49 protein-coding genes and 1 other RNA gene (2 of these 50 cut by a window edge) are annotated in these 57671 nt (G+C 47.3%); 47 read left to right on the top strand and 3 right to left on the bottom strand.

What is annotated here, in order from left to right; genetic code table 11:
• From dcuS to ACQQ6X_RS06755, 12 genes are all read left to right on the top strand, one after another.
• Positions 1–1071, top strand: the 3' portion of a protein-coding gene (dcuS, locus tag ACQQ6X_RS06810; protein ID WP_305164699.1) for a DcuS/MalK family sensor histidine kinase. It extends 585 nt beyond the left edge of the window; the window shows 1071 of its 1656 coding nt (coding positions 586–1656); its start codon lies beyond the left edge, outside the window; the stop codon is at positions 1069–1071.
• Entirely contained in the window at positions 1064–1771 is a 708-nt protein-coding gene (dcuR, locus tag ACQQ6X_RS06805; RefSeq protein ID WP_305164698.1) for a two-component system response regulator DcuR, read from the top strand. Before dcuS ends, dcuR begins: the two co-directional genes overlap by 8 nt.
• A gap of 120 nt (positions 1772–1891) precedes the next feature.
• Positions 1892–3238, top strand: a complete 1347-nt coding sequence (locus tag ACQQ6X_RS06800; protein WP_305164697.1) for a 2-hydroxycarboxylate transporter family protein — start codon at positions 1892–1894, stop codon at positions 3236–3238.
• 62 nt (positions 3239–3300) lie between these two features.
• Positions 3301–4497 carry an NAD(P)-dependent malic enzyme gene (locus ACQQ6X_RS06795; protein ID WP_305164696.1) on the top strand — a complete coding sequence of 399 codons (1197 nt, stop codon included), beginning with the start codon at positions 3301–3303 and terminating at the stop codon, positions 4495–4497.
• A gap of 182 nt (positions 4498–4679) precedes the next feature.
• Positions 4680–5054 carry a hypothetical protein gene (locus tag ACQQ6X_RS06790; protein ID WP_063210074.1) on the top strand — a complete coding sequence of 125 codons (375 nt, stop codon included), beginning with the start codon at positions 4680–4682 and terminating at the stop codon, positions 5052–5054.
• A gap of 24 nt (positions 5055–5078) precedes the next feature.
• Positions 5079–5264 carry a YfhD family protein gene (locus tag ACQQ6X_RS06785; protein ID WP_063210075.1) on the top strand — a complete coding sequence of 62 codons (186 nt, stop codon included), beginning with the start codon at positions 5079–5081 and terminating at the stop codon, positions 5262–5264.
• 191 nt (positions 5265–5455) lie between these two features.
• Positions 5456–6421 (top strand): 50S ribosomal protein L11 methyltransferase, encoded by a 966-nt coding sequence (prmA, locus tag ACQQ6X_RS06780; protein WP_305164695.1) that lies wholly within the window; start codon positions 5456–5458, stop codon positions 6419–6421.
• A gap of 2 nt (positions 6422–6423) precedes the next feature.
• The gene (locus tag ACQQ6X_RS06775; RefSeq protein ID WP_305164694.1) at positions 6424–7116 is read left to right on the top strand and encodes a site-2 protease family protein; all 693 of its coding nucleotides are present in this window, start codon (positions 6424–6426) and stop codon (positions 7114–7116) included.
• Positions 7117–7273: 157 nt separating this feature from the next.
• Positions 7274–8038 (top strand): 16S rRNA (uracil(1498)-N(3))-methyltransferase, encoded by a 765-nt coding sequence (locus ACQQ6X_RS06770; protein ID WP_305164693.1) that lies wholly within the window; start codon positions 7274–7276, stop codon positions 8036–8038.
• 1 nt (position 8039) lies between these two features.
• A complete protein-coding gene (gene mtaB, locus ACQQ6X_RS06765) occupies positions 8040–9383 on the top strand; it encodes a tRNA (N(6)-L-threonylcarbamoyladenosine(37)-C(2))-methylthiotransferase MtaB (RefSeq protein ID WP_305164692.1) in 1344 nt (447 codons plus the stop codon).
• The gene (locus ACQQ6X_RS06760) at positions 9361–9519 is read left to right on the top strand and encodes a hypothetical protein (protein ID WP_430493537.1); all 159 of its coding nucleotides are present in this window, start codon (positions 9361–9363) and stop codon (positions 9517–9519) included. The genes mtaB and ACQQ6X_RS06760 overlap by 23 nt, the downstream gene beginning before the upstream one ends.
• On the top strand, positions 9483–9917 hold the full coding sequence (locus ACQQ6X_RS06755; protein ID WP_305164691.1) for an NUDIX hydrolase: 435 nt from the start codon (positions 9483–9485) through the stop codon (positions 9915–9917). Before ACQQ6X_RS06760 ends, ACQQ6X_RS06755 begins: the two co-directional genes overlap by 37 nt.
• Here ACQQ6X_RS06755 and ACQQ6X_RS06750 read toward each other — a convergent pair.
• Entirely contained in the window at positions 9907–10929 is a 1023-nt protein-coding gene (locus tag ACQQ6X_RS06750; protein ID WP_305164690.1) for a Na/Pi cotransporter family protein, read from the bottom strand. The genes ACQQ6X_RS06755 and ACQQ6X_RS06750 overlap by 11 nt on opposite strands.
• Before the next feature lie 136 nt (positions 10930–11065).
• On the opposite strand from ACQQ6X_RS06750, the gene ACQQ6X_RS06745 reads away from it, so the two are divergent.
• The 33 genes from ACQQ6X_RS06745 to rnpB all read left to right on the top strand — a co-directional run bounded on the left by ACQQ6X_RS06745 (position 11066) and on the right by rnpB (position 52983).
• On the top strand, positions 11066–12445 hold the full coding sequence (locus ACQQ6X_RS06745) for a class I SAM-dependent rRNA methyltransferase (protein ID WP_305164689.1): 1380 nt from the start codon (positions 11066–11068) through the stop codon (positions 12443–12445).
• Between the two features lie 241 nt (positions 12446–12686).
• Positions 12687–16253 (top strand): helicase-exonuclease AddAB subunit AddB, encoded by a 3567-nt coding sequence (gene addB, locus ACQQ6X_RS06740; RefSeq protein ID WP_305164688.1) that lies wholly within the window; start codon positions 12687–12689, stop codon positions 16251–16253.
• Positions 16250–20266 carry a helicase-exonuclease AddAB subunit AddA gene (gene addA / locus ACQQ6X_RS06735; RefSeq protein WP_305164687.1) on the top strand — a complete coding sequence of 1339 codons (4017 nt, stop codon included), beginning with the start codon at positions 16250–16252 and terminating at the stop codon, positions 20264–20266. Before addB ends, addA begins: the two co-directional genes overlap by 4 nt.
• Before the next feature lie 28 nt (positions 20267–20294).
• Positions 20295–21479 carry an exonuclease SbcCD subunit D gene (locus ACQQ6X_RS06730; RefSeq protein WP_305164686.1) on the top strand — a complete coding sequence of 395 codons (1185 nt, stop codon included), beginning with the start codon at positions 20295–20297 and terminating at the stop codon, positions 21477–21479.
• Positions 21476–24871 (top strand): AAA family ATPase, encoded by a 3396-nt coding sequence (locus ACQQ6X_RS06725; protein ID WP_305164685.1) that lies wholly within the window; start codon positions 21476–21478, stop codon positions 24869–24871. Before ACQQ6X_RS06730 ends, ACQQ6X_RS06725 begins: the two co-directional genes overlap by 4 nt.
• A gap of 261 nt (positions 24872–25132) precedes the next feature.
• On the top strand, positions 25133–25534 hold the full coding sequence (locus ACQQ6X_RS06720) for a hypothetical protein (RefSeq protein WP_305164684.1): 402 nt from the start codon (positions 25133–25135) through the stop codon (positions 25532–25534).
• A gap of 310 nt (positions 25535–25844) precedes the next feature.
• On the top strand, positions 25845–27188 hold the full coding sequence (locus tag ACQQ6X_RS06715) for a PLP-dependent aminotransferase family protein (protein WP_305164683.1): 1344 nt from the start codon (positions 25845–25847) through the stop codon (positions 27186–27188).
• A gap of 160 nt (positions 27189–27348) precedes the next feature.
• Positions 27349–27708: a histidine triad nucleotide-binding protein gene (locus ACQQ6X_RS06710; RefSeq protein ID WP_149033701.1), complete on the top strand. Its 360-nt coding sequence runs from the start codon at positions 27349–27351 to the stop codon at positions 27706–27708.
• 168 nt (positions 27709–27876) lie between these two features.
• Positions 27877–28050: a 30S ribosomal protein S21 gene (gene rpsU / locus ACQQ6X_RS06705; RefSeq protein WP_005547957.1), complete on the top strand. Its 174-nt coding sequence runs from the start codon at positions 27877–27879 to the stop codon at positions 28048–28050.
• A 16-nt stretch (positions 28051–28066) separates the two neighbouring features.
• The gene (locus tag ACQQ6X_RS06700) at positions 28067–28510 is read left to right on the top strand and encodes a GatB/YqeY domain-containing protein (RefSeq protein WP_305164682.1); all 444 of its coding nucleotides are present in this window, start codon (positions 28067–28069) and stop codon (positions 28508–28510) included.
• A 280-nt stretch (positions 28511–28790) separates the two neighbouring features.
• On the top strand, positions 28791–30158 hold the full coding sequence (locus ACQQ6X_RS06695; protein ID WP_305164681.1) for an NfeD family protein: 1368 nt from the start codon (positions 28791–28793) through the stop codon (positions 30156–30158).
• 39 nt (positions 30159–30197) lie between these two features.
• Positions 30198–31199 carry a flotillin-like protein FloA gene (floA, locus tag ACQQ6X_RS06690; protein ID WP_269203168.1) on the top strand — a complete coding sequence of 334 codons (1002 nt, stop codon included), beginning with the start codon at positions 30198–30200 and terminating at the stop codon, positions 31197–31199.
• A gap of 43 nt (positions 31200–31242) precedes the next feature.
• Positions 31243–31821, top strand: coding sequence for a hypothetical protein (locus tag ACQQ6X_RS06685; RefSeq protein ID WP_305164680.1), 579 nt, complete (start codon positions 31243–31245; stop codon positions 31819–31821).
• A 420-nt stretch (positions 31822–32241) separates the two neighbouring features.
• On the top strand, positions 32242–33651 hold the full coding sequence (locus tag ACQQ6X_RS06680) for an amino acid permease (RefSeq protein WP_305164679.1): 1410 nt from the start codon (positions 32242–32244) through the stop codon (positions 33649–33651).
• A 382-nt stretch (positions 33652–34033) separates the two neighbouring features.
• Positions 34034–34327 carry a sporulation protein YqfC gene (yqfC, locus tag ACQQ6X_RS06675; protein WP_305164678.1) on the top strand — a complete coding sequence of 98 codons (294 nt, stop codon included), beginning with the start codon at positions 34034–34036 and terminating at the stop codon, positions 34325–34327.
• A complete protein-coding gene (gene yqfD / locus ACQQ6X_RS06670; protein ID WP_305164677.1) occupies positions 34324–35517 on the top strand; it encodes a sporulation protein YqfD in 1194 nt (397 codons plus the stop codon). The genes yqfC and yqfD overlap by 4 nt, the downstream gene beginning before the upstream one ends.
• A gap of 6 nt (positions 35518–35523) precedes the next feature.
• On the top strand, positions 35524–36495 hold the full coding sequence (locus ACQQ6X_RS06665) for a PhoH family protein (RefSeq protein ID WP_149033696.1): 972 nt from the start codon (positions 35524–35526) through the stop codon (positions 36493–36495).
• A gap of 95 nt (positions 36496–36590) precedes the next feature.
• On the top strand, positions 36591–38837 hold the full coding sequence (locus ACQQ6X_RS06660) for an HD family phosphohydrolase (protein WP_305164676.1): 2247 nt from the start codon (positions 36591–36593) through the stop codon (positions 38835–38837).
• Positions 38838–38892: 55 nt separating this feature from the next.
• A complete protein-coding gene (ybeY, locus tag ACQQ6X_RS06655; RefSeq protein ID WP_305164675.1) occupies positions 38893–39390 on the top strand; it encodes an rRNA maturation RNase YbeY in 498 nt (165 codons plus the stop codon).
• Positions 39390–39764, top strand: a complete 375-nt coding sequence (locus ACQQ6X_RS06650; RefSeq protein ID WP_063210099.1) for a diacylglycerol kinase family protein — start codon at positions 39390–39392, stop codon at positions 39762–39764. Before ybeY ends, ACQQ6X_RS06650 begins: the two co-directional genes overlap by 1 nt.
• A gap of 49 nt (positions 39765–39813) precedes the next feature.
• Entirely contained in the window at positions 39814–40716 is a 903-nt protein-coding gene (gene era, locus ACQQ6X_RS06645) for a GTPase Era (RefSeq protein ID WP_305164674.1), read from the top strand.
• A gap of 454 nt (positions 40717–41170) precedes the next feature.
• A complete protein-coding gene (locus ACQQ6X_RS06640; protein ID WP_305164673.1) occupies positions 41171–41308 on the top strand; it encodes a YqzL family protein in 138 nt (45 codons plus the stop codon).
• Positions 41309–41350: 42 nt separating this feature from the next.
• Positions 41351–42103: a DNA repair protein RecO gene (gene recO / locus ACQQ6X_RS06635; protein WP_305164672.1), complete on the top strand. Its 753-nt coding sequence runs from the start codon at positions 41351–41353 to the stop codon at positions 42101–42103.
• 402 nt (positions 42104–42505) lie between these two features.
• On the top strand, positions 42506–43393 hold the full coding sequence (gene glyQ, locus ACQQ6X_RS06630; RefSeq protein WP_016821582.1) for a glycine--tRNA ligase subunit alpha: 888 nt from the start codon (positions 42506–42508) through the stop codon (positions 43391–43393).
• Complete coding sequence (gene glyS, locus ACQQ6X_RS06625) at positions 43386–45461, top strand: glycine--tRNA ligase subunit beta (RefSeq protein ID WP_305164671.1); 2076 nt, start codon at positions 43386–43388, stop codon at positions 45459–45461. Before glyQ ends, glyS begins: the two co-directional genes overlap by 8 nt.
• 120 nt (positions 45462–45581) lie before the next feature.
• Positions 45582–46058, top strand: coding sequence for a YaiI/YqxD family protein (locus ACQQ6X_RS06620; RefSeq protein WP_305164670.1), 477 nt, complete (start codon positions 45582–45584; stop codon positions 46056–46058).
• On the top strand, positions 46051–47925 hold the full coding sequence (dnaG, locus tag ACQQ6X_RS06615; RefSeq protein ID WP_305164669.1) for a DNA primase: 1875 nt from the start codon (positions 46051–46053) through the stop codon (positions 47923–47925). The genes ACQQ6X_RS06620 and dnaG overlap by 8 nt, the downstream gene beginning before the upstream one ends.
• A gap of 42 nt (positions 47926–47967) precedes the next feature.
• Entirely contained in the window at positions 47968–49101 is a 1134-nt protein-coding gene (gene rpoD, locus ACQQ6X_RS06610) for an RNA polymerase sigma factor RpoD (protein ID WP_007431230.1), read from the top strand.
• 87 nt (positions 49102–49188) lie between these two features.
• Positions 49189–50028 carry a hypothetical protein gene (locus ACQQ6X_RS06605; protein ID WP_305164668.1) on the top strand — a complete coding sequence of 280 codons (840 nt, stop codon included), beginning with the start codon at positions 49189–49191 and terminating at the stop codon, positions 50026–50028.
• Positions 50025–50786 carry a tRNA (adenine(22)-N(1))-methyltransferase gene (locus ACQQ6X_RS06600; RefSeq protein ID WP_305164667.1) on the top strand — a complete coding sequence of 254 codons (762 nt, stop codon included), beginning with the start codon at positions 50025–50027 and terminating at the stop codon, positions 50784–50786. Before ACQQ6X_RS06605 ends, ACQQ6X_RS06600 begins: the two co-directional genes overlap by 4 nt.
• Positions 50762–51877: a Nif3-like dinuclear metal center hexameric protein gene (locus tag ACQQ6X_RS06595; RefSeq protein ID WP_305164666.1), complete on the top strand. Its 1116-nt coding sequence runs from the start codon at positions 50762–50764 to the stop codon at positions 51875–51877. Before ACQQ6X_RS06600 ends, ACQQ6X_RS06595 begins: the two co-directional genes overlap by 25 nt.
• Before the next feature lie 62 nt (positions 51878–51939).
• A complete protein-coding gene (locus ACQQ6X_RS06590; RefSeq protein WP_142613767.1) occupies positions 51940–52506 on the top strand; it encodes a flavin reductase family protein in 567 nt (188 codons plus the stop codon).
• Between the two features lie 78 nt (positions 52507–52584).
• An RNA gene (gene rnpB, locus ACQQ6X_RS06585) (RNase P RNA component class A) lies at positions 52585–52983 on the top strand.
• 277 nt (positions 52984–53260) lie between these two features.
• Here rnpB and ACQQ6X_RS06580 read toward each other — a convergent pair.
• The gene (locus tag ACQQ6X_RS06580; protein WP_305164665.1) at positions 53261–54481 is read right to left on the bottom strand and encodes a PLP-dependent aminotransferase family protein; all 1221 of its coding nucleotides are present in this window, start codon (positions 54479–54481) and stop codon (positions 53261–53263) included.
• 118 nt (positions 54482–54599) lie between these two features.
• On the opposite strand from ACQQ6X_RS06580, the gene ACQQ6X_RS06575 reads away from it, so the two are divergent.
• Both ACQQ6X_RS06575 and ACQQ6X_RS06570 read left to right on the top strand, forming a co-directional pair.
• On the top strand, positions 54600–56075 hold the full coding sequence (locus tag ACQQ6X_RS06575; protein WP_305164664.1) for a PLP-dependent aminotransferase family protein: 1476 nt from the start codon (positions 54600–54602) through the stop codon (positions 56073–56075).
• Between the two features lie 88 nt (positions 56076–56163).
• The gene (locus tag ACQQ6X_RS06570) at positions 56164–56394 is read left to right on the top strand and encodes a hypothetical protein (protein WP_149033684.1); all 231 of its coding nucleotides are present in this window, start codon (positions 56164–56166) and stop codon (positions 56392–56394) included.
• A 56-nt stretch (positions 56395–56450) separates the two neighbouring features.
• Here the strand turns inward: ACQQ6X_RS06570 and ACQQ6X_RS06565 are convergent, their stop codons facing one another.
• Positions 56451–57671 carry the 3' portion of a S8 family peptidase gene (locus tag ACQQ6X_RS06565; RefSeq protein WP_305164663.1) on the bottom strand. 660 nt of this gene lie beyond the right edge of the window, so only the last 1221 of its 1881 coding nucleotides appear in the window; its start codon lies off the right edge, out of view; its stop codon occupies positions 56451–56453.

The following is a 57671-nucleotide window of genomic DNA, read 5'->3' as shown; positions in this document are numbered from 1 at the left end:
ATTGGCACAGGAGGAGCTGTTGTGCTGGCTCGAAAAATCAAAAATATGCTGGTCGGTCTGGAGCCGCCGGAAATCGCACGTTTGCTGGAGGAACGCAGCGCGATGTTGCAGTCCATCAAGGAAGGAGTCATCGCGGTGGATGAAGGCGGTCGTATCATGCTGATGAATGCAGAAGCGATCCGTCTACTCAGGCAAGCGGGGATTGAAGATTTTTCATTCTCTGGACAGGAAATTACTGTGTATTTATCTGCTTTCCGATTGCAAGAGGTGCTGGAAGCGAGCACTCCACGGATGGATGAGGAGATGGAGCTGGGTGGGATCACCTTGCTGACGACCAGTGTTCCGATCCGGGTCAAAGGAGCCATTGTCGGAGCCATTGTAACCTTTCGGGATAAGACGGAGATGAATCAGCTTGCGGAACGTTTGACAGGAGTTTCTCTGTACACAGAAGCACTACGTGCGCAGGCTCACGAATTTATGAACAAGCTGCATGTCATTATGGGCATGGTACACTTGCGAATGTATGATAAACTGGAGCACTATATTATGGATGCCGTCGAGCACCATCAAGTAGAAATTGGTTCCATTACCCGGCAGCTTAGGGACCCAGTTATGGCGGGGTTTGTGTTAGGAAAATTAAGCCGGGCCAGAGAGGCAGGGGTAAGTTTTGAACTGACTCCGGGGAGTCACTTGCCTGAATCCAGTCAAACCCAAACGACACATGAACTGATTACTATTCTTGGCAACCTGTTTGATAATGCAGTGGAGGCGATGGAATCTCTGGAGCCTAAGCGGATTACCCTTTCACTTTATTATGAGGAAAACCGGCAGAATGGCTGTCTGACCTGTATCATGTGCGACAATGGTCCGGGTATACCGGAGGACCTTAGGGAGACTATTTTTGAAAAAGGCTTTTCGACCAAGGGAGAGTCACGAGGGATGGGGCTTTATCTGGTGACGCAAAGCGTAAAGAGGCTGCAAGGAAGTGTTAAATTGATCCCTGTCGAGCAAGGGTGCTGTTTTCAGATTACAATTCCATACAGTATAGCGGGGAATGATAAACATGATTAATGTCCTAATTGTAGAAGATGATCCGATGGTTGCGGAATTTAATCGTAAATATATAGAGCAGGTAGAGGGCTTTCAATGTGGCGGCTGGGCTTCTTCAGTGGAAGAAGCTAAGAAATATATAGCTGAACAAGCGCTTGATCTGATATTGCTGGACGTGTATATGCAAGAAAGCAATGGCCTCGATTTACTGTCATTCATACGGGAGGCTGGAGTGAATGTGGATGTTATTGTCATCTCAGCTGCAAGTGACATGAGCAGTATCAAAAAAGCGATGAACTTCGGCGCGGTGGACTATTTGATCAAGCCTTTCCACTTTAACCGTTTTCTAGAGGCCCTGACCGGGTACCGAGAGCACATTAGTATTGTGCGTGAGCGCAGTCTACTGTCACAGGAAGAGCTGGACCGACTAATTTATCACAAAAGCATCACTAAAGACTTGGCACGGTTGCCCAAGGGGATAACGAAATCCACGCTGGCTATGATATGGAATTGTATCCAGCAGCATCATAAAGCTCTATTTTCCACCGAGGATATTGCGGAGAGTGCAGGGATCTCCAGGGTATCTATGCGCAAGTATCTGGCTTTTATGACAGAGATTGAAGTGCTCTCTATGGAAACCATCTATGGTACTATTGGACGTCCTGTTTACCAATACCAGGTGTTGCCGCAGGCAGAAGGAATCATTAATAGTTATATTTAACCTTCTTTCTGATTACTTTAGTTACAAAAGTTAGTTCTTAGTTTTAAAACCAAATAAAGCGTTTTCCATAGTGTAGAATGGGAACATGATCATCATTCTTCACTTTATGGAGGGAGATTTATGGAAAATGCTACAAACCAGCCTGTCATTCAAAAGGAGCAAAGATGGAGTAAAAATACTTTAGATGGGTTTAGGATGCTGGGCAGGGTAAAGGTGGGAGTTATTCCTCTTCCGCTGTATATTGTGATCGCGTTGATTGTTTATGCGGCAGCAATTACAGAAAGACTTCCGAACGATCTGTTGGGCGGGTTTGCCGTCATCATGATTTTAGGTATACTGCTCAGTGATCTGGGGGCCAAACTTCCCTTACTCAAACATATAGGCGGGCCAGCCATTCTATCCCTTATGGTTCCATCGTTAATGGTATTTTGGAATATGTTCAGTCCATCTGCCATGGGAGCTGTGCATACGCTTATGAAAACCTCAAATTTTCTTTATTTCTACATCGCATGTCTCGTAACAGGAAGCATTCTTGGTATGGATCGCAAAATGCTGCTGAATGGAATTGTCAAAATTTTTGCCCCCATTATTATAGGGTCTATTGCTGCGGTCGCCGTTGGTATGGTGGTGGGTATGGCTTTTGGCTATAGTGCTTATCACACATTTTTTTTCATCATCATTCCGATTATTTCCGGTGGAATTGGAGAAGGCATTTTACCGTTGTCCATTTCGTATGGAATGGTACTGGGCAAGGATTCTGCGGTATTCGTATCCCAGTTTATCCCGGCTGCAATTATCGGTAACATAGTTGCAATCATAGGTGCAGGTGTCTTGAAAAGATTAGCGGAGAAAAAACCAAACACTTCTGGTAACGGGAAGTTGTTGAAACTTGAGAAAGGAGAAGGTAAGTTGGCTCCGGTAAACTTGGGACAATCTGTTTCTTTTCCGTTAATGGGAGGAGGTCTGCTGTTAGCCTGCACTTTCTTTATTGTGGGTAAGCTGCTGGAGCCGTATCTCCATATTCCAGGACCGATCCTCATGATTCTGGCGGCGGCATTAATTAAGTGTATTCAGATCATGCCGAACTCATTGGAGCAGGGAGCTTTTCATTTGTATAAATGTATCACGGCTAGTCTGACGTGGCCTCTGATGGTAGGGCTAGGTATTTTGTATGTGCCATTAGATAGTGTAGTAGGAATTTTAACGGTTCCGTATGCGATCACCTGCGCATCTGTAGTGGTTGCGTTGATTGTTACTGGATATTTCACTGGAAAATGGATTCACATGTATCCCGTAGAAGCTGCTTTAGTGACCAGTTGTCGCGGCGGATTAGGGGGCACAGGCGATGTAGCCATTCTGTCTGCATCCAATCGGATGGAGCTGATGCCTTTTGCCCAAATTGCAACACGGATTGGAGGAGCAGGCACGGTCATTTTAGCCACCTTGTTACTCCAATTTTGGAGCTAATGAGTTTCAACCTAGATATAACAGTCTAATTAAATAAACTTAATGAGAGGACGGAGAGAAACATGAGCAGTTTAACAGATGAAATCAGAGAATTACACGAAGGTGGCAAAATGGAGACCTTACCCAAGAAACGAATTGAAACAATGGAGGGGTTGTCCAAAGTTTATACGCCAGGTGTGGCCCAAATTTGCATGGAAATTGCCAATGACCCAGCCAAAGCGTTCCAATTAACAATTAAAAAAAATACAGTAGCGGTCGTTTCAGATGGGACGGCGGTCCTTGGATTAGGGGATATCGGACCAGAGGCTGCTATGCCTGTGATGGAAGGTAAAGCGGTGCTGTTCAAACAGTTTGCAGGTGTCGACGCATTCCCCATCTGTCTCAATACAAAGGACCCAGATGAGATTGTTCAAATTGTCAAAATGATCGCTCCAGCATTTGGCGGCATTAATTTGGAGGATATATCTTCGCCACGCTGTTTTGAGATCGAGAGACGGTTGAAGCAGGAACTCGACATTCCAGTATTTCATGACGATCAGCATGGGACAGCAGTCGTTGTATTAGCGGGTCTGGTCAATGCACTAAAGGTATGCAGCAAAAAAATGGAAGATATCAAAGTAGTATTTGCTGGTATCGGTGCGGCGGGTATGGCCTGCTCGCGCATGCTGCTCAAGGCAGGGGTGCGCAATCTGATTGGCGTTGATCGACAAGGAGCCATTCATCGTGGTGTAGAATACAGTAACCCGCATTGGACAGAATTTGCGAACATGACTAACCCGCATAATTTAAGTGGAAGCTTATCTGAGGTGATTGTGGGAGCTGATGTGTTCATTGGTGTGTCGGGTCCAGATATACTGACTGTGGAAGATATACAAAGCATGGCAACTGATCCTATAGTGTTCGCTATGGCGAATCCGAAGCCAGAAATTGATCCGACCGTAGCCTTACCTTATGTGCGTGTGCTTGCTACCGGCCGCTCCGATTTTCCTAACCAAATTAATAACGTGCTGTGCTTCCCAGGAATTTTCCGGGGTGCTCTGGATTGCCATGCCAAGACGATTAACGAGGAGATGAAACTGGCTGCCGGGCTTGCCATCGCTGATGCCATTTGCCCTGAGGAGCTAAGTGAAACTTATATCATACCGGATGTTTTTAATCCGAAGGTGGTTCAAAAGGTACGGGATGCAGTTATTCGTGCAGCCTGGGAGACAGGAGTAGCCATGTCAGGTGAAGCTCCAGCTGCTAATTTACATCTGTAAAAGTTATGTTCTTCACAAACTTTAATTCACAGTCTTGCCCTGCTGTTCTCGATAACGCCTGTATCCATTTAGCCTTTCGTGGAGAATATAAATTCTTGCCAATGAGCAGGCTATAACAAAGCGTAATGATCCATGTTCTCAAACAAGCGTTGCGCTCAATTACTACACAGGGGGATTTTGGAATGGGCGAAAAAAATATTTTGGCGTATTTCAAAAGTCCTGAGGAAGCACAGGGAGCCGCGAGAAAACTGGAAGCTCTCCGGGTAACGGATATGTCGATAGATCGCTTTAGCCGGTATCCGCGGCAGTCCACGGGCAACGCCGGACTGCCTGTGTTTTCGGGACAGATTAACAGCTTGTCTTCACTAACGCAGGGAGTAGAATTTACAGATCGCAGTCCGGCGATACTGGCTGCGGCTGATCCTGTTGCCAGTGGCATGAGTGACGGAGGACAGGGTGGGCCTACGGGCCGCGATATTTTATTGACTGCTGTGGTGGATGAGTCCATCCATCATCAGGCCATGTCTATCGTAGAACAAGCGGGTGGAATGCTGTGAAAAGTTTGGAAGGAGCAGTGACCGATGCCTAGAAACAAAAGGTTCGATAAAGTGCTGACCAAAACCGAGAAAATCAAACGCATGCAATCTGCCAAAAACGAGGATGTTGAGTTCTCGGCAGAGCTGGCAGATGCAGAGGATCTGGAAGCGATTCGGCGTAGTGAAGTTGCTGACCGCCGTCAGCAGCGTATTATAAACGACAGCGAGTAGAATACAATAAGGCGGGAATCCCAGCTATTAAGATGATTTGTGGGATGGCCCGTCTTATTTGTTTTTTCTCAAGCAATTCCAAGACGAGCTGGAGAAATCGGAACAGGAAGATTATCAGCTTTTTTGAACTCCTATGCGAGTATATAGTACAATATAATGTATGCATGTGAAATGAGGAGGAAATGTAAACCATGTTGTGGAATGAAATTACAATACATACAAGCGAGGAAGCTGTCGAAATGATTTCGAATTTTCTGCACGAAGCAGGTGCAGGAGGGGTTTCCATTGAAGAATCTGGTTCGCTGAACAAGCCACGGGATACGTCTTATGGACAATGGTACGATCGCCCTTTGAACGATATACCTGAAGGACAAGCGGTCATCAAAGGCTATTTTGCCGAAGAAGTGGACATAGACGGTGTGCGCGCACAAATTGAGCCGCGAGTGGAACAATTGAGAACATTTGATATTGACCCTGGAGAGGTTCGTTATGAGCTGAAAACGGTCAATGAAGATGACTGGGCTAATGCCTGGAAACAGTATTTCAAGCCATTACGTGTATCGGATCGTTTGACCATCAAACCGACTTGGGAAGAGTATGAGCCTGCGAGTGAGGATGAAAAAATCATTGAGCTCGACCCGGGTATGGCCTTTGGTACTGGAACACATCCGACAACATCCCTTTGTCTGAGAACACTGGAATCCGTAATTCAGGGTGGAGAAGAAGTCATTGATGTCGGTACAGGCTCCGGTATCTTGGCCATTGGAGCGATAAAGCTGGGAGCAAAGCATGTACTTGCCTTGGATCTTGATCCGGTGGCGGTATCCAGTGCGCGTGAAAATACGCGTTTGAACGGGCTGGAGGAACGCATCACCATCAAAGAAAGCGATTTGCTCTCTGTGCTCAATGCAAGCGATCCAACGCTGGGAATTCAACTGCCAGTCAAGCTGGTGGTAGCTAATATTTTGGCTGAGATCATTTTACTGTTCATTGATGATGTATATAATGCCCTGGAGCCAGGTGGTATTTATATTGCTTCTGGGATTTGGAAAAACAAAGAAGAGGCAGTCGAAACCGCGTTGAAGGCAGCTGGCTTTGAAATTGCCGAAATCAACCGAGATGAAGATTGGCTGGCGTTTGTGGCGAGAAAGAGGTAAGCATGGATTTTCTACAAAGTATTTTTCGTGTAAATTTAAATGTCCTTCCATTTTATTTGCTGGCTGTGATTATATCGTTTACGGTGCATGAATTTGCGCATGCGTATTATGCCAATAAATTTGGCGATCCTACGGCCAAGCTGCTTGGACGGGTGACTTTAAATCCGGCAGTTCATATTGATCTGCTGGGTACACTGTTACTGCTGATCGGTGGCTTTGGCTGGGCCAAGCCAGTTCCGGTGAATCGTGACAATTTTAGCCGTCCGCGTCTGATGGGCATTATTGTATCGGCTGCTGGCCCGCTGAGCAACCTGCTGCTTGCATTTGTGACGACCCTGATCTATGCTGTGCTCCTTCATTTTCAAGTATTGCCAGGAATGGAGAACCAGCGGGTGGCGCAGGCAATCTATTTGTTTATCAATGCGCTGATCAATTTGAACCTGTTTTTGTTTATCTTTAATTTGATCCCACTGCCTCCACTTGATGGCTATCGGATTGTGGAGGATGTGGCTCCTACTCGTGTGCGCCGCAAGCTTCAGCAGTTTGAGCAATGGTCAATCTTTATTTTCCTGCTTATACTGGTAATTCCACCGGTACGAGCTATAACGATTGAACCTCTTTACACACTGGCTCAGATGATTTATATACAATTTTTGCAGTTCTCTTTTTACATTACCGGATTGTTCGGAGCCTAAGGGCTCCTTTTTTTATGAGAATGGGTATAACGTGAATGGAAGAGGGAACAGACTGGTCATACAGGCGCAAAAGATGATATGATGGTGCTTGGTGATTTATTCGGAATTTGTACGGAACGTTAGTAATATTAGTTATTTTTAGAATAGGTGTGAGAGAATGCAGCGTTATTTTATTCCGGCAGAGCAATTTCTAGAAGATCACGTTATTGTTACGGGTGAGGATGCACGGCATATTGCCAAAGTCATGCGCGGCCGTAGTGGTGACAAAATTATAGTCAGTGACGGGGAATCCAGGGAAGCGCTGGCTGCATTGGATACAATTGAGCAGGATCATGTGAAAGCGATGATCATCGAGCCGCTGGAGATGACCTCTGAACCGTATGTTCAGATCACCATTGCGCAGAGTCTTCCTAAAGGGGACAAGATGGAGACGGTGATGCAAAAATGTACAGAAATCGGAGCCACCGGTTTTGTACCGTTCTTATCCGAGCGTACAGTTGTGCAATATGATGCCAAAAAGGAAGGCAAGCGACTGGAGCGTTGGCGCAAGATTGTGAAGGAAGCGGCTGAGCAAAGCCATCGCAACCGGATTCCGGAAATTAGCGCACCCCTGACGTGGAAAGAACTTCTGGCTTCTTTTGCTGGGTATGATTTGATATGTTATTGTTATGAAAAAGAGCAGGGTCGGCAGCTACGGGATGTAATCCGACCTTTCGCTGAACAATGGGCGTCCGCAGACAAACCGCGTGTGCTGGTGGTGGTAGGTCCGGAAGGCGGCTTTACTGAAGCGGAAAGCCTCGAGGCCGAGCAGGCCGGAGCACAGTCTACAGGACTGGGAAGACGTATTCTGCGTGCTGAAACCGCAGGTATGGTTGCATTGGCATGCATTTTATATGAGACAGGAGAAATGGGAGGGGTTTAATATGCCATCAGTGGCATTTTACACATTAGGCTGTAAGGTAAACTTTTATGATACAGAGGCGATCTGGCAGCTGTTCAAAAAAGAAGGGTATGAGCAGGTGGATTTTGACGAGCAGACTGCTGATGTCTACTTAATTAATACATGTACGGTTACGAATACTGGTGACAAAAAGAGCCGTCAGATCATTCGTCGCGCGATTCGCCGAAATCCGGATGCTATTGTGGCAGTGACGGGCTGTTACGCTCAAACTTCTCCAGCTGAAATTATGGATATTCCAGGTGTGGATCTTGTTATTGGTACGCAGGATCGGGATAAGATCATTCCGTTTGTGAAGGAAATCCAAGAGTCGCGCCAACCTGTAAATGCGGTGCGTAATATAATGAAGACCCGTGTGTTTGAGGAAATGGATGTGCCTGATTTTGCTCATCATACACGTGCGTTTCTAAAAATACAGGATGGTTGCAATAACTTCTGCACCTTCTGTATTATCCCGTGGTCGCGGGGTTTATCGCGCAGTCGTGATGCCGCGAGCATTATCACACAGGCGCGTCAGCTGGTGCATGCAGGCTACAAGGAAATCGTACTCACGGGTATCCATACCGGTGGTTATGGTGACGATATGGAAAATTATGATCTGTCTGATCTGCTGTGGGATCTGGAGAAAGTAGAGGGGCTGGAACGTATTCGGATCAGCTCGATTGAAGCCAGCCAGATTGATGAAAAAATGTTGGATGTGCTGAAACGCTCCAATAAGTTGGTTCGCCATTTCCACATACCGCTTCAAGCAGGGGACGATACAGTGCTGAAACGGATGCGCCGTAAATATACGACGGAAGAGTTTTATAATAAAATGCTTATGATTCGGAAGGCAATGCCAGATGTAGCGATTACAACAGATATAATTGTCGGCTTCCCTGGGGAAACGGATGAAATGTATCGTAATGGCTATGAGTTGATGAAAAAAATCGGGTTTTCGGAGATGCACGTATTCCCGTATTCCAAGCGTACTGGAACACCTGCGGCACGTATGGAGGATCAGGTGGACGAGGACGTGAAAAATGCGCGTGTGCGTGAGCTGATTGAACTGTCAGAGCAAATGCAGCTGGCGTATGCTGAGAAGTTTGTTGGTCAGGTGCTGGAGGTTATTCCGGAAGTAGCGCCTAAAGGGACGGAAGATAGCGGCATACTTTACGGTTATAGCGACAATTACATTCAACTGGTGTTTGAAGGTAATAAGGATCTGGTTGGCAAGGTGTGCCGCGTAAAGCTGACGAAAGCAGGCATTAATGAAAGTGAAGGTCAATTGGTCCGCGTATTGGAAAATGGGCTGCAAACAGCTTTGTAAAAAAGAGCCTGAACAGGCAAAAGTGATGGCCAACAAGGATTTCGCCTCTCCTTACAGAGAGGACGGAATCCTTGTTGCGCAAGGAAAGGAGATTACAGGATGGCAGCAAAAAAGGAAATTTCCGCAGGTGGCGTAGTGTTTCGCAAACAGGAGGAAGAGCTTGAAATCCAGCTCATTACCGACCGCTATGGCAAGATATCCTTGGCTAAAGGCAAAATGGAGCCGGGTGAAACGATCGAACAAACAGCTTTACGTGAAATTCGCGAGGAGACAGGGCTGAATGGCCGGATTATTCAGCATGTGGATATGATTGCTTACACGTACCAGCACCTGGAATATGGAGAAGTGGACAAGGAAGTTCATTATTATCTCGTAGAGGCACTGGACGGAGATTTACAGGCACAGATTGAAGAAATCAAAGGCGTTGCCTGGCATACGCCCGAAGAAGCATGGCGTCTTCAGCGTCAGGGCGGATATGACAACAATGATGTCATTCTAAGCAAGGCGCTTTTTATGCTAGGAATTAACGTTTAATCTTATGGGGAGACATACGTTCCTCTAAACGTGTCCATACAGGTAAATAGCAGAGGGGCAAGGCAAGCAGAGAACTGATGACGTTAAACAGGGTTTGGGCATGCGCTACCTTGGCCCCGGGCTCGGTAGATATCCAGGTGGCAGCCATATCCAGCCCAGGGATCAACGGCATAAAGAGCAAGGCCCCGCCTACGTTCAGCAGCACGTGGGACCAGGCCACAAATTTGCCAGATACGCTGCCGCCAACAGCGGCAATCAGGGCAGTTACGCAGGTGCCTACATTAGAGCCGATTACGATGGCAATCCCTACATCGACAGGCAAGGCGCCGGCAGCAGCAAGGCTGATTGCCATACCAATGACGGCTGCGCTGCTGTGGACCAGTGCGGTCAGGCAGGCTCCAGCAGCGAAGGCCCACCACATGTTGGCTGCCGCGTGATCCAGAAACCAGCGGAATAGTCCGGCCTGCTCAATCCATGGGCCGACGGTTTGCATCACGCGGATACCTGCCAGAATCAGCGAAAATCCGGCAAAAACGAGACTGATAAATTGGACAGCCTGCGGGCGGCTCAGCCCATTGGAGCCGGATGAAGTTCCGGCAGCTGCACACTGGTGGCTGGGGACCGCTTCTCCCCACAGAACGGCAGCGCCCCAGCAGAGCAGTGACCCGCATAGCAACGGAACAGCCAGCTTGCCAAGCTGGAGCCCCATCAGCTCGGTCGTCAGACAGGTGCCGATATTGGTGCCAAGAATGATGCCGAGCGTGCGGCCGTAGGTCAACAGTCCAGCGTTGACCAGTCCGATCGTCAGCACTGTTACGGCGGTGCTGCTTTGCAGTAGAGCGGTAATGCCTGAGCTGAACAGCATCCCCCGCCAAGGGGAAATGGTAGCCCGATCCAGCCAGCGGGTAAGGAAGGGGCCGGCCAAATGCTGAAGGGCAGCTTCCATCAGCTTCATCCCGCCTAAAAAAATAAGCAGCCCACCGCATAGTGGGAGTATAACATGTATGAACACGGGCATAGTCCCCCTTTTCTAGGTGAGAATACTTATGTAACAGCCTATGATTTACCGAGGACAGCCATGACAAGCATGGCGGTGCTCTTTTTTACGAAACGATAATTTTGTAATTCAAGAATAGGAGTGAAGGATTTTGCCTTCAGTAATATTAGAACGCAGCCGCAAAAAAAGGCTGGAGCAAGCACACCCTTGGGTGTTTAAAAATGAAATAGCCAAGGTTGAGGGGGAGCCGGAAGCAGGTGATTTGGTCAGCGTCCTGAACCATCAAGGGCGTTATTTGGCGACAGGTTACTATAATCCTGCCTCACAAATAACAGTGCGTGTGATGTCCTATGAGCCGCTGGAAGCGATGGACAAAAGCTTTTTCGCCCAACGTTTCCGCAATTGTTTGGAGCATCGCGAACGCTTTGTAACCGGGGGAAATGCTTATCGTTTGGTGTACGGTGAGGCTGATTTTTTGCCTGGGCTGATTGTAGACCGTTTTGGTGATGTGTTGGTCGTTCAGCTGTTAACGCTTGGCATGGATCGGCGCAGGGAAGAAATCAGAGATGCACTTGTTGAAGTCATGGGACCAGTTGGTATCTATGAGCGTAGTGATGTACCCATCCGCGAGCTGGAAGGATTGGAACAGACGAAGGGGCCTTTGTACGGTGATTGTCCGCGACATGTAGTGGTGACGGAAAACGGCTTGCAAATCAAGGTCGATATCGTAGAGGGGCAGAAGACAGGCTATTTCTTTGACCAGCGTGAAAACCGTGCGGCCATTGCGCCGTTGATGAGAGGCTGGGGAGCGCGTAGTGGAATAACGTTACAGGAAGTAGCTGCAAACCCAGGAGATGACGGCACAACGGTCCTGAAGCCTGTGAATAAAAGTGGTAAGGTGGTTGAATTCCCATTCTGGGACGGAGCAACCGTATTGGAATGCTTTTCCCATACAGGTAGCTTTACGCTCAATGCGTGTAAACATGGTGCGAAAAAAGTAACTTGTCTGGATATTTCGGAACATGCGATTGAAAGTGCTCGAGATAATGTCAAGCTGAACGGTTTTGAAGACCGCGTCGAGTTTGTCGTCGACGATGCTTTTCAATATTTACGCAATCAGGTGAAAGGTGTAGAGGAACGCACTGCGCGAGCAGGGGGCAAAGGAGATACATCCAAGCCGCTAACTGCGGGGGGCGGACGCACCTTTGACGTGGTTATTCTCGATCCGCCAGCTTTTGCCAAAACGAAGAATGCTGTTAAAGGAGCTATACGTGGATATAAAGATATCAACCTTCACGGAATGAAGCTCGTCAACGAGGGTGGCTATTTGGTGACCGCGAGCTGTTCGTTCCATATGCGGCCGGAGCTGTTTTTGGACACGATTAAGGAAGCGGCAGCAGATGCTGGCAAAATCCTCCGACTGGTAGATTGGAGAGCGGCAGGTAAGGATCATCCCCAAATATTGGGTGTGGAGGAAGGCCATTATTTGAAATTTGCCATCTTTGAGGTGCGTAGTCGGACACGGCTGTAGGCATCCCATCCTGTCAAAGTTAAGCGATTTATAATCGATAAAGATAAATAGGTGAAACAAACTTATTTTTAGTAAAAATCAGTCCTGTAGAGAAGGCTTGCATCAAGCCAACCTGCGGGACTGTTTGTTTTTTGAGAAGTGATCAATTGCTACAACATGGCAAACGTACGTTCTTTTTTCCCTTGCCTGATATGCTATACTATTTAATAGAATGTTTTTTGGTTGGAAAGGAGGCCGCATCATGTCGGTCCGCTTATTGATTGGCCGCTCTGGTAGTGGTAAAAGTACGTTAATCCGTCATGAGATGACGTCTATGTTACGCGAAGAGCCACTGGGTAAGCCCATGCTGTTACTTGTACCGGAGCAATCGTCATTTGCTTCTGAGCATGCATTGCTCACCGAAGCTGGAAACGGTATTCAGGGGTCGGTGCGCGCCCAGGTGATGGGATTCCATCGTCTTGCCTATTTAGTCATGCAGGAAACAGGTGGTTCAGCACTGGTGCCTGTAACAGAAGAAGGCAAGAAGATGCTTTTATATAAAATTATCCGCCGTCGCAAGGATGAACTGAGTTTGTTTAAGGATTCGGGAGACCAGCTCGGTTTTGTAGATCGGTTGAATACATTGTTTACGGAGCTAAAGCAGTACGGAAATGATGCTCGGTCTGTACCGGAGCAACTGGAAAGAATGCATGCTGCGGGGGAGTCCGCTCCGATATTAAGAGGCAAGCTTAAGGATATCAGTCTAATCTATGAAGATTTTGAACGGGAGCTGACGCTTAAATATATCGATGGTGAAGATACACTTCGTATGCTGACAGAACAGATTGCACAGTCTTCACTTGTACGCGGAGCAGACATTTGGATGGATGGCTATCGGCGGTTTACACCCCATGAATACAAGGTGGTGGAGCAGCTTATGCTGCACGCCTCTTCGCTGACAGTGGCGTTGACCTGTAACCGCAGCTACGAAAGCGGACAGCTTCCGCATGAGCTGGATTTGTTTCATCCTTCGGCGGCTACTTACGTCAAGCTGAAAGGAATGGCAGAGGAGCTGATGATTGAAACGCAAACGCAGTTACTACGTCCCGATCCGATGCCTCGGTTTAAGGAGCGTCCAGCGTTGGCGTATTTGGAGGCTAACTTTGAACATCGTACAGGGCTGCGGAATCCGGGACACCGGATACGGCTTCAGCAGCTACGAGAGCAATGGGCAGATACGCAACCAGAGGGCATAAAACTGTATGCTGCGGCAAATCGCCGCGCCGAGTTGGAAGGAGCCGTACGTGAAATGCGCCGCCTGGCCCGCGAAGAGGGCGCGCGTTATCGGGAGATGGCCCTGTTTGTGCGTCATATAGAAGATTATGAGCCTTGGGTGGAACCGATATTCAAGCAATATGAGGTTCCTGTATTTTTGGATCAGCGGAGAAGCATACTTCATCATCCCTTAGTGGAATTGATTCGGGCTTCACTGGATATCGTGCAGCGACGCTGGCGATATGAGGATGTATTTCGTGCGGTCAAAACAGACCTTCTGTTGCCGCTGGATGGTCGAGTGAGCCGTGAGCAGATGGACCGTCTGGAAAACTATGTGCTGGCCTGTGGGATACAGGGCAGCCGTTGGACAGATGGCCGACCATGGCAGGCTGTACCCAGCTTGTCACTGGAGCTGGAGGAGCAGGAACGGAATCGTCAAAGGGATGAAACGCTGGATTTGATGGAGTTGTGCCGAGATGTGATCGTGACGCCTCTACATACGTTTGAGAAGCGTATGGGGAAGGCGCGAACGGCACTTGAGAAGTGTGAGGCCGTGTATTTGTTGCTGGAGGATGCAGAAATCGGTCACAAGCTGGACGCCTTCATTCATCAGGCAGAGGAAGCAGGAAATCCCGAGCAGGCGAAGGAGCACCGTCAGGTATGGGATGCGGTGCTTGAATTGCTGGATCAAATCGTCGAAATGATGGGTGATGAGAGACTGGATACTTCTCTGTTTGCGGGTGTACTGGAAACGGGATTGGCTGAGTTCCGTATGGGGCTTGTTCCACCGGCTCTGGACCAGGTGCTCGTCGGAAACACGGACCGTACGCGTGTATCTGGTATTCAACATGCCTTTGTGCTAGGGATGAATGAAGGTGTAATGCCGGCTGTGTTTCATGAAGATGGTGTGCTGAATGAGCAGGAACGTACGGCATTAAACGAACAAGGTGTAGACCTGGCGCCAGATATGACAAGACGTCTGTTGGACGAACGTTTTCTCGCTTATACGGCTCTTACCTCTGCCGGTAAAAGCCTGTGGATGAGCTATGCAGTGACTGATGAAGAAGGCAAGCCGTTGCTGCCGTCAGAGTTAGTACGACATGTGCGGCAACTGTTTCCTGATCTGGATGAACGCCCACTGGCCGGATACCCTTTGCCTGGAGACGCTTGGACGACGCAATGGGAGTATGCTTCCCATCCGTCTGAGGCTTTGCCGCAGCTCATCGCGCAATTACGTCATTGGCGGCGTGGCGGTGATATTTTACCTTCCTGGTGGGAGGTATATAACTGGTATGCCAGCCAGCAAGGACGTGAGAAGGACAAGCTGCGTCAGCTGTTGACCTCACTTTTTTACGAGAACCATGCCGAAATGCAGAAGGAAACGAGTCGCCGTCTGTATGGCAGCAAGCTGCGCACCAGCGTATCTCGTATGGAACGCTTTGTCGCATGTCCATTCTCGCACTTTGCCTCTCATGGTCTTCGCTTGAAGGAACGTCAAATGTATCGTCTGAAGGCCCCGGACATCGGACAATTATTCCATGCAGCGCTTGGTGAGATGGCGATCAATCTGCGTGAACGCAATGTCAGCTGGGGAAGCCTTACCACCGAGGAATGTCGCCAAGAGGCAGAAAGTACGGTGGAGCGTCTGGCTCCTCGCCTGCAAGGCGAGATTTTAATGAGTTCCAAGCGGTATGGCTATATTTTACGCAAGTTAAAAGACATCGTGAGCCGTGCTTCGTTAATTTTGGGTGAACATGCACGGAGAGGTAGCTTTGAGCCGATTGGACTGGAGTTGGACTTCGGACCGGGTCAGCCGCTTCCTCCGTTAAGCTTTCAGTTAGATAACGGTGTTGTGATGGAAATTGTCGGCCGGATTGACCGTGTAGATGTGGCAGAAGGAGAAAAGGGATTGCTTCTGCGTGTCATTGATTACAAGTCCAGCCAAAAGGATCTTAAGCTGCATGAGGTGTATTATGGCTTGTCCCTGCAAATGCTCACGTACCTGGACGTACTATTGAATGCGGCGGAGGAATGGTTAGGCGAGACTGCTTATCCGGCGGGCACTCTGTATTTTCACGTCCACAATCCGATGCTGCAATCGCCTAATGGCCTTAGCGCAGAACAGGCTCGTCAGGAGCTTTTGAAACGTTTTAAGATGAAGGGATTGTTGCTCGCGGATCGGGATGTAGTTGGGCAAATGGATACAGCATTGGACAAGGGATATTCCTCTATTTTACCTGTTGCGGTGAAAGCAGATGGCAGTTTTTACAGCAGTGCTTCCGTTGCTTCGCCTGAACAGTGGGATAGCCTGCTAGCTTCAGTGCGTAACAATATTCGGACAATTGGTACACGGATGACAGAGGGCGATGTGGCCATTGAACCTTATCGTATCCAGCAAGAGACGGCATGTACCTTCTGCTCTTTTAAGCCTGTTTGTCAATTTGACGACAGTCTGGAAGGCAATGGTTACAATCAATGGGTTAAACCAGGTAAAGATCAGGTCTGGGATCTGCTCGGTCATACACAGGAAGGGAAAGGAGGAATGAAGCAATGATAAGCACGTCAAACGCTAAAGGCTTGCCCAAGCCGGAAGGAAGCATGTGGAGCGATGATCAGTGGCGTGCCATTTCGGAGTCTGGTAACAACATGCTGGTTGCGGCAGCAGCGGGTTCTGGTAAAACAGCGGTGCTGGTAGAGCGTATTATTCGCAAAATTGTCGACCCCCAGCTCGGCTTCAGTGTGGATCGGTTGCTGGTGGCGACCTTTACGAAGGCTGCAGCCGCTGAAATGCGTCAACGGATACGCGAAGCACTGGAACGTGTGCTGGAACAGGAACCGGAAAGTGAACATGTGCGCCGCCAGCTATCGTTGTTGAATCGGGCTTCGATTACGACGCTTCACTCTTTTTGTATGGAGGTCATCCGCAGGCATTATCAGGCCATTCCTCTTGATCCCGGCTTTCGGATTATGAATGAGCATGAAACAGAATTGCTGCGGCAAGAGCTTTTAGAAGAACTGTTTGAGGAAAAATATGAGGCCCATGATGAAGGCAGCACATTTCGCAGGCTGGTCGACTGGTTTAGTGGAGAACGCACCGATGATGCAATGTATGTGCTTGTTCAGCGGCTGTACGATTTTTCGCAAAGCCATCCTTGGCCGGAACATTGGCTGCGTGAGACGGCAGCAGCATTTCGTGTACAGGATGTAGCTGCGTTGGGGGAGACTCCCTGGGTGCGCAGTATTTTGGCGGATGCTGCCCTTTCGTTGCGCGGAGCAGCGAGTTTGCTCGAACAGGCGCATGAAACAGCTATCCAGCCCGGCGGTCCTGCGCCATATGCCATGACGCTGCAAGAAGATGCGGCGATGGTAAATGAATTGCTGCAGGCACTGGAAACACAGCCATGGGCGTCCCTGTATGATCATTTTCAAGAAGCGTCATTTGGTAAGCTCAAGCCAGTCAAAAAAGATCAAACTGAGCCTGCATTACAGGAGCGGGTTAAGACGTTACGCGAAGCCGCCAAAAAAATGGTTACGGATATGAAGGCTTCCCTGTTCGGTAGGAGAGCAGAAGCTTATTTGGAAGAACTGCATGCAACGGCTCTTCTGATGGACGAACTGGTAGAAACCGTGATTGCTTTCGGGGAACGATTTCAACAGCACAAGCAGTCAAAAGGGTTGGTGGATTTCGGAGATTTGGAGCATTATTGTCTGAAAATTCTAAGACATCCCGACTCTACTCCGTACAAGCTACTACCTTCCGATGCTGCACTTGAATACAAAGCGCAGTTCGACGAGGTGCTGCTGGATGAGTATCAGGATACGAATACCGTACAGGAGGATATTGTCAAGCTGGTATCACGTGAGGAACCGGGTAACCGTTTTATGGTGGGAGACGTGAAACAGAGTATTTATCGGTTTCGACTGGCCGAGCCAGGGCTGTTTTTGAATAAGTATCAACGGTACGGCATGCAGGAGCAGGAAGATGGCTTTTTGATTGATCTGGCGCGTAATTTCCGCAGTCGGGAGGAAGTTGTCGATGCGGTCAATTTGGTGTTCCGCCAGATTATGAGTGTGGATGTAGCGGAAATTGAGTACGATGAACGAGCGTGGCTCGTACACGGCGCGTCCTATCCCGAGAAGACAGAGCAGGACGATGTGTCTGCATATGCACCTGAGCTGCTGTTAGTTGATAAAGGCGGGCGTGGTCTTTCCGAGACTTCGGAGTTGCCTGAAACTGGAGACGAATCGGCTTTGCAGGAAAGTGAGCTGGCCGAGCTTGCGGAGCTTGAAACGGCTCAGTTAGAGGCCCGTGCAATCGCGCAACGGATCAAGGAGCTGACTGGAGATACTGGACAACCACTGTTGATTTACGACAGAGGATTAAAGGCGATGCGTCCAGCAGTCTACGGTGATATTGTCATTTTGCTTCGTTCAGCAAGCGTTTGGGCTCCCCTAATTGTCGAGGAGCTGCGGCTAGAGGGCATTCCTGCCTCGGGAGAGCAGACGACGGGCTTTTTTAAAGCAACAGAAGTTGAGGTGATGTTGTCCCTGCTGCACATTATTGATAATCCACAGCAGGATATCCCACTTGCATCTGTGCTTCGTTCGCCAATTGTCGGCTTGACCGAAGATGAACTGGCACAAATTCGGCTAGAGAAGCCGGATGGATTGTTTTATGATGCATTGCTGGCGGCAGCAGAGACTGAACAAGTCGAGCAGAGGGTAAAAGGGACCTCTGCAGACGTTATGGAGATGGATTTTTTCAATGAGGACTCGCTATCTCCACCTGACTCTGTTCATAGGGATGACGAGAATACGTTGTCTGCCCGACTACGTTCATTTTTGCGTAATTTGGACGCATGGCGGCAGGAAGCCAGACAAGGCAGTCTAAGTGTATTGATTTGGAATGTGCTGGAGGAAACAGGATATTTGGACTGGGTGGGTGGATTGCCTGGCGGTTCACAGCGTCAAAGCAATTTACGGGCCCTATATGACCGAGCGAGACAGTATGAGACTTCTACGTCCAACCGAGGCTTGTTTCGATTCCTGACCTTTATTTCTCGTCTACGGGAGCGAGGCGGTGATTTAGGATCGATCAGCAGGGGGGCTGAGCCCGATCAGGCTGTCCGCATTATGACCATTCATAAAAGTAAAGGACTTGAATTTCCTGTCGTATTTATTGCGGGGACGGCAAAAATGTTCAATCAGCAGGATCTGAATGTACCGTTTCTTATGCACAAGGAATTGGGATTTGGTCCTAAATATGTGGAGGAGCAAAACCGGGTCAGCTACCCAACGCTGCCCAATCTAGCGATCCGTCGACGCTCACAGCTGGAGCTGTTGGCCGAGGAAATGCGGGTGCTATACGTAGCGCTTACGCGTCCACGTGAAAAGCTGATTATGACCGGAACTGTGAAGGATCTCGCTTCCCGCGCAGCGGGCTGGGCACGTGTCAAGGAGCATGCGGATACAGTATTACCAGACTATATGCTGGCGGCAGGCCGCAGCTATCTGGACTGGGTAGGTCCTGCGTTGATTCGGCATCCGTCTGCGATCTCGCTGAGGGAAGCAGCAGGCGATCAGGATGGGTACTATCACAGGCTGGAGCACATGCCAGGGGCGGACTGGTTATTTAAAATCGTGGCCTCAGAAACACTTTCTGGCTCTCGTGTAAACTCGGATCAAGAAGAGGTGTTGGCCGAAGAGCGGCAAAAGAAAACAGAAGCATTGAGAGGTATGGAGCCAGTTGAATTGACCGAAGAGAGTGAAACGGATATTGCCGGTGCTCTTTCCTGGACCTACCCGTATGAACAGGCCGGCAAAACAGCAGCCAATACATCGGTCACGGAGATGAAAAGATGGCTGGAAATGCAGGAGATGGGATCGGACGATTGGCTGAATTTATCTTCTGTCTCCCAACAAGTCGACTTACCGGAGGATCGTGAAGTATCTGACACTCGGAGCAGTCAATTACACTTGCGCAGACCTAAATTTATGGGCAATCAGCGGCTGACTCCTACGGAACGAGGGACGGTCTATCATACGTTGATGCTGCATTTGCCCCTAGATGGAGTAATGAGCGCTGAGGTCATTGAGGAAACAAAGGCTCGTTTGCTGAATCAACGCATTTTACTGGATGTTCATGCAAAGGTGCTGGATACGAATAAAATATTACGGTTTTTCACTAGTGAGCTGGGGGGCAGAATGCTGGGTTCATCCCGTATTCAACGTGAGCTTCCGTTTACTTATGCAATGCGGGCCACCGATTACTGGAACCACAGCTTACCCGCGGTGCTACCTGAACAGAAGACAGTTACGGGAGGCGGGCAGGACGATAAAGTGCTGATGAACGGGATCATTGACTGTCTGTTTGAAACTTCCGAAGGACTTGTGCTGCTGGATTATAAAACAGACCGGATATCCGAATATCGTACGCTGTCACACTTAACGGACCAATATCGTTTTCAATTGGAGCTGTATGCCCGTGTGATTGAAGAGATCACAGGCAAAAAGGTTGCTGAGAAATGGTTGTATTTTATAGAGGCTGGAGAGTGTGTACAGCTATAGTTATATAGTTAGGGAGAGGGGGAATAGCATGCGAATTTTGCATACAGGTGATTGGCATTTGGGCCGCACGCTGGAAGGGCGCAGCCGTCTGAAGGAGCAGGAGGCGTTTTTGGAAGAATTGGTGAAAATGGCTGACGACCAGCAGGCGGATTTGATTATGATGGCTGGGGATGTCTACGACTCAGTCAACCCTTCAGCTGCTGCAGAACAATTGTTTTATGAAGCATCTGCGCGTCTTACAGCTGGAGGAAGACCGTTAGTGGTCATTGCGGGCAATCATGATCAGCCGGAAAGGGTAGCCTCAGTCACCCCGCTGGTAAGCGGGCGCGGAATTACATTACTGGGACTGCCTCACGGGGAAGCAGTACGCGTCCATACTTCGCGAACGGGTGAAATGGCATGTATTGCAGCCTTGCCATATCCCTCCGAGTCTCGTCTGAATGAGCTATTGTCTGAAGACGGAGATGAAACCATATTACGCGAGGCCTATAGCCGCCGTGTAGGGATGCTGATGTCGCAACTGGGTACAGCGTTTCGACCCGACACGGTTAATTTGTCGATGAGCCATATTTATGTGCTTGGCGGGCTGGAATCGGATTCGGAACGCCCGATTCAGGTTGGGGGAGCCTATACCGTAGATCCGTCTGCTTTGAGCATTGGAGCGCAGTATACGGCTCTGGGGCATTTGCACCGTCCCCAATATGTGAAGGGTGATGGACTGATGCGTTATAGTGGTTCTCCGCTAGCTTATAGCTTTTCCGAAGCTGGACAAGCCAAATCGGTTACGTTAATTGACGTGATTGCCGGCAAGCCAGCACAAGTTGAGGAGCTGTATATTACCAGTGGACGTCCACTAGTGCGGTGGCGAGCACGGGGAGGTCTGGAGGAGGTATATCGCTGGCTGGACGAAGGACTGGATGCGGATGCCTTTATTGACCTGGAAATTACACTGGATGAAGCAATGTCGATGGGAGATATTCAACGGTTGCGCAAAAGCCGTGAAGGCATCATTCATATTCGCCCTGTGTACCCGGAAATGGCTGCAGCACAGTTGGAACACCAACGTTCAGAATTGCCGGTTCATGAGCTGTTTCGGGCGTTTTACCAACGACAAACGGGCGGAGCACAGCCGGATGACGGATTAGTACAGTTATTTCTGGAACTGGTAGAACAGGATGATGCAAGAGACCAGGCTGAGGAGGGTGATGTATGAAACCGATCCTTCTGAAACTGGCGGGGTTGCAAAGCTACCGGGAGTCACAGGAAATTCGCTTTGATGATTTGACCGAAACGGGACTGTTCGGAATTTTTGGTCCAACGGGTAGCGGTAAATCAACGTTGCTGGATGCCATTACGTTGGCTATGTACGGTAAAGTGGAGCGGGCGGTGAATGGTACACAGGGCATTATGAACCATGCCGAGGATACGTTGTCTGTAGCATTTACGTTTGAATTAATGTCAGCTCAAGGACCTCGCCGTTACCGTGTAGAAAGACGTTTCAAACGTGCAGGAGGCGTATCGGTTAATAATACGCTTAGCCGTTTTATTGCATACACAGAAGATGGCGAGGAAGTGCTTGCTGATAAGGTACAGGATGTGACACGCTGTGTGGAGGAGTATATTGGCCTGAAAATGGACGATTTTACACGCGCTGTTGTATTACCGCAGGGGAAGTTTGCGGAATTCTTGTCCTTAAAGGGCAGTGAGCGCAGACAGATGCTACAGCGCTTGTTCCATCTGGAGAAGTATGGAGATCAACTTGCACAAAAACTGAGCCGCCGTGTGAAGGAAAACGACATCGCCCTGAAAGCGTTGGAGGCGGAGCAGCAAGGGCTGGGGGATGCGAGTGCTGAAGCGCTTGAGCTAGTAAAGCTGCGCCTCCAAGAAGCAATTGCCCATGCAGAGACTTCACGCCGCGAGCTGGAGCGTGTTGCACAGGAAGCGGAGGCGCTGAATAAAACACGGGAGCTAGTCATCGAGCTTAGCCAAAGAGTGAACGAACTGGAGGAGATGGCGAGACAGGAGCCAGGCATTGCTTTGCTGGAGCACAAGTTGCGACAAGCATCTGCAGCGGAGGCGTTGCTGCCTGCACTGACGGATTGGAAGGAAGCCGTTGCCGATGCAGACAAACGGCAAAAGAATGCTGAACAAATGGCAGTCCTAGCTGCCTCCGCAGCGGAGGCGGCGCTTGCATCTGTGCAAGCAGATGAGCAGGCGCGGCAAGTACTCAGTGCCGAAGAACCAAAGCTTTTGCTTCGGATCGATCAATTGGAGCAGGCACTTCAACTGGAACGTGATACGGAAGTGTTGCGGACCGAACGGGAACGTTTGGCGGCTGAACTAGCACATAGTGAACAAACCCTTGCGGAGCATGCCGCAGCTCTCGCAAAGGAACAAGAGTTACAGACACGAGGTTTGAAGCGGCAGCAGGAGCTTCAACAAGAGCTAAAGCAAAATGAAGTGCGGGCAGATGAGCGGCGTATGCTGCAAGAGGCTGTGCAGCGATTGCAACAGCTGGAGACTGCGCATGAGCAGTGGCGGGAAGCTGAACAAGAGTATTTAGCTCAGGAGAAACGGCTTGCTTTAGCAGACGAACGTCTAAAGCTAATGGAGCAGGAGACACAGGAGACGGAGGCACGACGTTCTGTCCTTGCTGCACAGGCGGCTGAAGGCATTGAGGTGTTGCTGGCGCTGGAGTCGGAAATTACAGCCGACGTGTCAGCACTGGCTGCTGAGGAGGAGCAGCTGCGTCACGAGCTTCGTGCCGAGGAGCTCGGGCGTCTCGCGCAGCACCTCGCTGCCGAGCTGCGCGAAGGAGAGCCATGCGCAGTGTGTGGCTCTCTGCATCACCCTGCGCCTGCCGTTGTTGCGTCCCATAGCGCGGATTCCGCCGCGCCGGATGAGCTGCACCGCCTGCGGCTTGGCTTGCAGGAGCTGCGCCTTACGCTGCGCCAGCAGCTGCACGAGCAGCGCAGCTTGTTAGCGCAGCCTACCGCCACAGACAGCGGCGCTGCCGCCACGGGCGAGCCAATTGCGCCCCTGGCAGCGCCAACTGTGCCGCGTGGTGTCGCCGCATGGGCCGAGCGCTGTGCCGCGCTGGAGCGCGCTGCGGCTGAGCTGGCAGCTCGCGCGCATACGCTGCCTGCCGAGGCACAGGCACTGCGTGAGGCAGACGCCGCCGGACAGCAGCGCCGTATCCGTGCAGCCGCTGAGCAAGAGGCGGCGGTGGCAGCGCTGGCGCAGGCGCGGAGCAAGCGCGAGGCATGTACCACGCGCAGCGAGGGGCTGCGCGCCGAATGGGCGGCACAGCTGCCAGATGTCGGCCCAGACCAAGCTGCGGAGCGTTATCGCGCCATGCAGGAGCGCGACCGACGTACAGAGGAGCTGCGGTCCCGGCTGGAGACGAGTGTCACCTTCCTCGAAGAAAAGGCAGTGCGTGTACAGCAGATACAGCAAAGCATCATCGAGGAAGACAAAATCATTATTGCCCGTCGTACAGGGCTCCAAAGCAAAGATGAGCTGCTGCGTGAAAAGTTAGAACAGCTCCAAAAGTGGGTTGGAGAAGGCCGAGCAGCTTCATTGCTGGAAGAAGCGACCTCACGCTTGCTGGGACTGAAAAATGGGGCTGAAGCTGCAGCACGACGCCGTGCCGAAGCGGAAGAACGCAAGCAGCAGGCTGTTCATGCTTCACTGATCGCGCGCCAGGCTTTCGACTCGGCAGAAGAGAGACGGCAGACGGCAGAATCCCGTTGGGGCACCCGTCTGGAAGCTTCCTCTTTTGCTACGGAAGCGGAGGTCGTGGAATGCTGCCTGGGACCAGAAGAAGCTGCGCGCTATGAACATGAAGTGAGTGTGCATCGAGAACGGGAGAAGGAGCTGACTTCCCGCTTAAAACATGTCGAGGAGCAGTTGAATGGAGCAACAGTAACAGAGGAACAGTGGAAAACGACCACTGCGAGGCTGTGTGATTGTCGTGCACGAGACGAAGAGGCACTTCAGAATCGCGCCAAGGCTGAGCGTGATTTAGAGGATTTACAGCGTCGGCACATCCGCTGGATGGAGCTGGAGTCCAATCGTTTACATTTGCGTAGCGAGGCAGAGAAAATGTCCAAGCTCCAGTCTGTTTTTCGCGGCAATGCCTTCGTTGAATATATTGCCGAGGAGCAGCTTATGCAGGTCAGTCAATCGGCTTCACGTCGCCTGCGTTTTCTGACTAAGCAACGTTATGCGCTCGAAGTAGATTCGAGCGGTGGTTTTGTCATTAGTGACGATGCCAATGGGGGAGTTAAACGTCCGGTATCGACCTTGTCCGGCGGCGAAACCTTCCTGACCTCACTGTCACTTGCGCTTGCGCTGTCGGCTCAAATTCAGTTGCGGGGTCAATATCCTCTTCAATTTTTCTTTCTGGATGAAGGCTTTGGAACGTTGGACCCTGAACTGCTTGACACCGTGATCACCTCGCTCGAAAAGCTGCATCACGATCAATTATCTGTTGGTGTGATTAGTCATGTACCTGAATTACGGGCCCGTCTCCCACGCAAGCTGGTTGTTCTGCCTGCAGAGCAGGCGGGTGGAGGCTCTCGCGTGGTTATGGAAACATTTTGAAATAATGTGATACAGATCACAGATACAGTTTCAAACTGTTGTTATAATACAGCTAAGCCGACAAGTTAATCATACAGCACCCCGGCGGACGTATGCTGCGGAAGAAATCTTCCCGTCATACGTCCGTTCAGAGGGGCTCTGCCAAGAGCTCCCGGGGTGCTTCTTTTTTTTGCAAGCCGGAATTCGCCCAATTTGGTGTAGCACATAGCCCGTTTTTGAATAACATACGGTATACATGCAAGAGTCTAGGAGGAAACGACCATGGAAAAAAGCATGACTACCGAAAATGTTACAGCACCGCAACAGATGGATGCTAAAACACTATGTCAACAACATATGCATCGTTATGTATGCGTATGGGTAAAAGACGGGACAACGTATGACGGGATTGTAGAGCATGTGGATGATGAAAAGTTATACTTAGCTGTTCCTATGGGTGGAGAAGAAGTGGAGAATGTGAATCTTCCCTATCCGCCTAACAACTGTGGATGCGGCTCCCGTGCTTATGGCGGCTATGCACCTTATTATCCTCCGTACCCTTATCCTTACCCTTACCCAGTTCCTGCTTTTGCTTACGGATTCCCATACGGACGTCGCCGCTTTAATCGTTTGGTTCTGCCACTTGCTGCGTTGACAGCAATTAGCCTACTGCCTTATTACTAAACTCATCTTCTTAGTTGCTAAAAATATCGTGTAATTTTCTGCTCTCTCCCGCCTACAGCTCTTGTACCGTACAAGTGCTATAAAGGCGCATCCATACATCATCACTATGCAAGGCTGTTTCTTCCAGCATGGAGAAACAGCCTCTTTTTCACATCTACGGTCTCAGTAGCAAATGGGTCTAATAAACAATTTAATGAAAAGAAGTACCCAGTTTATCTATAAACCATGTTAACATCAAGCGTGTACAGGAACATTAAGAAGGATTAAGGATATAAAGAGGATGTCAGTATAGAACAGGCAGGAGGATATCGTGAAAAAATATGTTTCGATTTTATTAGATATAGAGCTTAAAATTCGCGAGGGACAATATAGATCGGGTTACAAGCTGCCGTCGGTCCGTGATGCTTCGGAGCTGTACAAGTGCAGTAAAAGTACAATTCTGCGAGCTTATGCTGAACTTGAGAGAAAGCATGCCATTTATTCCATACCGCAAAGCGGATACTATGTAGTGGAAACCCCCAGCGACGTACACCATAGCCATAGTTCAGACTGCGTTGATTTTGCTTCAGCATCCCCGGACTTAAATGTATTTCCGTATTTGGATTTTCAACATTGCCTAAATCAGGCTATTGACACCTACAAATACCATCTGTTCACTTACGGGGATTCGCAAGGACTGGAAACATTGCGTCATACGCTCGTCTCGCATTTGGCCGATGCTCAGGTGTTTGCAAAGAAAGATCGGATTATCGTTACTTCAGGGGTTCAACAGGCATTAGAGATAATTGCCAAAATGCCATTTCCCAATGGTAAAGAAAAGATTTTGGTTGAGCAGCCCAGCTACGATATTTATTTGCGTTTTTTGGAGGAAGAAAGCATACCTGTCAATACGATTGCCCGAACAGCGGAAGGGCTGGATTTTCATGAGCTAGAGAATCAATTTAAGCAGGAGAACATTAAATTTTTTTATACGATGTCAAGGCATCATAATCCGCTAGGTATCTCATATAACACAGAGGAACGAAAAACCATAGCTGCCTTAGCTGCCAAATATGATGTGTTCATCGTAGAAGATGACTATATGGCTGATTTGGGAGTTGATCCTCTTGTTGATCCTATTTACGCATACGATCAGACGGAGCACACTATTTACTTGAAAAGCTTCTCGAAAATCATTTTCCCTGGTTTGCGCTTAGGGGTTGCGGTCCTGCCAGAAAACCTATTAGAGACGTTCAGTACCTATAAAAGATATGTTGACACATCAATTCTGTCTCAGGCAGCACTTGATATCTATATTAAAAATGGAATGTATGAGCGTCATAAACACACTATATCCAAACTGTATTCGGAGCGCATTCATATTCTGAACAAGGCGCTGGAGCGATACAATCAGACCGGGTACATTCAAACTCCAGCTATAACCTCAGGCGTTTATACGCCGTTTAAGCTGCCGAGGACGGTGAATTTGGAGCGTTTGGTATACAACCTTAAGGCGAGAAACATCCAGGTTGTAGCTGGCAAAGGCTTTTATTTGTCAAGCTACAGGGAACAAGAAAAATTTTTGCGCGTCAGTATTTCGCGTGCACAGCCAGAGCAAATTGATCAAGGTGTCAAATCTATAATAGAGGAAGTTAGTAAGGGAAACTGGTATTAAGCCCCATTTTCCGTTATGATACATATAGAAACACAGGCATAGCCAATCATGATTGGTTATGTTTCTGTTTGGTGTGGAAAATACATAACTTTGAATGCCGAGAGCAAGCTGCTTGTGTTGAATTGCTTAGAATCGGCTCACTGCCAAAGGAGGGTTTTGAATGGACGATCTGTTTTTGAAAATTGTGGATGGAAGCATTCCCAGTAAAAAGGTGTTGGAAACCGACAATGTGCTCGCATTTCATGACATCCAGCCTGCGGCGCCAGTACACGTGCTCATTATTCCAAAAAAATACATTCCTTCAATGAATGCTGTAACGGAGGAGGATCTCCCACTTATTGCGGAGATTCATCGTGTTGCGATTGAGGTTGCAAAAAAATTGGGAATCGCAGAGTCTGGCTATCGGTTGATTAACAACTGCGGTCCGGATAGTGGACAAGCGGTAGGGCATCTGCACTATCACTTGCTGGGCGGCGCTAAATTGGGTGCCTTGACAGGTATTTCAGACTCGCATGCTTAAAAATGACAGAGCTAGTCTTTTCAGTAATGCGGAAGTGAGGGAAAAAGGTTCCTTCTATGTACTCATTTTTTCTTATAGGTTGACACCTGGTTTCCGTTTCACCTATAATAAAATTTGATGAACCGTGTTATTGCTCTTGGACGGTCTGGTCGGAGGGAGGGAAAACTGGTGTCTGAAACTAAAGTTCGCAAAAACGAGACAATTGATGCTGCACTTCGTCGCTTTAAACGTTCCATTGCTAAGGATGGCGTATTGGCTGAGGTGAAGAAACGCAAGCATTATGAAAAGCCAAGCGTAAAGCGCAAGAAAAAGTCCGAGGCTGCTCGTAAGAGAAAGTTCTAGGAGGATCTAAGTAATCATGAATTTGAGCGAACGATTGAACGAAGATATGAAGCAAGCAATGAAGAGTAAGGACAAGTTCAAACTCTCCACCATTCGAATGGTTCGTTCTACGATTAAAAATCTTGAAATAGATTTGAAACGGAATTTGGACGACAACGAAGTGCTTGATATTCTGAGTCGTGAGATCAAACAGCGAAAAGATGCCCTCCATGAGTTTGAAAAAGCAGGTCGTGATGAACTTGCGACAAGCACTAAAGCAGAAATAGAGATCATCGCTCAGTACCTTCCTGAACAACTTTCTGAAGAAGAAATTAAAGTTATTGTACAGCAGACCATCCAGGAAACCGGTGCTTCTTCAAAAGCCGAGATGGGGAAAGTAATGGCGGCCTTGATGCCTAAGGTAAAAGGTCGTGCTGACGGTAAGCTCGTGAACCAAGCGGTTCAGCAATTTCTGCAATAAACCTGAGACAAACAGGAAAACACAACACCCTCTGTTTACAGAGGGTGTTATTTCTATTTGCTTGGTGCCTACTGTAAAATGGAATGGTGGGGGCACACCTTTGTGAAAGCGCTATCTATAATTGTATGAAACGTGTGGTCTGTTAGAGGCGTAAAGTATGTGACAGGCGTCAGGATTAGCAATATACCCAATAATTTCACATTAAATCCTGAAAACTGTATAGTTTGTCTAACAAAGTTTGGTATGCTGTAACAAGGAAAGATCGAAAGGGGGGAAAGAAATGCATAGACAAGATCACCACTCCAGCCGCAAATTGATCTTTTTAGCGTTGTGGATTATGATATCCGTTTTGTTATTACCTTTAATCTATTCTGGATCAGCGGCAGCTCAAACAAAGGGTGGAGCTGTGTTTGTTATACCAGTTGATCAGGAAATTGAACAAGGCCTGGGCAAATTTATGGAACGTGGATTTGCAGAAGCAGTTGATTCCAAAGCCGGTCTGATTTTACTTGATATTAACACTCCCGGCGGACGGGTAGATACAGCAGAGAAGCTGGGTAAACTGATCAAAGACAGTCCCATTCCGACCGTAGCCTATATCAAAGGCGAAGCGGCCTCAGCGGGTAGCTATATTGCGTTGAGTGCCAACAAGATTGCTATGAAACCAGGGAGTATTATTGGAGCAGCAGCGTTAGTAGACGGCAGTGGGCAGGCTATTACAGATCCTAAAACGGTAGCTTGGTGGAAGAGTAGCATGGCATCTGCTGCAGAAGCTGGCGGTCGCAATCCGGATATTGCCAGAGGTATGGTCGATCCCAAAACGACGGTCTCTATTCCGGAGATGAACTTTAATAAGGGAAATGGGCAGATCATTTCTTTAACCAGTGAGGAAGCGCTGAAGTTGGGTTATGCGGATCACATCGCATCTTCAGAACAAGAAGTTATCCAGTGGATGGGCTACAGTACGGATGATGTTATCCATGTGGAGCGCACATGGGCTGAGAAAGCAGCCGAGATATTGACCCATCCGATCGTGCAGATATTGCTTTTATTTATCGGTATCGCAGGTGTAGTTATTGAGCTGCTTGTCCCCGGTTTTGGTGTACCTGGAATTCTGGGCGTACTCGGGTTTGGCTTGTACTTTTTTGGTAACTATATTGCTGGCTTTGCTGGTTCGGAGACATGGTTGTTGTTCATTATCGGTTTGGCTCTACTTATACTTGAAATGTTCATTCCAAGCTTTGGCATTCTGGGCATATTGGGTTCGATCAGCCTTGTCGCGGGTGTAGTCCGTGCAGCATATAACATGCAGCATGCGTTTATATCTTTGGGAATTGCTTTTGCAGCGGCTGTTGCCGTGGTGGCGATTATCGCAGTTGTCTTCAAGGACCGAGGGATATGGAACCGTTTTATACTTCAGGAAAGTTTGACGGCTGACCAAGGGTTTTCTTCGGTTGTGAATCGGGAGACGTTACTAGGTCAGCGGGGGGTCAGTCTGACTCCATTACGTCCAGCTGGGACGGTGCTAATCGCTGATGAGCGAGTAGATGTGGTAACAAACGGGGAATTTATCGCCCCAGATATGCCAATTATCGTATCCAAAGTAGAAGGCGGGCGAATTGTCGTCAAGGCAGACGCAAGCGTCTAAGCAAACAACGAAGAATTAGATTAATGGAGGTTGATGCGAGTGTTCGAATCGGGTATTGTCAGCATTTTGCTGATTGCCGTAGTAGTGATTATTGTATTGAGCGTGTTTTTTAGTTTCTTCCCGGTGATGCTGTGGATTTCGGCGTTGGCTTCAGGTGTGCGGATCGGTATCATTACGCTGGTAGCTATGCGGTTGCGGCGCGTCACACCAAGCCGAATTGTCAATCCCCTCATTAAGGCTACCAAAGCTGGCCTGGGCTTAAATATCAACCAGTTGGAAAGCCATTTTCTTGCAGGGGGGAATGTAGACCGAGTGATCAATGCGTTGATCGCCGCGCAGCGGGCTAACATTCCGCTTGAATTTGAACGTGCGGCTGCGATTGACCTGGCGGGACGGGATGTTCTGCAAGCGGTCCAAATGAGTGTTAATCCGCGTGTTATTGAGACGCCTATTGTTGCTGCCGTCGCCAAGGATGGTATCGAAGTGAAGGTTAAAGCTCGTGTTACGGTGCGTGCCAACATTGATCGGCTCGTAGGCGGTGCCGGAGAAGAAACGATTATTGCTCGGGTTGGGGAAGGGATCGTAACAACGGTTGGTTCCAGTAATTCGCATAAAGACGTGCTGGAAAATCCGGATTCCATTTCGAGAACCGTATTGTCCAAAGGTTTGGATGCAGGGACAGCATTTGAAATTCTATCCATTGATATTGCAGACGTTGATGTAGGCAAAAATATCGGTGCCTTCCTGCAAACAGAGCAGGCAGAAGCAGACAAACGTATTGCGCAGGCAAAAGCCGAAGAGCGGCGTGCGATGGCTGTGGCACAGGAACAGGAAATGAAGGCGCGTGTCGTAGAAATGAGAGCACGCGTGGTGGAATCCGAATCCGAAGTGCCTCTGGCAATGGCTGAAGCGCTGCGTGGCGGCAAACTAGGCGTCATGGATTACATGAATTTAAAAAATGTTGAGGCAGATACGCAAATGCGTAATTCCTTAGGTAAACCGAATGAGAACTCGGGAAATGATAACAAGAGCCGAGATTAACTAACGGGCGTAGCCAATGAATTAGGTAGTTAGGCGGTGAGTGATGAATTTTATCAGCTGGATCTTAGAGCATTTGTATATCCTGATCGTAATTGGCTTTGCGCTGGTATCCTTCTTGGGGAAAAGCATTCAAAGCGGAGAGCGGAAATCTCCGCCGCGACAAGGGATGCCTACCTTTGGTGGTGATCATGGTTCCCGAGGGCCCTCGACGTCAACCAGACCTTTCAAAATGGAACCAGAGCAAGAGCGACGTCGGCAGGACGTTACTGGAGAATTGCAACGTCAATTTCCTAATGAACGACGGGCGGTAATGGAAGCCCGGCGTATAGAAGAAGCAGGAGATGGGGCAGCAACAGAAGAAGGGATGAATCGCGATTTATCGGATAACAGTACGACTCTAGAGGATCGAATCCGTGCTATGGAAGAAGAGCGTAGATCGGTTCTATCCCGTTTCGATCGTATATCCAATGTTAGAGATTCGGGAGAAATCACAGATGAGTCCAAGCAAACCTCGCAAGCGCATGATGCAGTGAATGTGTCTGATCTTCGTAAAGGTGTAATTTGGGCAGAAATATTAGGCCCTCCGCGTTCCAAACGTTATTTGGGTGGAGGAAGACATTAAAATGATAAGATCTGTCACGGCTTTGGCTGTGGCGGATCTTTTTTTAACGATATTTTTAGCAATACATAATCATGCTGGAATAAAAAAAGACGTGACGACGAATGCTCTAATTATCTAACAAGGACTGTGATGTCCTCATGTACACTACATTATTCTTACATTTGCTGTTATCTAAAAAGACGTCATTATGTCTAATTTAGAAACCTATTTATGAAAATAGGTATGTGAAAAATGATCAAATGTAAGATTATGAACGAAGCTTTCCGAAAATCGTTTTCATTTTTTCTTTTTTATATATAATGTTCTCAACGATAGAACGAATGAAAATTTACTCCATAATTAGATGAAATTTGATTTAAATCGAGGTGATTTAACAGGTTCATCAAAAGGTGAAAATTTATCTTGAGGAGGATGGGGTAGATGGGGAATAGCTTGTTCAGAAAGAAGAGCATTGATCAACTGATCGCTGCTACACGTGGGGAAAAAGCACTTAAAAGGGAATTGGGTGCGTTTGATTTAACAATGCTTGGGATTGGAGCCATCATCGGAACTGGCATTTTTGTTTTGACAGGTACGGGAGCAGTTACGGCTGGTCCGGGCTTGGTAATATCTTTTGTGATCGCGGGGATTGCTTGTTTATTCGCCGCATTAGCCTATGCCGAGTTTGCTTCCACCGTTCCAGTATCCGGTTCTGTTTATACTTTTACATATGCTACGATGGGGGAGCTATTGGCTTTTATTATTGGGTGGGATTTAATTTTGGAATATATGTTGGCGGCCAGCGCTGTTTCTGCAGGTTGGTCGGGATATTTTGTATCCTTTTTAAAAGGAATTGGTCTTCATATTCCGATTGAATTGACTGCAGCGCCAGGAGCTTTAAAAGGCCAGTCTACTTATTTTAATCTTCCAGCTTTTTTAATTTTGATAGCTATCACTTTTTTGCTTTATTTTGGAATAAAAGAATCCAAACGAATCAACAACATCATGGTTATTGTTAAAATTGTTGTCGTTTTATTGTTTATTATCGTTGCTGCTAAATATGTAAAGCCAGATAACTGGACACCGTTTATGCCATTTGGGTATAGTGGGGTGTTTGGAGCTGCAGCTCTTGTATTTTTTGCTTTCATTGGCTTTGATGCCGTGTCATCAGCGGCGGAAGAAACCAAAAATCCAGCTCGTGATTTACCGCGTGGTATTATCTTTTCACTGGCTATTTGTACGCTTTTGTACGTAATCGTTAGCGCGATTATGACAGGTATTGTGCCGTTCATGCAATTTGAAGGTATCTCCCATCCTGTGTCATTAGTTTTGCAGGTTGCCGGTCAGAATTGGGTGGCGGGTATTGTGGATATCGGAGCCATCTTAGGGATGACAACCGTCATGCTAGTCATGCTGTATGGTCAAACTCGTATCATGTTTGCTATGTCACGTGATGGCTTAGTTCCTAAAGTACTGTCAAAGGTCCATTCCAAATATAAAACGCCTTATATTAACACGTTGTTTTTTGGTACTTTATCTGCATTAATGGGTGGGTTGATCCCGCTGGATGAGTTAGCAAGTTTGGTGAACATTGGAACCTTATCAGCATTTATTCTGATTTCGGTCGCTGTCATAGTTATGAGAAAAACTCAACCTGATTTGCCAAGAGCTTTTCGATGCCCGGGAGTTCCATATGTTCCAATTCTGGCTATAATTTCATGCGGAGTGCTAATTCTTAATCTGAATGGTCAAACGTTTATTCGCTTTATCATTTGGCTTGTTATTGGTATGGCTATTTACTTTTTCTACTCCAGAAAAAATTCTTTGTTAAATCGGGATTCCGAAAACTAACCATTTCATATTGTAAAATGAATAAGGCAGCCTCGTTTTTGATATGAAAACAAGGTTGTCTTTTTTTTATGTGAGTTTTTAAAAGTGCACATCGGTTCCTCTTTAATAATACAGTTGCTACGAATTGTAAGTTTAGCCTCATAAATGCGATGACCGGATCATAAAATGTACAGTACAGATATCTGTGACGTGGGGGAACGGCGTCCAGTGATGGTAAATAACAAGAGCTTAAAAAATAGCAGCATAGCTGTCGTCGAAACAACTGTGGAGTGCTTAATGGTCATAACAATGAATTTTAAAAAAAGCAGCATAGCTGCCATCAAAATAACTATTAACCGTTGGGTAACAGTTATTTTGATGACAGGAAAGGAGATTTCGCCGTATGAGCCGGATGAGCCGCAAACTGCGAAAGTGGGCCAGCGAGACGCTGGAGCTTCCGCAGGACATTCTATTGGACCTGCCGCGGTTAACCCTCATCGGCAGCCGCCAGCTTTATGTAGAGAATCACCGGGGAGTGGTGGATTTCACGCCAGATCAACTCGTGCTTGCACTTGCGCAAGGCAGGCTAAGAGTGTCAGGCCATAATCTCATTATTACGTCTATCCTGCCAGATCAGGTAAGTGTAGAGGGACATATTACAGATATTCAAATGGAAGGAACGGAGGAAGGCTCGTGAAACATCCCGCTTTAGCAAAGCTGCGTGGCACGGTTACCCTAGCTGTCGAGGGCGAAAGTGTGGAAGCTTTCATTAATGTACTGACTGATCATCAAATACCTGTTTGGAACGTGCGGCCAATGGATGCCAGACATGCAGAAATGAACCTTCTGCTGCCGCACTTCTTCCTGTTGCGTCCGCTTTTGAGAAGGACAGGCTGCAAAATGCATATTCTGAAGCGTCAAGGACTTCCCTTCACTGTTGTACGAATCGCAAAACGTAAATTTTTTCTCGCAGGACTGGCCTTGTTCTGGATAGGTCTTCTGCTCATGTCATCGCTCATCTGGGACATTGAAGTGAAGGGAAATGATAAGCTGTCTACAGAAACTGTTCTTAAGGTAGCCCGACAGGAGGGACTTTATCCGTTTCAATGGAATTTTCGTCTTTCCAGTCAGGACAAGCTTGCGCGCGCACTCATGCAGAAGCTGCCAGAGGCATCCTGGATCGGTGTGGAGAGACAGGGGACTTTGGTGACAATTCAGGTCGTAGAAGCTTCCCAGCCTACTCCACCGCCGCTCTACAATCCACGTCATCTCATCAGCAAGGCAGACGCGGTGGTCACTGAAATTTTTGCCGAGCAGGGGCGTCCTGTTGTGCATAGAAATACACGGGTCAAGAAAGGAGCCATTCTCATTTCAGGAACGCTTGGCGATGAGGAAAATCAGCAACAGGTCGTAGCCAAGGGAGAGGTAAAGGGGCTTGTGTGGCATGAATATGAAATTAATAGTCCTATGGTGCGACGCAGCAGCACATATACAGGTAATAGCCATGATCGCTTATATCTGGTGCTGGGTAACCGCGCGATACAATTGTGGGGATATGGGGAAATACCTTATTCTACACATAAAACAACCGTTGAACATGATCCTCTAACATGGCGTTCCTACAAACTTCCGCTGGGTTGGATGAATGAAAGTGTGAGGGAGACCAAGGTACAAGAGCAGAAGTTAAGCGAAACGGAAGCCAAAATGTCCGGTATAGAAGGCGCGCGCGCGGATATTTTAGCTAAATACGGCAAAGGAACGAAAATAATGAGCCAAAAAATTTTGCATGAGAAGAGAGAGAATGGTAAAGTTTATATGAAAGTACTTTTTGAAGTGGAACAGGATATTGCGGAAGAACTTCCGTTAGTTCATAACCAAGGAGAATGAGGCTATTTGGCAGAACAACAACGCAGCATACAAATTGCATTGAACAGTGCGGGAGAAGGTCAGGCGTTATTCGGCCCGCAGGATTCCTTTTTAAAATTGATCGAAGCAGCTATTCCTGCAAAAATAGCATCACGTGAGGCAGAAGTTAATGTTTTTGGTGATGCTCACGAAGTGGAAATGCTCGAACAATTGTTCGATGTTTTACTCCAGTTAATTCGTAATGGGTATATACTGACCGAAAGGGATGTCCATTATGCGATTGAGCTGGCAAAAGATCTGCGCGCTGATCAGTTACTTGATTTGTTCAAGGGAGAAATTACGACAACGTTTCGGGGCAAACCGATTCGTGTCAAAACGATTGGACAAAAGCATTATGTAACCACGATTAAGAAGCGTGATATTGTATTTGGGATTGGCCCGGCAGGAACTGGTAAAACCTATCTGGCTGTAGTGCTGGCCGTAGCTGCTTTGAAGGAAGGTTCAGTCAAGCGTATTGTGCTGACTCGTCCTGCAGTGGAAGCTGGTGAAAACTTGGGCTTTTTGCCTGGGGATTTACAGGAAAAGGTTGATCCGTATTTACGCCCGCTGTATGATGCCCTATACGATGTGATGGGTCCAGAGCAGACGGCAAAAGCACTGGAACGCGGGTTGATCGAAATTGCGCCACTGGCTTATATGCGGGGTCGTACGCTGGATGACTCATTTATCATTTTGGATGAAGCTCAGAACACCACGCCAGAGCAAATGAAAATGTTTTTGACTCGACTTGGCTTCGGTTCCAAAATGGTTATCACTGGTGATGTTACGCAAATTGATTTGCCTCGTGGCAAAAAATCCGGTCTGATTGAAGCAAATACGATTTTAAAAGGGATTGAGGAAATAGGCTTTGTCCAGTTTGCGGAAGAGGATGTTGTCCGCCATTCCCTGGTTCAAAAAATCATCGTCGCTTATGACCGTGTTGCTGAGAATCAAGCTTAAGCCCCTAAGCAGGAGTATAGTGTGTATGATCAGAAAACGTATAAAACCAGCAGCGTAGCTGCCTTGAAAAAGATGATGGAGAGGGATTGTTTTAGATGACCTCGAGGGAATTATCTAAGGGAAAAACGTTCCAGCATAGAATGAATGGATGGAAGTATAGCGTGGCAACACGCTATCTTCTGTTTTTATTTTTGGTGGTTCTTTTTTATGTGGGTTTGGCGTCCAAGCTGCTTCCCGAACGCTATGATATCCGGGTGAATCAACCAAGTGAAAAGGAAATTGTTGCTCCAATGCAGCTTCCTAACAGTAAGGCGACTTTGAAGGCCCAAGAGGAATCAGCTGAGCGCGTTCAGCCCATGTATACTATTGTACCGATCCGCAATGATAACCTGATTACTGGTATTTTGGATCGAATTGAACGGCTCAATCAGGATGATCAGGTCTCCAGAGCGGACAAGATTGCAATTTATAAAGATGAGATTCCTCAACGTGCACGGGAATTTGTGCAAAATTTTGTGAACAACAGCCGTAATGCGGATGCCTACCCAGATAAGTTGCTGGATGAGGTGCTGGAAAAAACGAAAGAACAAACGTACCGAATCCCAGAGGAAACATACATCAAAATTCCGCGACTTACATCTGAGGATATTGCCGAAATGCGGCCCGTGGCCCGTGAGATTGTGACAGGATTGATGAATGATCAAATTACGGATGCCCAGACAGCCCGGGCCAAGGTAGCGGAGCGTGTGAGTACAAGCTCGCTTACTAAACGTACCTCCCGGGAGGTTGTTCAGGAACTTGCAAGGCTTGTGATTACAGCCAACAAGTTTTATGATGATACAGCTACGAAGGATGCCAAAGTACAGGCTCGTGAAGATACACCGACAGTTTACATTAAACAGGGTGAAGTACTCGTCAAAAAGGGTGAGATTATTACCCAGGAAATCTATACACTGCTTGATGAGAACGAGCTGCTCAAGGATAAAATCAACTATTGGCCACAATTTGGCCTGCTGATGCTGTCTATGATGCTGGCATTGGGTCTGTTTATGTATATTCGTCAATTCCAATCACGAACACGAAACTTCAAGTATAATAATGCACAGCTGCTCATGCTGGTGTTAATCTTTGTGATCACCGTGGGGGCCATGCTGTTAATTTCTATACTGCAGACTAGTGAACGAGCCTATCTCGGCTATCTGGCGCCTATCGCGCTCGGGGCTATGCTCGTAACGCTGTTGCTTGATATGTCGTTGGCATTCGTATGTGCTGTTATATTTAGTATATTAGCAAGTGTGATTTTGAATGTTCGTCAGGGGCAGATTTTTGATTTTAATTTTGGATTCTTTGCCCTTGTGGTCTGCCTGGCAGCGATTTTTTCCACTCACCGGGCCAGCCAGCGTTCAACCCTGTTCAAGGGCGCAATCATGGTCTGCCTGTTTGGGGCTTTGGCTGTTTTTTCTCTGGCGCTGATTGATCAAGGAAACTGGACTCAAACAACGACGCTCTATGGGGTAGCCTTTGCTTTTGCAGGCGGTCTGGTTACAGCGATCCTCGTTATAGGGCTAATGCCATTTTTTGAGTCCACCTTTGGTATCTTGTCGGCATTGAAGCTTGTTGAGTTGTCAAATCCCAATCATCCATTGCTCCGTAAGCTGCTTACCGAGACTCCTGGCACGTATCATCATAGCGTCATGGTAGGTAATCTATCGGAGGCCGCAGCGGAGGCTATAGGGGCCAATGGCTTGTTGTGCCGGGTTGGTTCGTATTATCATGACATTGGTAAAACCAAAAGGCCTTCGTATTTCATTGAAAATCAAAATGGGATGGAAAATCCACATGATACAATAGAGCCCAAACTGAGTAAATCCATCATTATAGCTCACGCTCGTGATGGGGTGGAAATGCAATTGGATTACAAGCTACCTAAGCCAATTCGTGATATAGCCGAACAACACCATGGAACGACATTCCTGCACTATTTTTATCACAAGGCATTGCGTGAAGCGGAAGAGCGAGGGGTGGAGCCTGATTTCACAGAGGATGATTTCCGTTATCCTGGACCGAAGGCTCAGTCGAAAGAGGCGGCTGTAGTGGGAATTGCTGATAGCGTGGAAGCGGCCGTTCGTTCCTTACGAAAACCTACAGTGGAACAGGTAGAATCCATGATTGAGAAAATTATTAAGAGCCGTCTAGATGATCACCAGTTTAACGACTGCGAACTGACTATGAGGGAGCTTGATATCGTAGCTCAAACTCTTAAGGAAACAGTAATGGGGATTTTTCATTCCCGTATTGAATATCCAGAGGAAAGACCCAAGCCTGAAAATGGAAAAGCTTAATATTACTTGTGCATGAAGCACAGCTAAAGCATTAGAATTAAAAGGAGCGGTTGGCATGGGCCTTCAATTAGCTTGGAATAATGAACAAAACGATATGGAAATTAACGAATCGTTGATCGCGCTGCTGAACACCTTATTAGAGCAGGCTGGTAAGGCGGAAGGGATTACAGACGGTGAGGTCGCCCTTACCTTTGTGAATGATGATCAAATTCATGAGTTAAACCGAGACTATCGGGGAATTGATCGTCCCACTGATGTGTTGTCTTTTGCTATGAAGGAAACACTGGATGAAGAGCTTGAAATTATCTACGAACCAACGGAAAAAAATCCGTTAAATGATGTACCGGATGTTCTGGGGGATATTATAATCTCTGTACAGACAGCGCAAGCTCAAAGCGAAGAATATGGACATTCAATTGAGCGTGAAATCGGGTTTTTGTTTGTTCACGGTTTTCTGCATCTGTTAGGCTATGACCATCAGGACGATGCAAGTGAAGCTGAAATGATGGGTAAGCAGGAAGCTGTGCTGGCTCAAGTGGGGTTGACACGGTAATGAGACGTCAGCCTTGGAGAATGACCTTTCGCTATGCCGCAGAAGGCGTGATCTATGCTCTGCGTACGCAAATAAATATGCGGATACATGTGGTCGTGGCGCTCCTTGTCATAGTGGCAGGGTTAACTCTGCGCATCTCCCGGCTCGACTGGTTATTCGTGTGCCTGGCCATTGCCATAGTCATTGTAGCCGAACTGATCAACACCGCTGTTGAAGCAGCGGTGGATCTGATCTCACCTGATATTCATCCGCTGGCCAAAGCGGCTAAAGACACCGCCGCCGGAGCCGTGCTCCTGGCAGCGGTTTTTGCTGTAATTATTGGTATATTTGTATTTTATAGACCTGTGTTGACGTTAATAAGTCAGCTGTTTTAATGAAAAAGTAAACTAAAATTTAGGTGCTTAACGCGCTGGAGGAAATGAAATGGCTAAGAAACACTTTAAATCTGGCTTTGTCGCAATTGTTGGCAGACCCAATGTCGGAAAATCAACATTGATGAATCATGTTATTGGGCAGAAGATTGCCATCATGTCAGACAAGCCCCAAACGACACGAAACAAAATCCACGGTGTATACACCACAGAGGACACACAAATTGTATTTTTGGATACACCAGGGATTCACAAGCGCCAGTCAAAATTGGGCGATTATATGAATCAGACTGCTTTTAATACGTTGGGTGAAGTTGAAACGGTGCTTTTTCTTATTGACGCTGCTGAAGGGTTAGGCGGGGGCGACCGTTTTATTGCTGAACAGCTTAAACAAGTAAAAACACCCGTTATATTGGTGTTGAATAAAATTGACCGCATTGAGCCAGAATCCTTGTTGCCGCTGATTGAGCAGTATCGCAAGTTGTATGACTTTGCGGAAATTGTACCGATCTCAGCTAAAATGGGTAATAATGTAAACACTTTGTTGGAACAGATACAAAAATACTTGCCAGAAGGTCCACAATATTACCCTGATGACCAAATTACCGACCATCCAGAGCAGTTTGTCATTGCCGAACTGGTGCGGGAAAAGATTTTGCATATGACACGTGAGGAAGTACCCCATTCTATTGCAGTTATGATTGAAGACATGAAGGTGCAGGATAATGGTGTAGTTCACATTATGGCGGTTATTTTTGTAGAGCGCGATTCCCAGAAGGGGATCATTATCGGCAAACAGGGAGCTATGCTCAAAGAGGTAGGCAAACAGGCCCGTCAAGACATCCAAAACCTGTTAGGCTCCAAAATTTTCTTGGAACTTTGGGTTAAAGTCAAAAAAGACTGGCGCAATCAAGAACGTGTCCTTCGTGACCTAGGCTTTCATCGCGACGCTTAAAAATAGAACTCGATGCAAGCTCACTTTAGTTCCAGGGTTTATTGAGCTAAAATTAGTTGGAACCATATGTGTACAGTTTTTTAAGCTCCGTTAAAAGGCCGTACCGACCTCAACCACAAGACTTAAAGTATAATGATGTCTTGTGGTCATTCCAAGCGCCGCGCATATGCGGCGCTTAACTTCTTGCCTTTTCTACCCTTTTATTCCAGTAATGAAATAAGGGATGCTTTTAAAAGAATTATTGTAACTGCGTGCACGTTGCAGCGGAGCGAAGGATTTGAATCCGAAGAAGCCTCAGCGTTCGTAAGATCAAATCATTCGCGAAGCGGTATCCAGACCGTACACAGTAGCCTTTTTTAACGTCATCCATTTATTTCATCGCATACTTCTTTCCACTTCGCACCATCCTATTTTCGAGATGCAGACGTCATTTCCGAAGAAAGGATGAATACGATTGCGAGATTTTTCGTGGAAGTATTTTGCGATGACTGGAGATGTCGGTGCGTATCTGTTATACAGGGAGAGCGCCGGGATAGGGGAGCAAGACACGGATGAAGGAGAGTTGGACGAGCATGAAGAAGCCTGTGAATAGTGCGAACCACTGGCTTCTTCGCGAATGTTTGGGGGAAGAAGCATGCTTTACAGGGTGGAAGGAATCGTCATCCGCAGCATGGATTACGGTGAGGGGAACAAAATTATTACGCTTTGCACCGAAAGCGGCGGCAAAGTAGGCGTGCTGGTCAGAGGCGCGAAAAAATCCAAAAGCCGTCATGCTGCTTTAACACAGCCGTTTACCTACGGTGAATTTGTTTTTTTTCGCAATACAGGCTTGGGCACGTTGAATGCCGGCGAAATTATCCAATCCCACCATACACTGCGCGAGGATATTACAAAGGCTGCTTATGCTTCCTATGCTTGTGAATTGCTCGATCGGGTGTTGCAGGATGAGGAAACAGGCGCATTTTGGTTTAAGCAGCTTAAAGCCTGTTTAGAGGCATTGGAGAGTGGCAAAGATCCGCTGATTGTCATGAGTATTTATGAATTTAAAATATTGCAGGCAGCCGGATACGCACCTCAGCTTGATGCCTGTATTTCAAGCGGCCAACAATGTGCTGATGAGGATATGTTCATCAGCCCGAGGTTAGGCGGGGTTTTGTGTCGAGGCTATAAGCATTTTGACCCGGCTGCGCTGAGTGTTTCTCCACGTACATTGAAGTTGCTGCGCTTGTTTGCCCAAATTGATTTGAATCGACTTGGTAATATCGACGTGAAGGACTCCACCAAGCTGGAGATCAAACATGTCATGCGTCAGTTCATGGATATGCAGTTGGAGGTCAAACTGAAATCCCGTAATTTTCTGGACCAGCTTGATAAGTACGATATGTGAAATACAGCTGTTCTCTTGACTGCATTGCTGAAAACGTGTAATATCCTACTATATATCTCCTTTGGGAGCAGATGCATTGAACGAGAAAGTAACGAAATGTATTCTCTGTAATTAGCGAGTTGGGAACGGTGTAAGCCCAGCGGGAATTTTTCGTGAACATGGCACTCGGGAGCGTCTGAATGGACACGGAAAAGAGGATTACGATCCGACTGGTGATGTAGGATCGCAATCAAGTAGGGTGGAACCGCGGGAGTCAGCTCTCGTCCCTACGTCTGTACAGGCGTAGAGGCGGGGGCTTTTTGCTGTCTCTAGCAAGGCTTATGAGATAAACGAGCCCTGTACATATGAACTTAATGGTTAAAACCACCACATTTTGGGAGATTGGAAAGGATGCGTGTACCCATGAATTTTCAGCAGATGATTTTAACGCTGCAACAATTTTGGTCAGAACACAACTGTATTATTGTACAGCCTTATGATACGGAAAAAGGGGCAGGTACGATGAATCCAATGACGTATTTACGTTCAATTGGACCTGAGCCGTGGAACGTAGCTTATGTTGAGCCTTCTCGCCGTCCGTCAGACGGACGTTATGGGGAGAACCCGAATCGCCTGTATCAGCATCATCAGTTTCAAGTGGTTTTGAAGCCTTCACCTGATAACATTCAGGAACTGTATTTGGAGAGTTTGAACCGTTTGGGCATTAACCCACTGGAGCATGATATTCGTTTCGTGGAAGATAACTGGGAAGCACCGACGCTGGGAGCCTGGGGATTAGGTTGGGAAGTATGGCTGGACGGTATGGAAATTACCCAATTTACGTACTTCCAACAAGTAGGCGGTATTGATGCCAGTCCGGTTGCGGTTGAAATTACGTATGGTATGGAGCGTCTTGCTTCCTACATCCAAGACAAAGAAAATGTGTTCGATTTGGAGTGGGTTAATGGAATCTCGTATGGTGATGTTTTCCACCAGCCTGAATTTGAGCATTCCAAGTATACGTTCGAAGTATCTGATGTCAAAATGCTATTTACTCTTTTTAATATGTATGAAGAAGAGGCGAATAAAGCGATGGCGCAGCATCTTGTATTCCCCGCCTATGATTATGTGCTGAAATGTTCTCACACATTTAACTTGCTAGACGCTCGCGGAGCAATCAGTGTAACAGAACGGACTGGCTTTATTATCCGAGTACGTAATTTGGCGCGCCAGGTGGCTGCGACCTACCTAGAGGAGCGCGAGAAGCTGGGCTTCCCGCTGTTGAAGAAAGGAGGTGCGGCAAATGTCTAAGGATTTATTGTTTGAGATCGGGCTGGAAGAAGTGCCTGCACGTTTTATCCCGAATGCGATTCAGCAGTTAAAGGAACGAATGACGGCATGGCTCGACAGCTCGCGTATTGCTTACGGTGCTGTAGAGGCTTATGCTACACCACGTCGTTTGGCAGTACTTGTTAAGGAAGTAGCGGAGAAGCAAGAAGATATTAACGAAGAAGTTAAAGGGCCTTCCCGCAAAATTGCGCTCGATGAAGCTGGTAACTGGAGTAAGGCTGCCCTAGGCTTTGCCCGCAGTCAAGGCGTTGATCCTGAACAGTTTACGTTCAAAGAGCTTGGAGGCGTGGAATATATTTACGCGACCAAGAGCAGCATAGGTGTACCGACGGCCGATGTGCTGTCCGAAGGTTTACTACACATTTTACATGCCATGACATTCCCTAAATTTATGCGCTGGGCGAGTTATGACTTTAAATTTGTTCGTCCAATCCGTTGGTTGGTAGCCTTGTTTGGCAACGATATTGTTAATTTGGAGATTGCTGGCGTGCAGTCCGGGAATGTAACAAGAGGCCATCGTTTCCTTGGACAGGAGGCCGTTGTAGAAAGTCCGGCAGACTATGTTGAAGTTCTTCGCAAGCAACATGTCATTGTGGACATTGAGGAACGCCAATCACTTATTCTGAAGCAGATTGAAGCATTGGCAACCGAGAAAGATTGGACGATTGCGGTCAAGGATGATTTGCTGGAAGAAGTGCTGTATCTGGTGGAAACTCCAACAGTGCTGTTCGGGGGCTTTGACCCTGCATTCCTGAACATTCCGAAAGATGTATTGATTACTTCCATGCGTGAACATCAACGCTATTTCCCAGTGCTGGATCGCACAGGAAAGCTGCTGCCATACTTTGTTACAGTACGTAATGGTGGCAGTCAATCACTTGAAGTTATTGCAAAAGGAAACGAAAAAGTATTGCGTGCACGGCTGTCTGATGCCAAATTCTTCTACGAAGAAGATCAGAAGCTGGAAATTAAGGATGCACTCTCCAAGCTGGAAAGTATCGTATTCCATGAAGAACTGGGAACAGTTGGAGACAAGGTACGCCGAATTCGCCGCATTGCTGATGCTCTGGCAGAGAAGCTTCGCGTTTCCCCAGATACACAGGAATCCGTTAGCCGAGCAGCAGATATCTGTAAATTTGACCTTGTAACACAAATGGTCTATGAGTTTCCGGAACTGCAAGGTGTTATGGGTGAGGACTATGCTCGTAAGGCTGGCGAGAAGGAAGAAGTGGCAAGAGCGGTGTTTGAGCATTACCAGCCGCGATTCGCAGGAGAAACGGTTCCTTCGACGAACGCTGGAGCGATTGTAAGTATCGCAGACAAAATAGATACCATTACAGGCTGCTTCTCCATCGGTATTATTCCGACAGGTTCACAGGACCCTTACGCGCTTCGCCGCCAGGCAGCAGGTATCGTGCAGATCCTGTTGGATCGTAAGCTTTCGGCTACGTTGTCTGATGTGTTCAATATCGCGCTTGATGTGCACAGCAACTTTGGAAATATGAAACGTTCTGCAGATGAAATACGTAAAGAATTACATGAGTTTTTTGGTTTGCGTGTGAAGAAACTATTGTCCGAGACGCTTCGTTATGACGTTGTGGATGCTGTGCTTTCAGCTGGATATGACGATGTTGCTTCTGTGGTTAACCGTGGAGCTGCATTAATGGCTGCGGTACAAACGGGTGATGTCTTCAAGGCCACTGTAGAGTCTTTTAATCGCATAGGTAATTTGGCTGCTAAAGCAGTTCATAAGTCAGTGAATACAGGTGAATTTACGGAACAGGGCGAGAAAAACCTGTACGAAGCATGGTATGGCGCCTATGAGTCTTATTGTACAGCCTTGCAGGAGGGTGATGCGACACAGGCATTGGCACTTGCTTCATCCATTACTCCTGCGGTGACGGCGTTCTTTGATTCCGTTATGGTTATGGCTAAGGATGATGCTGTACGTAATAATCGTTTGGCATTGCTGGCTGCTATTGACTCAGAATTGAAGCGCTTTGCCGATTTTTCCAAGCTTGTAGTTTAAACTCAGTTGTGGTAGTATGAACAACTTGAAAAAATGGGTATAAATATACGGAACGGTGTAAGAGTGATCTTGCAGCCGTTCCGTATTTTACTCGATTGCGGATGGAGATGGGGGATGCTCATGGGAGGGTCCGGAAATTTCCCGGATGTACGGATCGTTGTTGACGGAGATGCTTGTCCTGTTAAAAGTGAAATTGCAGAGACAGCTTCCCGTTTTCATATTGACGTTATTATGGTATCTTCGTATGATCACCTCATTCAGGGCAGCAAAGGCGTAAGCGTTGTTAGAGTAGACCGAAGCGACCAGAGTGCCGATCTCTATATTGCCAATCATATCCGCCGCGGAGATATTGTAACCACCAATGATTATGGTCTTGCTGCACTTGCCTTGGCAAAAGGTTGTGAAGTGATGTCTTTTCGCGGAACGATATATCGAAACGATTCGATAGACTTCATGCTTGACCGGCGTCATACTTCTGCCAAAGAACGGAAAAGAGGGCGTTATGGCAAAGGCCCTAAACCGTTTACATTAGAGGATCGTGAAGTTTTTCAACATAAACTGACAAAACTTTTACTTCGCTTGCAGGAGAATGAGTAACGGTATCGAATTATATTTACGTGCTAAAGAGATGAAGGTGGTTAATATGAGTGCCGGACAAGGCAACATACCGGACGATATCATCGAGTCGGTTTTACAACATCATGATATTGTAGATACGGTAAGCAAGTACGTGCATTTGACCAAACAGGGGAAATATATGAAAGGCCTCTGTCCTTTTCATTCCGAGAAAACCCCTTCATTCACCGTGACACCGGATCGTCAGATTTTTTACTGCTACGGCTGCGGCGCGGGAGGCAATGCCATCAAGTTTATGATGGAAATCGAAGGACTATCCTTTCCCGAAGCTGTCAGGACAATGGCAGAAGAAAGTCATATTCCGCTCGGCGAATGGCAGGGACGTGATTCATCGCATCAACATCCTGAGTTGGACAGGCTGTTGCAAGCGTATGAGTTAACTTCTAAGATGTACCATTTTTTGCTTAAAAATACGGAGCACGGCAAACCAGCTATGGAATATTTGCGTTCACGGGGGTTCAGTGACAAGATCATTGACCAATTCCAAATTGGCTATGCACCCAACCGATGGGATACGATCGTTCAGTTTCTAGAGAAGCGTTCTTTTGATCCTGTCGAAATGGAAAAGGGAGGACTCATTTCTCCCCGGCATGAAGGAGATGGATATGTAGATCGGTTCAGAGATCGTATCATGTTTCCCATTTGGAATCGTAACGGCAAAGTTATAGCCTTTGCAGGCCGTATCCTGGGCGAGGGACAGCCGAAGTATTTGAACTCACCCGAGACCAAGCTCTTTAACAAGAGCCGAACGCTGTACAATCTCCATCATGCTAAAACCTCAATTCGCAAGCTTCGTCAAAGTGTTCTTTTTGAAGGTTATGGCGATGTCATCTCGGCATGGGAAGCTGGCGTGCAAAATGGAGTGGCCGCCATGGGGACTGCTCTAACGGAGCATCATGCTACGATGTTAAAAGGACTGTGCGACGAGGTTATTATTTGTTATGATGGTGACCGGGCAGGACAAGCGGCAGCGCTTAAAAATTTTCCACTGTTGGAAAATGCGGGACTTCACGTAAAAGTAGCGATAGTCAGCGACGGTATGGACCCGGATGATTTTATCCGCCAATATGGTGCTGAACGATTTCAACGCCAAATTATCGAAAGTGCTGTTTCAACGGTGAAATTTAAGCTTATATATCTGAAAAAAAACCATATACTGCAAGAGGAAGAAGGAAGAATCGCGTATTCCCGCGAAGCATTAAATGTCATTGCACCTCTGTCATCCCCGACTGAGCGGGAAGTGTATCTGCGCGAAGTATCTGCCGAAGTCAAGGTAGATTTTGAAACCTTAAAGCAAGAATGCAACTTACTCCGCCAATCCCTGCAAAAAAAACAGAACTTTGGGGATAATAACGAAAATGGGTGGAATAATGGTAGGCATAAAAAAGGGCAGGTCTCTACGCCCAATCTGTTGCCGGCTTACCATGTGGCTGAACGCAGACTGCTTCACTGGATGATGCAGGATTTAGAAGCTGCAGAGTATGTAGAAAAGCATCTGGGGGACGCCTTTAATATTGAGGATCATGCAGCAATTGCTGCTTATCTATATGCCTATTACGCGCAAGGGAAGTTACCGGATACAAGCCGTTTTATTTCATCTTTGCAAGACGACCGACTGGAGAAGAACGTAAGTTCGATCATGATGATGGATGCTCCAGGCGTATGGGCACCGCACATTTTGGATGATTACATTCGTCAGGTGCGAAAATTTCCATTGCAGGAGCAACTGGATTTGAAAAGAGAAGAAATGAGAACCGCTGAGCGCTCAGGTGACTTTTTGCGTGCAGCACAAATTGCAAGTGAGATTATAGCCCTAGAGAGACAATGAACACACAGAGGTCGGATGTTTCTAGGAGGAGGGAGTCGAAAGATGGCGAATGATCAGCATACTGAACTGGAGACGGAATTAACACTGGATCAGGTCAAAGATCAACTGATTGAGTTGGGTAAGAAAAGTTCCTCTCTGAACTACAAAGATATCATGGAAAAACTGTCGCCGTTTGATCAGGACCCCGAGCAAATGGATGAGTTTTATGAGCAGCTGGGTGACTTGGGGATTGAGGTTGTGAATGACAACGACGAAGAAGTTACCAGATTGCGTCAAAATGACGACCCGGAAAACAATGACGGGGATGATTTTAATTTCGATGACGATCTGAGCCTGCCTCCCGGTATTAAAATTAATGACCCAGTCCGGATGTACTTGAAGGAAATCGGTCGTGTACCGTTGCTTTCTGCTGATGATGAGGTGGAGCTTGCCAAACGGATCAATAACGGCGATGAAGAAGCTAAGCGTCGGTTGGCTGAAGCAAACTTGCGTCTGGTGGTAAGTATTGCCAAACGTTATGTTGGTCGCGGAATGCTTTTCTTGGATCTAATTCAAGAAGGTAATATGGGCTTGATTAAGGCAGTAGAAAAATTTGATTATGAAAAAGGCTTTAAATTCAGTACGTACGCAACCTGGTGGATTCGTCAGGCCATTACGCGCGCAATCGCGGATCAGGCGAGAACGATCCGTATTCCAGTGCATATGGTAGAAACGATCAACAAGTTGATTCGTGTATCGCGTCAACTGTTGCAAGAATTGGGGCGCGAACCTACGCCGGAAGAAGTGGCTGCCGAAATGGAGCTGAGCGTGGAAAAAGTACGGGAAATCATGAAAATTGCCCAAGAACCGGTTTCATTGGAAACACCAATTGGTGAAGAGGATGACTCACATCTGGGGGATTTCATTGAGGACCAGGAAGCATTGGCGCCTGCAGATGCGGCTGCCTATGAACTTCTGAAGGAACAACTCGAGGATGTACTGGATACGTTGACTGAACGTGAAGAGAATGTTTTACGTCTTCGTTTTGGTTTGGACGATGGAAGAACCAGAACTCTTGAAGAAGTGGGTAAAGTATTCGGTGTTACGCGTGAACGTATTCGTCAGATTGAGGCCAAAGCGCTGCGTAAGTTGCGCCATCCAAGCCGCAGTAAGCGACTGAAGGATTTCCTCGAATAGAAGCGTAACATTGCGGACCTTCTGCGGCTTGAAGCGCGCAGAAGGTCTTTTTTTATCTCATGGCAGCCTTGGTGGAGGGGAAGAAGCTTGGACCAGGAGAAAAAACGGACAATACTGTTACATGAAATTGAGCATTGGCGGCAAAGTCGATTGCTCCCTGAGCAATATTGCGATTTTCTGTCCAACCTATATCGGGACGATGAAAATCCGGCACAAAGCCAGAAACGTAACAATACCGGGCTGCTTACATATCTTAAACACGGGCATGGGATGGCCTGGCTTCTTGGTTTTGTCATTATTTCCTGCATTTGTTTGATCGGTTTTTATTTTACCGCTTTTCCCTTGGCAATGCAAATATGCTCGGCAAGTGCAGTTACTGCGTTTTGCTATGGAATGGCCGCAATTTGGCGGTCTTCTGAAAAGAGTATGAGTGCAATGTTGAGCACTTTAGGCAGTGCGATTATGCTGGGTTCAGGTGTATGGATCATCCAGCTTCATCAAGGTGAAGCTAAGGTTTGGTTTCTAGTGCTTGTGGGTGTATGCGGTTTGATATGGTGTCTCGTGGGATCAACTTTGCGTATCAGCTTGCTTCATTACTGTGGTCTTGCCGGGCTGCTTTTAGTGTATGCGGTTCTTATAGGCCGCTATTGGCCTACAGCTACTTTAGCGATGCTTGAGGTATTTTGGATTTTACACGCAGTATTGTTGATTGGGTTAAGCTGGTGGGTGCATCGCCGCTTTCCGCGTCTTGCGTTGGTTTACTTTGCTATAGGCATAACTCTAGTGTTTATGGCGGAAGCAGACACGATTATCCTGCGCCATCAACCAGCGGGGGAAGTGGTATTTTTTAGTATACTGAAGTTGGCTTTTGTTGTAGGGATTTTATTTTGGACTCGAAAAAAATGGATTACGTGGGTGACGTCATGAAACTTTCTGAGCGATTACAATTTATTTTGGAACAAATTCCGGCCGGTAGCAGACTAGCTGATATTGGCTCAGATCACGGACTACTCCCTGTGGCTGCCGTGAGTTGTGGCAGAGTACCGCAAGCGGTAGCGGGTGAGGTCAATGATGGACCATTGCGTGCGGCTCAAAAGCAGGTGGCTGAAGCAGGCCTTACAGATCGCATTGCGGTTAGAAAAGGGAACGGCTTGGCTGTAATTAAGGCCGATGAGGTAGATGTTATTACGATAGCAGGCATGGGTGGTGCCTTGATTGCTTCCATTTTGGAGCAAGGGAAAGACAAGCTTGTTTCAGTGAAACAGCTTGTTTTACAGCCCAACGTGGGCGAGGATATTTTACGGCGCTGGCTAATCAAGCATCAATGGGTACTCACAAACGAACATATCATGGAAGAGGATGGTAAAATATACGAAGTTCTGACGGCAGTACCTGCTTCTGAAAGCTCAATGAAACAGGATGACTTGTATCGGCCATGGGAACTTCCAGGTAGTTCGCTGGTACTAACAGAGGATTTGTTGATGCAACTTGGACCGTTATTGGTTAAAGCACCAAATGAAATCTTTTTTTTGAAATGGCAATTGGAGATTCGCAAGCTTCAGGATGTACTGGCCCAAGTGGCACGGTCAGATCAGGAATCCGCACAGCAGAAGCAGGAGCAATTGCGCAAGCAAATTGAACAGCTGGAGGAGGTACTTGCATGTTTGCCAAAGGACAGACAGTAATTAGTTATATGGAGCAGCTGGCTCCGAAATACTTGGCAGTTCCAGACGATAGAATCGGGCTTCAACTAGGCAGCCTGCAAAAAGACATCAAAAGCATACTAGTGGCCCTGGATGTCAATGATGAGGTTGTCGAAGAGGCGATCCGCATAAAGGCCGACCTCATTATTGCGCATCATGCGATTATATTCCGCCCACTTAAATCATTGAACACGGATCAGCCTGCGGGCAAATTGTATGAAAAGCTGATCAAGAATGATATTGCTGTCTACATCAGTCATACGAATCTGGATACGGCAGAGGATGGAATGAACGACTGGATGGCGGAAGCACTGGGTATTCAAAGTGAAGGTACACTGGAAGATGTTCACACCGAGCAATTATTCAAGCTTGTCGTTTTCGTACCCAAAACGCATCATCAACGTGTGCTGGATGCCGTTCTGAATGCTGGAGCTGGACATATCGGCAATTACAGCCATTGCAGCTTCAACATTGATGGCTACGGAACTTTCGTGCCAGGCGAAGGCACACAGCCGTTTTTGGGCGAGCCTGGTAAAATGGAACGTAGTGAAGAGGTTCGTATTGAGACCATTGTACCGCAAAGTGTACGTAATAAAGTTGTTCAAGCGATGCTGAAGGCTCATCCTTATGAAGAGGTGGCTTATGACCTGTACTCTATGGATTTGAAAGGCCGCACCTTTGGTTTGGGACGAGTGGGTAAGCTCAAGGAAGCCCGCACGCTAAGGGAATTTGTAGACATTGTGAAAGAAGGTCTCAACGTTGAGCATGTACGTGTGGTAGGTGACTTGGATCGTGTGGTTAAAAAAGCAGCCGTGCTTGGGGGCTCTGGTAGCCGTTATGTGAATAAATCGCTCTTTAAAGGCGCTGATGTATTAGTGACGGGGGATATAGACTATCACACGGCTCACGATGCCCTGATGGCAGGTATAGCTATTATTGACCCTGGACATAACGCAGAAAAGATTATGAAGCCTAAAACGGCAGAGTGGATGCGCAAACGTTTGGCAGAAGGTCGATACTCAACGGAAGTATATGTATCTGAAGTGAACACCGAGCCTTTTCAATTTTTGTAAAACATTCACATCTATGAGAAAATAAAGATGCACTATTACATTTTTTCGTAGGGAGAGGTTGTATGCGAACGTTGATAGCCGAGTCTGCGATTCATGCTTATCCAGGCATGGTTGCAGTCGTTACTTCCCGCTATGAGGGAGTAAATAATGTCATGGCCTCAGGCTGGCATACATATATCGGATCATCGCCGGGCATGTATGGCATTTCATTGAGGAAGGAAACGTATTCTCACGGACTGATTAAGAGAAGCGGAGGCTTTGGTGTTCAGTTTTTGCCTGCGCACAGATCGGAATGGATTCAGGCTGTAGGTACCTTTAGCGGCAAAGATGTAGATAAGTTTCAGCAGTTTGGGATTGCATATGAGGACGGGATTTCAGTGGATGTGCCTATATTGCTGGAAGCGTATCTTGCCTATGAGTGTAAAGTAGTGGATATTCATACCTACGGAGATCATGATTGGATTGTCGGTGAAATACAGCAGACCTACCGGGATGAAGAGCTATTCCTGGATGAGGATATGCCTGATTTTAGTAAGCTTTCTATTCCGTTATACGTGGGAAGGTCTGCTTATTATGTGGCAGATGATTCATTACAGAAAAAGGTACATCCGTTTTATTTGAGCAATTAAAGAGGAATTACTATTTTTACAATATTTTCAGGGTTGTATCCTGCGCATGTTCCCTGTATACTATGTAATGTTGTTCGGAAAGTTTGACAGACAATCGCTGGTGGCGTAAGCCACGAGAGGAAAGTCCGGGCTCCATAGGGCAGGATGCTGGATAACGTCCAGTCAGCGCGAGTTGAAGGATAGTGCCACAGAAATGGACCGCCGATGGCCGCTTGCGGCACAGGCAAGGATGGAACCGAGGTGTAAGAGACCCCGAGGAACGCTGGTGACTTCGTTCCTGGTAAACCCCATCTGGAGCAAGACCTAAAGGGACACAGCTTCTTCGCGAAGCAGCCTTAGCCCGAGGCGTGTCTAGGTTGGTCGCTGGAGCTGAATAGCAATGTTCGGCCTAGATAGATGATTGTCGCTTTTAGTGGGAGGGTAGTTCCCGTTTGTACCACGAATAGCACAGAACCCGGCTTACGGAAAACTTTCCCCACTACAACATCTTACAATGTATGAATTTAACTTTTACTAATGACCTGTTTGCATGCGTAATCTTTAATCCAACTGTATTTATTGAACTAAAAAAGGGTGCTTCATATTCCTGTGGGAATCATGAAGCACCCTTTTTAGTGTACAGACCGAATTACGCAATTCGTACTTGTATAGACTAAAGCCCCCAGCATAGTCAATGGGGGCTTTAGCGTGTTTTCAACTTGCAATTCTTCTGACGTAAAAACGTGCAAGCATAAAGCGTAGAGTCAGCACTCTATTAACGCATGGTTTTTACTACATTTTCCTCCATATACTTTTTCAGTGCCCGATCCAATCGGTCAACTGCTTTTGGAAGCAGGGTAGGATCAGTATGCGTGAAGTTGATTCGCATATGGTTGCTGCCGCTTAGGTCAGCATAAAAGACTTGTCCAGGCACAAATGCGACTCCTTCCTGAATCGCGAGTTGCAGCAACTGCTCAGAACGGAAGCCTTCAGGTAAGGTAACCCACATAAACATGCCGCCAAGTGCATCATTCCAGGTAATTCCTTCCCATTGGCGTTCTTTCATCAGCGATGTAAGACGCAGCATACGAGTGTGATATTCAGCGGACACGGTACGTATATGTCCGTCCAAATCAAAGAAGTCCAACAGCTCGTTCAAAGCACGCTGGTCAATACTGCTGGAGTGCAGATCGGCAGATTGTTTGGCATTTGCGGTCTTAACGACGATAGCTTGATCGGCTACCAGCCATCCAGAGCGAACACCTGGAGCGACAGTTTTAGAGAATGTAGAAGTGTACATTACATGACCAGCGCCACCTAGCTGTTGATCAATAGAAAATAAGGATGGGAAGTTAAGATTTTCATCAAATTTGAGACGTCCGTAAGGATCGTCTTCAAAAATCAAAGTTCCGTATTTACGGCATAACTCAACAACGCCTGTTCTGCGTTCCATACTCCATACACTTCCTGCCGGATTGGAAAAGGTAGGGATGACGTACACGAATTTGGGCTGATGCTGTTTGATCTTGGCCTCAAGATCATCTAATTTCATACCGTTAGCGTCTGTATCTACACTTACAATATTTGCGCCATAGGAATTAAATACCTGCAGAGCTGCCAAATAAGTAGGGGACTCCACCAATACAGTATCCTGTGGATCAAGCAGCACGCGTGAAACTAGATCAATGGTCTGCTGCGAGCCTGTTGTCATAAGGATGTTATCTCTGGTGACGGAGATGCCTTGGGAAGACATGATTGCTGCAAGACGTTCCCGTAGAGGAATATATCCCTCGGTTAGGCCGTATTGAAGTGCGGTCGTACCGCCGAGGCGGAATACCCGCTCATAGGCTTTAGCAACTGCGTCGACGGGGAAAAAGGCATCGGCCGGAAGGCCGCCTGCGAGAGATAATACATCTGTTCCCTGTGTCAGCTTCAAAATGTCCCTTACCATGGACGAGCCCTGAGTACGAGCCATACCCGAAAATTTGTATTCCAATCCAATCATCTCCTGTGTTCTATACTGTGCTATTAAATTTGTTGTATTATATCGATAATGAAGTATAACAGTAAACGTCTAAATGTAACAGTTGATTTTTTTGGAGGGAAGGGTTCCGATGCATATTGATCTCAGCCGCAATAGCAGTGTCAAATTATATTTACAGATTGCTAAAACATTAGCGGATCGCATTCAGTCAGGGTTATTACCTCAGGGCACCAAGCTTCCCTCTGTCCGCCATCTGTCCAGCTTGCTTGCAGTGAGTCCTGTAACTGTAAGCAAGGCGTACGCCGAGCTGGAGTCCATGAATCTAGTTACATGTACGCAGGGAAAGGGTTGCTATGTGGCAGAACCTTCTATACCGGTTCATCGTGAGGGGAAGCAGGATTTGTCCTGGCAGATGTCGCTAATCGATTATTTGCCGCGCGCGCAGTTATGGAGAAACTTTAACCATAGCCGAAGGGCTGCCTATTCTTTTCATATAGCCGCAATACAGCCGGAACTTCTCCCCACACGCGAAATCATCGCTGATACACAACGTTTATCCTCTGTAAATTCCGATGTACTGGCTGCATATGGAGCTTTTGAAGGTGATTTAGAACTAAGGGAAGTGTTTGCAGACCACTTGAGTGAACGAGGGATACCTATAGTAGCAGAGCAACTGCTTGTGACCAGCGGAGCACAACAGGGGATTGACCTAGTGGCACGTACGTTTGTCGGTCCGGGAGATGTGGTCTACATGGAAGCTCCTACATATACCGGGGCCATTGATGTGTTCACTAGTCGTGGTGCCAAAGTAATTATGATTCCCATGGACGAGGAGGGGATGCGGACTGACATTTTAACACGTCTCTGTGATACTCATCCTCCAAAATTGATCTATACGATACCTACCTTCCACAATCCTACCGGCATAACTTTAACGATGAACAGACGCACGCACTTACTGGATTTGGCTCAAAGTTATCACTGCCTCATTGTTGAGGATGATCCATTTTCCGACCTGTACTACAAAACAAAACCACCACTCTCTATCAAGGCGCACGATCAGTCCGGGCATGTTGTTTATATCAAAAGCTTTAGCAAAACCGTTGCCCCTGGCTGCCGTATAGCTTGCGTAGCCGCAACGGGGAGTGTAATGGATCGTTTGGTGGCTGCCAAGTCAACTACGGATTTGGGAAGCCCTCTATTAACGCAAAAAGCATTGCTACCCTTTATCAGGAATCGGCTTGACCAGCATTTCGTTACATTGCGGGAACAAATGCGAGATCGTCTAACTGTCGCGTTGAACACACTCCAGCGCTATGCTCCGCCAGAGGTCACCTGGTATGCCCCTGAAGGTGGTCTCAATGTATGGATTAAGCTCCCTTCTATGGTGGATATTCCAGAGTTAGAGCGGATGGCTGATCGTGAAGGAATTTCCTTTTTACCTGGTACAGTGTGTTATGCAGGTGGTATGGACAGCAGCCATATCCGCATTTCTTTTTCGTATGCTGACAAGGAAACACTTAAATCAGGTCTGCGCAAGCTATGTAGTTTGTTAGGCGAAATTCTTGATCATTCGGTCATTGTGGAACGAAAGCCTATTTTATAAGGGATAATTGTATTGGGGGGTAAACATCCAAGCACAGCATACGCCTCCTTAATATGCTGTACTAATTCACTGAAAGGAGTTGCACATTATGAGTCATTGCCATTACGACCCGGTTGTGTGCCCGCCGATTCAATTTGTAAATCATCAATTTTACCCACAAGTGGTGCCTGTTGTTCATCCAATTGAAATCATCAATCAGGCGCACGTTATACCTGTACCTCACCACGTATTTCCGGTGGTTGTTAAGGACCCTGGTGATCCATGCTGTCATACTCGCAGTCTTGGGAAGCGTCCTGTCCGTACTAGTTCCAAGCGTTAAGAAGCCTGAAAAAGCAGCCATGGAGTACCATGGCTGCTTTTTCTAAAAGAGATATCCTAGATTTCTAGTTTTTTTAAGATGGATTTTAGCTTTTCACTTAGGTGCTGAGGATAGAGCTGCAGGGGAACATATGGACGTTGTGCTGCTTTCAATGCTTTATACACGTCGATTTGACCATAACCGAAATATTTGTCATGCCCTGGTGTGCCTAAATCAATGACGTTGTCCCTCATTAAATCCATAACCTCTTTATTGGTTAGATCAGGGTTAATGGATCGAATCAGGCCAGCAAGCGCTGATACATGTGGGCTGGCCATAGAAGTGCCCGAAAGCGCAGCATATTGATTTCCAGGATACGTACTGGCAATACTTGCACCTGGAGCCATGACGTCCACGTAATCACCATAGTTAGAAAAGGATGCACGGTGCATAGAAGAATCTGTAGCGGAAACGGCAAATACTTCAGGATACGCTGCTGGATAACCAGGTCGCTCCGTATTATCATTGCCTGTGGCTGCAACCAATACAACATCTTTGTCATAGGCATATTTGATCGCATCATGCAAAAATGAAGCTTGCGCATAGTTGCCCAAGCTCAAATTGATGACCTTGGCCCCGTGATCAGCTGCCCATATAATACCTTCTGCAACCGAGTAAGTTGTACCAGACCCCGATTGGTCAAGTACCTTGACCGGCATGACTTTGTTATACCATGTCATACCAGCGACTCCCTCACCATTATTAACGAGCGCGGAAATGATACCGGCAACGTGCGTTCCGTGACCGACGTCATCATAAGGTTTTTCAGACGGTTTTACTACGTTGCGTCCCGGAAGAATCTGACCCTTCAGGTCGGGATGATCCATATCCACTCCTGTGTCTACGACTGCAACAATTACATCCTTGCTGCCTTTGCTTAATTTCCAACCTTTGTTGGTTTCGGTAGCAGGCAGGTTCCATTGATACCGAGAAAAGAGCAGATCATTGGGAATATTGCTGTCCGCTTTGATAGGCGCTTTTTCATTGGTCAGATACATATAGTGAGGCTCAGCATAAAGTGGGTTCCACTTTCGTGAAAAGTATTGCTTTAGCTCTTTAAAGTTCATCTTATCCGAATGAAATACATAAGTATAACCAAGCTTGCGGCCTGGTTCACAGTGCAAATCTGACGCAATTTCCTGCAATTGTCGTGCATCAGGATTGTGACGGAAGCGAACGACAATTTCGTTTTCAAAATAATGGCTCGCATTTTCGTTGTCGTGACCCGTCTTGACAGT

It is taken from the genome of Paenibacillus ottowii (assembly GCF_050516475.1).
GTDB lineage: Bacteria > Bacillota > Bacilli > Paenibacillales > Paenibacillaceae > Paenibacillus > Paenibacillus ottowii.
Note: the sequence above shows the minus strand (reverse complement) of the source record. Positions and strands in the feature narration are given on the sequence as shown.

Bases quoted from the DNA above. Each gene is read 5' to 3' on its own strand.
- dcuR (WP_305164698.1), top strand. From the start codon at position 1,064: ATGATTAATGTCCTAATTGTAGAAGATGATCCGATGGTTGCGGAATTT.
- ACQQ6X_RS06800 (WP_305164697.1), top strand. From the start codon at position 1,892: ATGGAAAATGCTACAAACCAGCCTGTCATTCAAAAGGAGCAAAGATGG.
- ACQQ6X_RS06795 (WP_305164696.1), top strand. From the start codon at position 3,301: ATGAGCAGTTTAACAGATGAAATCAGAGAATTACACGAAGGTGGCAAA.
- ACQQ6X_RS06790 (WP_063210074.1), top strand. From the start codon at position 4,680: ATGGGCGAAAAAAATATTTTGGCGTATTTCAAAAGTCCTGAGGAAGCA.
- ACQQ6X_RS06785 (WP_063210075.1), top strand. From the start codon at position 5,079: ATGCCTAGAAACAAAAGGTTCGATAAAGTGCTGACCAAAACCGAGAAA.
- prmA (WP_305164695.1), top strand. From the start codon at position 5,456: ATGTTGTGGAATGAAATTACAATACATACAAGCGAGGAAGCTGTCGAA.
- ACQQ6X_RS06775 (WP_305164694.1), top strand. From the start codon at position 6,424: ATGGATTTTCTACAAAGTATTTTTCGTGTAAATTTAAATGTCCTTCCA.
- ACQQ6X_RS06770 (WP_305164693.1), top strand. From the start codon at position 7,274: ATGCAGCGTTATTTTATTCCGGCAGAGCAATTTCTAGAAGATCACGTT.
- mtaB (WP_305164692.1), top strand. From the start codon at position 8,040: ATGCCATCAGTGGCATTTTACACATTAGGCTGTAAGGTAAACTTTTAT.
- ACQQ6X_RS06760 (WP_430493537.1), top strand. From the start codon at position 9,361: ATGGGCTGCAAACAGCTTTGTAAAAAAGAGCCTGAACAGGCAAAAGTG.
- ACQQ6X_RS06755 (WP_305164691.1), top strand. From the start codon at position 9,483: ATGGCAGCAAAAAAGGAAATTTCCGCAGGTGGCGTAGTGTTTCGCAAA.
- addB (WP_305164688.1), top strand. From the start codon at position 12,687: ATGTCGGTCCGCTTATTGATTGGCCGCTCTGGTAGTGGTAAAAGTACG.
- addA (WP_305164687.1), top strand. From the start codon at position 16,250: ATGATAAGCACGTCAAACGCTAAAGGCTTGCCCAAGCCGGAAGGAAGC.
- ACQQ6X_RS06730 (WP_305164686.1), top strand. From the start codon at position 20,295: ATGCGAATTTTGCATACAGGTGATTGGCATTTGGGCCGCACGCTGGAA.
- ACQQ6X_RS06725 (WP_305164685.1), top strand. From the start codon at position 21,476: ATGAAACCGATCCTTCTGAAACTGGCGGGGTTGCAAAGCTACCGGGAG.
- ACQQ6X_RS06720 (WP_305164684.1), top strand. From the start codon at position 25,133: ATGGAAAAAAGCATGACTACCGAAAATGTTACAGCACCGCAACAGATG.
- ACQQ6X_RS06710 (WP_149033701.1), top strand. From the start codon at position 27,349: ATGGACGATCTGTTTTTGAAAATTGTGGATGGAAGCATTCCCAGTAAA.
- ACQQ6X_RS06700 (WP_305164682.1), top strand. From the start codon at position 28,067: ATGAATTTGAGCGAACGATTGAACGAAGATATGAAGCAAGCAATGAAG.
- ACQQ6X_RS06695 (WP_305164681.1), top strand. From the start codon at position 28,791: ATGCATAGACAAGATCACCACTCCAGCCGCAAATTGATCTTTTTAGCG.
- ACQQ6X_RS06685 (WP_305164680.1), top strand. From the start codon at position 31,243: ATGAATTTTATCAGCTGGATCTTAGAGCATTTGTATATCCTGATCGTA.
- ACQQ6X_RS06680 (WP_305164679.1), top strand. From the start codon at position 32,242: ATGGGGAATAGCTTGTTCAGAAAGAAGAGCATTGATCAACTGATCGCT.
- yqfC (WP_305164678.1), top strand. From the start codon at position 34,034: ATGAGCCGGATGAGCCGCAAACTGCGAAAGTGGGCCAGCGAGACGCTG.
- ACQQ6X_RS06660 (WP_305164676.1), top strand. From the start codon at position 36,591: ATGACCTCGAGGGAATTATCTAAGGGAAAAACGTTCCAGCATAGAATG.
- ybeY (WP_305164675.1), top strand. From the start codon at position 38,893: ATGGGCCTTCAATTAGCTTGGAATAATGAACAAAACGATATGGAAATT.
- ACQQ6X_RS06650 (WP_063210099.1), top strand. From the start codon at position 39,390: ATGAGACGTCAGCCTTGGAGAATGACCTTTCGCTATGCCGCAGAAGGC.
- era (WP_305164674.1), top strand. From the start codon at position 39,814: ATGGCTAAGAAACACTTTAAATCTGGCTTTGTCGCAATTGTTGGCAGA.
- recO (WP_305164672.1), top strand. From the start codon at position 41,351: ATGCTTTACAGGGTGGAAGGAATCGTCATCCGCAGCATGGATTACGGT.
- glyQ (WP_016821582.1), top strand. From the start codon at position 42,506: ATGAATTTTCAGCAGATGATTTTAACGCTGCAACAATTTTGGTCAGAA.
- glyS (WP_305164671.1), top strand. From the start codon at position 43,386: ATGTCTAAGGATTTATTGTTTGAGATCGGGCTGGAAGAAGTGCCTGCA.
- ACQQ6X_RS06620 (WP_305164670.1), top strand. From the start codon at position 45,582: ATGGGAGGGTCCGGAAATTTCCCGGATGTACGGATCGTTGTTGACGGA.
- dnaG (WP_305164669.1), top strand. From the start codon at position 46,051: ATGAGTAACGGTATCGAATTATATTTACGTGCTAAAGAGATGAAGGTG.
- rpoD (WP_007431230.1), top strand. From the start codon at position 47,968: ATGGCGAATGATCAGCATACTGAACTGGAGACGGAATTAACACTGGAT.
- ACQQ6X_RS06600 (WP_305164667.1), top strand. From the start codon at position 50,025: ATGAAACTTTCTGAGCGATTACAATTTATTTTGGAACAAATTCCGGCC.
- ACQQ6X_RS06595 (WP_305164666.1), top strand. From the start codon at position 50,762: ATGTTTGCCAAAGGACAGACAGTAATTAGTTATATGGAGCAGCTGGCT.
- ACQQ6X_RS06590 (WP_142613767.1), top strand. From the start codon at position 51,940: ATGCGAACGTTGATAGCCGAGTCTGCGATTCATGCTTATCCAGGCATG.
- ACQQ6X_RS06575 (WP_305164664.1), top strand. From the start codon at position 54,600: ATGCATATTGATCTCAGCCGCAATAGCAGTGTCAAATTATATTTACAG.
- ACQQ6X_RS06570 (WP_149033684.1), top strand. From the start codon at position 56,164: ATGAGTCATTGCCATTACGACCCGGTTGTGTGCCCGCCGATTCAATTT.